This is a genomic window from Streptomyces sp. NPDC001100 (assembly GCF_053598575.1).
Genome location: NZ_JBSFKO010000025.1, coordinates 57,672 through 115,075, shown reverse-complemented (window position 1 = coordinate 115,075; position 57,404 = coordinate 57,672). Strand labels below are relative to the sequence as shown.

Here is a 57,404-nt window from a genome sequence, read left to right as displayed (position 1 = left end):
TCCACGTCGTCTACGACCGCAAGGTCCTCGCCCGGCCCTTCTTCGCCGCGCTGGGCAGCCCCGTGCAGTGGGTGTTCGACCGGACCGGGGCGTCCGGGCTGAAGGACGGCCAGTACCTGGCGCTGTCCCAGTCCGCCGCGCACGACGAGATCGACGCGACCGTCGCCGAACTGCGCGAGCGCTACCTTCCCGAGCTGGAGCGGCTGCTGCCCGGTGCGCGCGGCGCCGAGGTGAGGGACTTCTTCGTGACCAGGGAGCGCACGGCGACGTTCGCTCCCGCCCCCGGCGTCGGACGGCTGCGGCCCGGCGCCCGCACCAAGGCCCCCGGCCTGTACCTGGCCGGAGCGTGGACCGCCACAGGGTGGCCCGCGACCATGGAAAGTGCGGTCCGCAGTGGGGTGAGCGCGGCCGACGCGGCGCTCGCTGCCCTGGGCCGGCCCCGCCCCCATCGGCTCTTCGAGTTCGAGGAGGCGGCGTGATGCTCGACGAGCACGCGGCAGGCCCCCGCACCCCCGGTACCGCGACAAGAGGAGAGACTGTGCCCACTGTGCCCCCGGCCGAGACGGCCGCTGCGAGGACCGCGGTGGACGTGTCCGCGCTCCTGGAGCGCGGACGGACCCTTGCCACACCGGTGCTGCGGGCCGCCGTGGACCGCCTGGCACCGCCCATGGACACCGTCTCCGCCTACCACTTCGGCTGGATCGACGCCGAGGGCAACCCGGCCGCGGGCGACGGCGGCAAGGCCGTGCGCCCCGCGCTCGCCGTTCTCTCCGCCGAGGTCACCGGTGCCGCGCCCGAGGTCGGCATCCCCGGTGCCGTCGCCGTCGAGCTGGTGCACAACTTCTCGCTGCTGCACGACGACCTGATGGACGGCGACGAACAGCGCCGGCACCGCGACACCGTGTGGAAGGTGCACGGCCCCGCGCAGGCCATCCTGGTCGGCGACGCCCTGTTCGCGCTCGCCAACGAGGTCCTGCTGGAGCTCGGCACCGTCGAGGCCGGCCGCGCCACCCGCCGCCTCACCAGCGCGACCCGCGCCCTCATCGACGGCCAGGCGCAGGACATCTCCTACGAGCACCGCGACCGCGTCAGCGTCGAGGAGTGCCTGGAGATGGAGGGCAACAAGACCGGCGCCCTGCTCGCCTGCGCCTCCTCCATCGGGGCCGTGCTCGGCGGCGCGGACGACCGCACCGCCGACGTCCTGGAGAAGTACGGCCACCACCTCGGCCTGGCCTTCCAGGCCGTCGACGACCTCCTCGGCATCTGGGGCGACCCGGAGTCCACCGGGAAGCAGACCTGGAGCGATCTGCGCCAGCGCAAGAAGTCCCTGCCCGTGGTGGCGGCGCTCGCGGCGGGCGGACCCGCCTCCGAGCGGCTCGGCGAGATCCTCGCCGCCGACGCCAAGAGCAGCGACTTCGAGAACTTCTCCGAGGAGGAGTTCGCGGCCCGCGCCGCGCTCATCGAGGAGGCCGGCGGCCGCGAGTGGACCGCCGAAGAGGCACGCCGTCAGCACACCATCGCCATCGAGGTCCTCGACGCCATCGACATGCCCGACCGGGTTCGGGCGCAGTTCACGGCGCTCGCCGACTTCGTCGTCGTACGAAAGAGATGATCACTATCGGTCGAATAGCCCTCGCGTAGTCGCCGGCCGGTGCTGCGAACGAACGAGTACCGGCCGACGGCGGACCCACAGCAGAGACAGGCCACTGCACGAAGGGGAAGCCATGACAGCGACGACCGACGGAAGCACCGGGGCGATGCGGCCCCGTGTTGCCGCGGCCAGCGAAACCGACATCAACACCCCCGTGGCGGCCGGGGTGCACGACGCCGCCGCAGTCGCCGTGCAACGCGCCACCGACTTCCTGCTCTCCCTCCAGGACGCGCAGGGCTGGTGGAAGGGCGACCTCGACACGAACGTCACGATGGACGCCGAGGATCTGTTGCTCCGTCAGTTCCTGGGCATCCGCGACGAGTCGACGACCCGGGCCGCCGCACTCTTCATCCGCGGCGAGCAGCGCGAGGACGGCACCTGGGCCAGCTTCTACGGCGGGCCCGGCGAACTCTCCACCACCATCGAGGCGTACGTCGCCCTCCGGCTGGCCGGTGACGCGCCGGACGCCCCGCACATGGCGAAGGCCTCCGCGTGGGTCCGCGAGCGCGGCGGTATCGCCTCGGCCCGGGTCTTCACCCGGATCTGGCTCGCCCTCTTCGGCTGGTGGAAGTGGGACGACCTGCCCGAACTCCCGCCGGAACTCATCTACTTCCCCACCTGGGTCCCCCTCAACATCTACGACTTCGGATGCTGGGCCCGGCAGACCATCGTGCCGCTGACGGTGGTCTCCGCGAAGCGGCCGGTACGGCCCGCGCCCTTCCCGCTCGACGAACTCCACACCGACGCGAACAACCCCAACCCGGTCAAGCCCCTTGCCAAGGCGGCGAGTTGGGACGGCGCCTTCCAGCGGCTCGACAAGGCGCTGCACCTCTACCGCAAGGTCGCACCGCGCAAGCTCCGCAAGGCCGCGATGAACACGGCCGCGCGCTGGATCATCGAGCGGCAGGAGAACGACGGCTGCTGGGGCGGCATCCAGCCGCCGGCCGTGTACTCGGTGATCGCCCTGCACCTGCTGGGTTACGACCTCGAACATCCCGTGATGCGCGCGGGCCTTGAGTCCCTCGACCGGTTCGCGATCTGGCGCGAGGACGGGGCCCGGATGATCGAGGCCTGCCAGTCCCCGGTGTGGGACACCTGCCTCGCGACCATCGCGCTGGCCGACGCGGGCGTGCCCGCCGACCACCCCCAACTGGTCAAGGCCGCCGACTGGATGCTGGGGGAGGAGATCGTCCGCCCCGGCGACTGGGCGGTCAAGCGGCCCCAACTGCCGCCCGGCGGCTGGGCGTTCGAGTTCCACAACGACAACTACCCCGACATCGACGACACCGCCGAGGTCGTGCTCGCGCTGCGCCGGGTCAGACATCACGACCCGGAACGCGTCGACCGGGCCGTCGGACGCGGAGTCCGCTGGAACCTCGGAATGCAGTCCAAGAACGGCGGTTGGGGCGCCTTCGACGTCGACAACACCAGCCCGTTCCCCAACCGGCTGCCGTTCTGCGACTTCGGCGAGGTCATCGACCCGCCGTCGGCGGACGTCACCGCGCACGTCGTCGAGATGCTCGCCGTCGAGGGCCTCGCCCACGACCCGCGCACCCGGCGCGGCATCGAGTGGCTGCTGGCCGAACAGGAGCCGGACGGCTCGTGGTTCGGGCGCTGGGGCGTCAACTACGTCTACGGCACCGGGTCCGTGGTGCCCGCGCTGGCCGCGGCCGGGCTCCCCGGCTCGCACCCGGCGATCCGGCGCGCGGTGACCTGGCTGGAGACCGTGCAGAACGAGGACGGCGGCTGGGGCGAGGACCTGCGCTCCTACAAGTACGCCAAGGAGTGGAGCGGCCGGGGCGTCTCGACCGCCTCGCAGACGGCCTGGGCACTGATGGCCCTGCTGGCGGCCGGGGAGAAGGACTCCAAGGCCGTCGAGCGTGGCATCGAATGGCTCGCGACCACCCAGCGGGAGGACGGCTCCTGGGACGAGCCCTACTTCACCGGCACGGGCTTCCCGTGGGACTTCTCCATCAACTACCACCTCTACCGGCAGGTGTTCCCGCTCACCGCGCTCGGGCGCTTCGTGCACGGAGAACCGTTCAGCCAGAACGTCTCCCCGGCCGTTTCCCAGAGCAAGGGGGGCTGATGAGCACCCGGCCCGCCGGCCCGCCGCTGCTGATCGCCTGCGCGCTCGGCATCGAGCACCTCGCCCTGCGCACCGGCGACCGCTCTGGCGCCGGCGGGCAGGTCACCGTCCTGCGGACGGGCATGGGGCCCCAGGCGGCCGAGGAGGCCGTCACCGGGCGCCTCGCCGACCCGTCGCTGTCCGAGGCCGCCGTACTGGCCACGGGCTTCTGCGCCGGACTCGCCCCCGGGATGCACCCCGGCGACCTGGTGGTCGCCGAGGAGACCCGGGACCCGCGCGGAACCGTTCCGTGCGTCGCCACGGAACTGCTCGTCAAGGAACTGGTGCGGGCCCTGCCCGGACGCACCGTCCACACCGGCCCCCTGGTCGGCTCCGATCATGTCGTCCGCGGTCAGGAACGGTCGGATCTGCGCGCTACCGGCGCAATCGCGGTCGACATGGAGTCGGCGGCCACGCTGCTGAGCGCCGTGCGTACGGGCGCGCGCCCGGTTGCGGCCGTACGGGTGGTCGTGGACGCTCCTGAACATGAACTCGTCCGGATCGGCACGGTGCGCGGTGGAATATCGGCTTTCCGCGTTCTTCGTTCCGTTCTTCCCGCTTTTTTCGAATGGCACCGTTCTTTGCTGCTCCCTCGGAGGTGAGCCAGATGGCCATGCCGCTGCGCCAGACAATCAAGGTCGCTACATACTTGGCTGAACAGAAGCTCCGCAAGCGGGACAAGTTCCCCCTGATCGTGGAGCTGGAACCTCTCTTCGCGTGCAATCTGAAGTGCGAGGGCTGCGGCAAGATCCAGCACCCGGCGGGCGTGCTCAAGCAGCGCATGCCGGTGGCGCAGGCCGTCGGGGCGGTGCTCGAATCCGGTGCGCCGATGGTGTCCATCGCGGGCGGCGAGCCCCTGATGCACCCTCAGATCGACGAGATCGTGCGGCAGTTGGTGGCGAAGAAGAAATACGTCTTCCTCTGCACCAACGCCATGCTGCTGCGCAAGAAGCTCGACAAGTTCAAGCCCTCCCCGTACTTCGCCTTCGCGGTGCACATCGACGGGCTGCGCGAGCGGCACGACGAGTCCGTCGCGAAGGAGGGCGTGTTCGACGAGGCCGTGGAGGCGATGAAGGAGGCCAAGAAGCGCGGCTTCCGGGTCACCACCAACTCGACCTTCTTCAACACGGACACCCCGCAGACCATCATCGAGGTCCTGAACTTCCTCAACGACGACATCAAGGTCGACGAGATGATGATCTCGCCCGCCTACGCCTACGAGAAGGCGCCCGACCAGGAGCACTTCCTCGGTGTCGCCCAGACCCACGAACTGTTCAAGAAGGCCTTCGCGGGCGGCAACCGCCGCAAGTGGCGGCTCAACCACTCCCCGCTCTTCCTGGACTTCCTGGAGGGCAAGGTCGACTTCCCGTGCACGGCGTGGGCGATCCCGAACTACTCGCTCTTCGGCTGGCAGCGCCCCTGCTACCTGATGAGCGACGGGTACGTGCCCACGTACCGGGAGCTGATCGAGGAGACCGACTGGGACAAGTACGGCCGCGGCAAGGACCCGCGCTGCGCCAACTGCATGGCGCACTGCGGCTACGAGCCCACCGCCGTCCTCGCCACCATGGGCTCCCTCAAGGAGTCGCTGCGGGCCATGCGCGAGACCGTCGCCGGAAACCGCGACTGACGTCATGACCGCCGTATCCCTGGGCGTCCCCGAGATGCCGGTCCGGCCGATCGCCGAGCGACGTGTGTCGCGACGCATCCAGGTCGGACCGGTGGCGGTCGGGGGCGGGGCCCCCGTCTCGGTCCAGTCGATGACCACGACCCGTACGTCGGACATCGGCGCCACCCTCCAGCAGATCGCCGAACTCACCGCGTCCGGCTGCCAGATCGTCCGCGTCGCCTGCCCCACGCAGGACGACGCGGACGCGCTGGCGACCATCGCCCGCAAGTCGCAGATCCCGGTGATCGCGGACATCCACTTCCAGCCCAAGTACGTGTTCGCCGCGATCGAGGCGGGCTGCGCGGCAGTTCGCGTCAATCCCGGCAACATCAAGCAGTTCGACGACAAGGTCAAGGAGATCGCGCGGGCCGCGAAGGACCACGGCACGCCGATCCGCATCGGGGTCAACGCCGGTTCCCTGGACCGGAGGTTGCTCCAGAAGTACGGCAAGGCCACCCCCGAGGCGCTCGTCGAGTCCGCCCTCTGGGAGGCATCCCTCTTCGAGGAGCACGGCTTCGGCGACATCAAGATCTCCGTCAAGCACAACGACCCCGTGGTGATGGTCAACGCCTACCGGCTGCTGGCCGCGCAGAGCGACTACCCGCTGCACCTCGGGGTCACCGAGGCCGGGCCCGCCTTCCAGGGCACGATCAAGTCGGCGGTCGCCTTCGGGGCGCTGCTCGGCGAGGGCATCGGCGACACGATCCGGGTGTCGCTGTCCGCCCCGCCGGTGGAGGAGGTCAAGGTCGGCCTCCAGATCCTGGAATCGCTCAACCTCAAGCCCCGCCGGCTGGAGATCGTGTCCTGCCCGTCCTGCGGACGCGCACAGGTGGACGTCTACAAGCTCGCCGACGAGGTCACGGCGGGCCTGGAAGGCATGGAGGTGCCGTTGCGCGTCGCGGTCATGGGCTGCGTCGTCAACGGACCCGGCGAGGCGCGGGAGGCGGACCTCGGCGTCGCCTCCGGCAACGGCAAGGGCCAGATCTTCGTCAAGGGCGAGGTCGTCAAGACCGTGCCCGAGTCGAAGATCGTGGAGACCCTCATCGAGGAGGCGATGAAGATCGCCGAGCAGATGGAACAGGACGGCGTCGCGGCGGGGGAGCCGGCCGTCACCGTGAGCTGAACAGCACGGACCGAAGGGGGCCCGACGTGACGATCCTGGAGAGCATCCGTCAACCACGCGACCTGAAGGCGCTGTCCGAGGCGGAACTCGGTGAACTGTCCGAAGAGATAAGGGAGTTCCTGGTGCACGCGGTGGCCAGGACCGGCGGCCACCTCGGGCCCAACCTGGGCGTGGTGGAACTGACCATCGCGCTCCACCGGGTCTTCGAGTCACCGGTCGACCGCATCGTCTGGGACACCGGCCACCAGAGCTATGTGCACAAGATTCTGACGGGCCGTCAGGATTTCTCGAAACTCCGCGGCAAGGGCGGCCTGTCCGGCTACCCCTCGCGCGAGGAGTCCGAGCACGACATCGTCGAGAACAGCCACGCCTCCACCGCGCTCGGCTGGGCCGACGGCCTCGCCAAGGCCCGCCAGGTGCAGGGAGAGAAGGGCCACGTCGTCGCGGTCATCGGCGACGGCGCGCTCACCGGCGGCATGGCCTGGGAGGCGCTGAACAACATCGCCGCCGCCAAGGACCGCCCGCTGATCATCGTCGTCAACGACAACGAACGCTCCTACTCGCCCACCATCGGCGGCCTCGCCAACCACCTGGCCACCCTGCGCACGACCGACGGCTACGAGAAGGTCCTCGCCTGGGGCAAGGAGGTCCTGCTGCGCACGCCGGTCGTCGGCAACACCGTCTACGAGTCGCTGCACGGCGCGAAGAAGGGCTTCAAGGACGCGTTCGCCCCGCAGGGCATGTTCGAGGACCTGGGCCTGAAGTACGTCGGCCCGATCGACGGACACGACATCGGCGCCGTCGAGTCCGCGCTGCGCCGCGCGAAACGCTTCCACGGCCCGGTCCTGGTCCACTGCCTCACGGAGAAGGGACGCGGCTACGAACCCGCCCTCGCCCACGAGGAGGACCACTTCCACACCGTCGGCGTGATGGACCCGCTCACCTGCGAGCCCCTCGTGCCCTCCAACGGCCCTTCCTGGACCAGCGTGTTCGGCGACGAGATCCTGCGGATCGGGGAGGAGCGGGACGACGTCGTGGCGATCACGGCGGCCATGCTGCACCCGGTCGGCCTCGGCAAGTTCGCCGCGCGGTTCCCCGACCGGGTGTGGGACGTCGGCATCGCCGAACAGCACGCGGCCGTCTCGGCGGCCGGGCTCGCGACCGGCGGACTGCATCCCGTCGTCGCCGTCTACGCCACCTTCCTCAACCGCGCCTTCGACCAGCTCCTGATGGACGTGGCGCTGCACCGCTGCGGAGTCACCTTCGTCCTGGACCGCGCCGGAGTGACGGGAGTGGACGGGGCGTCGCACAACGGCATGTGGGACATGTCCATCCTCCAGGTCGTGCCCGGCCTGCGGATCGCCGCTCCCCGCGACGCCGACCAACTCCGCGCCCAGCTGCGGGAAGCGGTCGCCGTCGACGACGCGCCGACCCTCGTCCGCTTCCCGAAGGAGTCCGTCGGACCGGAGATCCCCGCGATCGACCGAGTCGGCGGCCTCGACGTCCTGCACCGCGGCCCGGGGACACCCGAGGTGCTGCTCGTCGCCGTAGGAGTGATGGCACCCGTCTGCCTCCAGGCAGCCGAACTCCTCGAAGCCCGCGGCATCAACTGCACGGTGGTGGACCCCCGTTGGGTCAAACCCGTCGACCCGGCGCTCCCCGGCCTCGCCGCCGAACACCGCCTGGTGGCCGTCGTCGAGGACAACAGCCGGGCCTCCGGCGTCGGCGCAGCCGTGGCGCTGGCGCTGGGCGATGCCGAAGTCGACGTCCCCGTAAGGAGGTTCGGCATCCCGGAGCAGTTCCTCGCACACGCCAAACGCGGCGAGGTGCTCGCCGACATCGGCCTCACACCCGTCGAGGTCGCCGGACGGATCAGCGCAAGCCTGGCGGTCAAGGACGCGACCGGCCACGCAGCCAAGGAGAAACCCGAATGACCAAGGAGTTCGACCTCACCGCGCTCTTGGCCGAGCGCGGAGCCGAGCGCTACGAGCTGCACACCAAGTACCTCAACCACCAGCTCCCGCGCATGCTGCACACCATCGGCTTCGACAAGGTCTACGAGCGCGGCGAGGGCGCCTACTTCTGGGACGCGGACGGCAACGACTACCTGGACATGCTCGCCGGGTTCGGGGTGATGGGCCTCGGCCGCCACCACCCCGTCGTCCGCAAGGCGCTGCACGACGTCCTCGACGCCCAGCTCGCCGACCTCACCCGGTTCGACTGCCAGCCGCTGCCCGGCCTGCTCGCCGAGAAGCTGCTCACCCACAGCCCCCACCTGGACCGGGTGTTCTTCGGCAACAGCGGTACGGAGGCGGTCGAGACCGCGCTCAAGTTCGCCCGCTACGCCACCGGGAAGCCGCGCGTGCTGTACTGCGACCACGCCTTCCACGGACTGACCACCGGCTCGCTCTCGGTCAACGGCGAGGACGGCTTCCGGGACGGCTTCGCCCCGCTGCTGCCCGACACCGCCGTACCGCTCGGTGATCTCGACGCCCTGGCACGGGAGTTGAAGAAGGGCGACGTCGCCGCCCTGATCGTCGAGCCGATCCAGGGCAAGGGCGTCCACGAGGCACCGCCCGGCTATCTGCGCGCCGCCCAGGAACTCCTGCGCCGGCACAAGGCGTTGCTCATCGCCGACGAGGTGCAGACCGGTCTCGGCCGCACCGGCGACTTCTACGCCTACCAGCACGAGGACGGCGTAGAGCCGGACTTGGTGTGTGTGGCCAAGGCGCTGTCCGGCGGATACGTCCCGGTCGGTGCCACCCTCGGTAGGGACTGGATCTTCAAGAAGGTCTACTCGTCCATGGACCGCGTGCTGGTCCACTCGGCGAGCTTCGGGTCCAACGCGCAGGCCATGGCGGCCGGCCTCGCCGTGCTGTCCGTCATGGAGAACGAGCAGATCGTCGCCAACGCCCGTGCCACCGGGGACCAGTTGAGGTCGCGGCTCGCCGCGCTGGTCGACAAGTACGAGCTGCTCGCCGATGTGCGCGGCCGGGGCCTGATGATCGGTATCGAGTTCGGGAAGCCCAAATCCCTGAAGCTGCGCAGCCGTTGGACCATGCTGCAGGCCGCGCGCAAGGGGCTGTTCGCGCAGATGGTGGTCGTACCGCTGCTCCAGCGGCACCGCATCCTCACCCAGGTCTCCGGCGACCACCTGGAGGTCATCAAGCTGATTCCGCCGCTGATCATCGGTGAGCGCGAGGTGGACCGGTTCGTCGAGGCCTTCACGGCCGTGATGGACGACGCGCACAGCGGTGGCGGGCTGATGTGGGACTTCAGCAGGACGCTCGTGAAGCAGGCGGTCGCCAACCGCTGAGCTGCGAGAACCGAGACTTTTGCCTCTGTGGCAAGAAATTTGCCGCAGGGGCAAAAGTCCGGCTGAATGGATGCATGAGCTCCTCCGAGACCGAGCCGGAACCGCCGGCCGGACCGGCCGACGACCTGCCGGCCACCGTCGCACCCCAGCTCCGCGCCCTGCGCCGCCGCGCCTCCCTCACCCTGGAGGCCGCCGCCCGCTCGGCCGGACTCTCGCCCGCCCATCTCTCCCGCCTGGAGACCGGGCAGCGCCAGCCCTCGCTGCCGATGCTGCTCGCGCTCGCCCGCATCTACGGTACGACAGTCTCGGAGCTGCTCGGCGAGACGGTCGCCGACCGGGAAGCCGTCGTACGCGCCGCCGACATGGAACCGACCCGGGCGGGCGGCTGGACGTACTGGCAGGCCGGCGCCCCCGGCCGCGGGATGCAGTCGCTGCGCGTCCGCATCCCGCACGGCTCCCAGGGCGACATCGTGCGCGTGCACCCCGGCGAGGAGTGGCTGTACGTCCTCACGGGGCGGCTGCGGCTGCGGCTCGGCGACACCGCGCACCTCCTCGCGCCCGGCGACAGCGCACACTTCGACTCGCTCACCCCGCACCGCCTCGCCGCCGCCGGCGAGGACGGCGTCGAGGTGCTCTTCGTCCACACCCTGCTGCAGAGTCCCACGGCCGCCCTGTGCCTGGGCCCGATCACCGGAGACACACCATGAGCGGCAACAACATCGAGGACAGGTTCCCCCGTGCCCTGTGGGTACGGCTCCTCATCTACATCGCCGTCGGCCACCTCTTCGCGGCCTTCATCTACCTGTTGTTCACCCTGGGCGCCAAGTAGCCCGCCGCGGGCGCGAGTTCAGTCGAGCAGTCGCTCGCGCAGCCGCTCCCGGATCTCCGGGGTGACTCCGAGCCCCTGTTCCAGATAGGCGTCCACGCCGCCCCAGGTCTCCTCGACGGTCTCGAAGGCCGCCGTCAGATACTCGGCGCGGGCGTCGAAGAGAGGGCTGAGGAGCTCCATCACCTCGGGGGAGTAGGCGGTGGCGGAGGAGCCGCTGCGGCGCACCCTGTAGCGGCGGTGCTTGGCGTTCGACTCCAGGTAGTCGGCGACGATCGCTTCGCGTTCCACCCCGAGGGCGAGCAGCGTCACGGCTATCGACAGGCCCGCGCGGTCCTTGCCCGCCGCGCAGTGCATCAGCGCCGGAACACTGTCCTCGGCGAGCGCGCGCAGCACCTGGGAGTGCTCGGCGGTGCGGTCGGTGACGATCGTGCGGTACGAGGCGATCATCCGGTTGGCGCCCTTGTCGCCGCCGAGGATCGCGCGCAGCTGCTCGATCTCGCCGTCACGGACCATCTTCCAGAACTCGGAGCCGTCCGCCGGGTCGGACAGCGGCAGGTTCACATTGCGCACGCCGGGCAGCTCGACGTCGGGGCCCTCCAGCTTCTGGTCCGACGCGTTGCGGAAGTCGAAGATCGTGTGCAGGCCGAGCGAGCCGAGGAACGCGGCGTCCTCCTCGGTCGCGTGCGCGAGATGCCCGCTGCGGAACAGCACACCCTGCCGCACCCGCCGTCCGTCCATCGTCGGGAGCCCGCCCACGTCCCGGAAATTGCGTACTCCGGACAACTCCGGCTCGGTCGACGGAATCTGCTGCGTCACGAGGGCTCCTCCCACTCGGCCCGACGACGCGGCTCACCGGCGGGCACGCTGTCGACGATACGACACACGTACTGCGGCCCGGCAGTTGTCGGGCCGCTGACCAGCGTCTCTCGCGAGGGGAGGGGCCCGTCGTCAGGGCAGGATCGAGTCGACGTAGCCACCGTCGACCCGCAGGCGCACCGCCCGTCGTGGCCGAGGCCTGGTCGGAGACGAGGCAGACGACCATGTTGGCGATCTCCTCGGGCTCGATCAGCCGTTGCAGCAGGGACTGCGGCCGGTGCATCCGCATGAACTCGCGCCGCGCCTCGTCCCACGGCAGCTCGCGGTCGACGAGTTCGTGGACGAAGTCCTCGACACCACCGGTGTGCGGGGGGCCGCGGCCCGCCGAGGCCGGCCCCCTTCATCGACCAGTACCAGGTGACGTGCCGGCGGGCGAAGAACCCCGACGTCGGAGTCCTGGGAGCCTGCCACGAGCCGCTCCACGCCATGCTGAGCGGACGCCACGACGACGTGGAGGAACTCTTCGAACGGGCCGAGAACGGCATCGCGGGCACCGCCTTCCACTGGGACCGGGCGGTCCTGCAGACCAACTGGACGACGTACCGCCTCCAGCACGGCGACATCGACGGCGCCCGCGCCCGCGGCCGGACCGCCGTCGCGGCGGCGCGCGCCGCGGGCGGCGACTACGCGCGGGCGTTCTCCCTCGTGCTGTGCGGCGACGCGGACGAGAGCGGCGGCTTCCGCGACCGGGCCCGCGCGCACTGGACCGAAGCCGTCCACCTCCTGCGCCCCATCGGCGCGCGTGCGCTCCACGCGTACTCCACGCTGCGGATCGTCTGCCTGGACATCGGGGAGGGCGCGATCGCGACGGCCGAGCACCGGCTCGCGGAGGTGGCGCGGCTCGCCGACGAACTGGGCGCGGACGACCTCCGCGCCGCCGCGGCCATCCTGCGCGGAGCGCTCGCCCTCCACGGCGACCGCTTCCAGGAGGCCCGGGCGATCTTCGCCGTGTCTGGGACAGCCCCACGGCACCGCTCGACCGCAGGGCGATGTCCGCCCTCGGCCTGGCGGTCGTCGCGGCGTTCGGCCCGCCCACCCCGTCGGCGGCCGACGACGCACGGCTGTGGCGGGACCGCGCGGCCGAGGCGTACGACCGGGTGCGCGAGCCGCTGGGCCGCCGCGCGGTCGGCGCCCTGCTCGACACCCTGGACACCTGTTTCCGGTCCGGCCCGGCCGACGGGCAGCGGGCGGACCGGGTACAAGCCTGGCTCGCCGACAACTCCTCCGTACCGGCCGGCTTCAGCGGAGTGCCGACCGGACCGGGCCGGCATCGCTGACCCGGACGCGGCACATGGGTTTCCACAGGTTATGAGTTCTCCACAGGCGTTGCCTCGCAGGGCCCGCACCATTGATGATGTTGGCGCTTGAGTGGACTTGTTCGAATCTGTGAGGGACTTGATGCTGGAGACCGCCGAGAACGGCCGTACGTGGGTGTTGTCCGGACCCACGAGCAGTTACGCCGTCCATCTCACCGAGCGCGACGAACTGCTCCATCTCCACTGGGGTCCCCGTATCGCGCTCGCCGACGCAGAGGAACTCGCCGCCCGCCCGCTCCCCGGCGGCCCCTCCTTCGAGGCCCCGCTCGACGGACGCGAGGAGTACCCGGTCGAGGGCGGCCCCCGCTTCGTCCGGCCCGCCCTGTCGGTGCGCACGGCCGAGCGGCGCGGCACCGAGTGGACCTTCGACCGCTACGACACCGACGGCGACGAGCTGCGGCTCCGCTTCCGCGACGCGGGACTGACGATCACCCTGCACTACCGGTCGCGCGGTGACGTCGTGGAGCGCTGGACGGTCCTCGACAACGAGGGGACCGAGCCGCTGGAGCTGCTGCGCGCCGACTCCGCGACCTGGACGCTGCCCGACCGCGAGGAGTGGCAGCTGTCGCACGTGCACGGACGCTGGGCCGCCGAGTCGCGGCTGGTGCGCTCCCCCCTCACCTACGGTGAGAAGGTCATCGGCAGCCGTCGCGGCCACACCGGACACCAGTACCTCCCCTGGGTCGCGCTCGACACCGACGCGACCGAGGAACGCGGCGAGGTCTACGGCTGCGCCCTCGGCTGGTCGGGGTCCTGGCGGATCGCCGTGGCCCAACTCCCGGACGCGCGCGTGCAGATCACCGGCGGCGCCGGGTACGACGAGTCCGGGCTGCTGAGCCTCGCCGCCGGGGAGTCCTTCACGACGCCCCTCTTCGCCGCCCTGTGGAGCGACGCAGGCTTCGGCGGCGCCAGCCGCACCTGGCACGCCTACCAGCGGACGTACGTCATCCCGGACGCCGACCGGGACCGGCCCGTGCTCTACAACTCCTGGGAGGCCACGCAGTTCGACATCTCCGAGGAGCAGCAGGAGGTCCTCGCGCAGCGCGCCGCGGCGGCCGGCGTCGAACTGTTCGTGGTCGACGACGGCTGGTTCGGCGCCCGCACCAGCGACCGCGCAGGACTCGGCGACTGGACCCCCAACCCGGACCGCTTCCCCGCCGGCCTCAAGCCCCTCGCGGACCGCGTCCACTCACTGGGCATGCAGTTCGGCATCTGGGTCGAGCCCGAGATGATCAACCCGGACAGCGACCTGTACCGCGCCCACCCGGACTGGGTGCAGTACCAAGAGGGACGAAAGCGGACGGAGTTCCGCAATCAGCTCGTCCTCAACCTCGCCCGCGAGGACGTCCAGGAGTACCTCTGGGAGCAGCTCGACGGACTCCTCTCCAGCGCCCCGATCGACTATGTGAAGTGGGACTTCAACCGCTGCTTCACCGACGCGGGCTGGCCCGGCGACGCCTATCCGCAGCGCCTCTGGGTCGACCATGTGCGCGCGCTGTACGCCCTGTTGGACCGGCTGCGGGCGGCCCACCCCGGTGTGGCCTTCGAGTCCTGCTCGGGCGGCGGCGGCCGGATCGACCTCGGCATCCTCAGCCGCACCGACCAGGTGTGGACCTCGGACAACACCGACCCGCTCGACCGGCTCGCCATCCAGCACGGCTTCAGCCAGATCCACCCCGCGCGCGTGATGGCCGCCTGGGTCACCGACAGCCCCAACACCCAGCTCAACGACCGGGTCAGCAGCCTGCGCTTCCGGTTCGTGAGCGCCATGGCCGGTGTCCTCGGTGTGGGCGGCGACCTCTCCGAGTGGACCGAGGAGGAACTCGCCGAGGCCCACGAGTGGATCGCCCTCTACAAGGAGATCCGGCCGCTCGTCCAGCGCGGCGACCTGCACCGGCTGCGCCCGCCGACCGGCGGACTGAGCGCCGTCCAGTACGTGCGCGGCGACGAGAGCGTCGTCCTCGCCCTGCTCCAGGCGCAGCACTACGGCGAGCCGGTGCCGGCGCTCCGGCTGCGCGGGCTCGACCCGACGGCGTCGTACGAATGCCTCGAAACGGGTGAAGTCCACCGAGGTGCCGTGCTGTTGCACCACGGACTGCGGACCGGGCTGCGCGGTGACCTCGATGCGACGGTTCTCCGGCTGCGTCGCATCTGAGCCTTCTGCCCGAATTGCAGCCTTCGTTACAACTCGCTCTGGAATAAGGGAAGCTGAGGGGTTGTACGTGAGCAGCGTCATATCCGTGACCGTGCGTCGCTCGTCATGTTCACGTAATTGACATGCTTTTCCAGGGGAATTGAGGTGGAAGTCGGGTGGGAATTCACGGAGGGTGACTGTGAATTCCCACAGGAGATCACAAGAAGCCCAAAACCGTGGAACCTCCTGCTTGTCCCTTTGCGTCTTCCTCGCTTACGTTCGCCACCAATCCGGACGGACGCCCAATCCTGCCGCCGACCGGACTCCGCACACACCCACCCGTATGCGGCAGGAGCGGGGGACCCACAGGTAGGACGCCTGTTCCGGTCTCCGGAACGGGCTTGGGGTAAAGCCGCGACCAGTGCGCGGCCGGGCATCTCCAGCCCGCACCCGACAGCTCACCCCGCAGGCGCCGGAGAGGAATTCGTCATGCCCGCGAAGGGTAAGCACCGCCGTCCGAAGTCCCAGCGTCTCAGCCGCTCGATAGCCGTAGCGGGAACCGGCGGCGCGGCGCTCGCGCTTCCGCTCGTGGGAGCCGCCGGCGCCCATGCCGCCCCTTCGGCTTCCGCTCCGGAAAAGGCCGTTCAGTCGGTTCCGGCGACCGAGAAGACGGTGACGCGGAAGGCGGCGACCGCCAAGACCGAAGGCGTCAGGACGTATTCGGTGAAGGCGGGCGACTGGCTCGCGAAGATCGCCGAGGACCAGGACGTCACCGGCGGCTGGAAGAAGATCTACCAGGACAACCGCGAGGCCATCGGCGCCGACCCCTCGCTGATCCACCCGGGCCTCAAGCTCTCCCTCGGCAAGAAGGGCACGACGAGTACGGCCAAGTCGTCCGGTTCGTCGTCCTCTTCCTCCTCCTCTTCGTCGTCCTCCTCGTCGAAGAGGACGACCGCCACGCAGAGCGCCGACACCACCAGCACCTCCAGCGGCTACACCCTCCCCGTGACCGGCGGCACCATCGGCACCGGCTATCACGTCGCGGGCAGCATGTGGTCCAGCGGCTACCACACGGGCGTCGACTTCGTCGTCCCGACCGGCACCACCGTCAAGGCGGTCGCCGCGGGCACGGTCGTCTCGGCGGCCTACGACGGCGCCTACGGCAACGAGGTCGTCATCCGGCACGCGGACGGCGAGTACTCGCAGTACGCCCACATGTCGCAGCTGTCCGTCTCGGCCGGCCAGACCGTGACCGAGGGCCAGCAGATCGGCCTCTCCGGCGCGACCGGCAACGTGACCGGCCCGCACCTGCACTTCGAGATCCGGACCACTCCGTACTACGGCTCGGACGTGGACCCGGTCGCCTACCTCCGCTCGCACGGCGTCACCGTCGGCTGACGTCGGGGCCCTGCGCGGGCGGTTCCCGGGGTCAACGTACCTGGCCAGGGGCTTATTCCGACTTTGGACAACCCTTTACAAGTGGCTTATCTCACCGCTCGTCAACCCTAAAATACGATCGCGTAGGTCACAGTCCAGGGTGAACTATGGTTGCCGTGGCTAACGATTCGAAGAGTGACAACAGATCAGTGATCGGGTCGTACGTGGCGGTGGGGGACAGCTTCACCGAGGGCGTCGGCGACCCCGGGCCCGACGGGGCGATGGTCGGCTGGGCCGACCGGTTCGCGGTACTGCTCGCGGACCGGCGGCCCGAGGGCGACTTCGCGTACACGAACCTCGCCGTGCGCGGGAAACTGCTCGACCAGATCGTGGCGGACCAGCTCGCCCGGGCCAAGGAGATCGGCCCCGACCTGGTCTCCTTCTGCGCGGGTGGCAACGACATCATCCGTCCCGGCACCGACCCCGACGAGGTGGCCGAGCGCTTCGAACGCGCGGTCGCCGACCTCACCTCCGCCGTCGGCACCGTCCTGGTGACGACCGGCTTCGACACCCGCAACGTGCCCGTGCTCAAGCATCTGCGCGGCAAGATCGCCACCTACAACGGACATGTGCGGGCCATCGCCGACCGTTACGGCTGCCCGGTGCTCGACCTGTGGTCCCTGAAGACGATCCAGGACCGCCGGGCCTGGGACGGCGACCGGCTCCACCTCTCTCCCGAGGGCCACACGCGCGTGGCGCTCCGCGCCGGTCAGGTCCTCGGCATCGAGGTCCCGGCCGACCCGGACCAGCCCTGGCCGCCCCTGCCCCCGCGCGGCACGCTCGACATCCGCCGCGACGACGTGCACTGGGCGCGCGAGTACCTGGTGCCGTGGATCGGACGCCGACTGCGCGGCGAGTCCTCGGGCGACCACGTGGAGGCCAAGGGCGCGCTGTCGCCGGACGACATCAAGATGCGGATCGACTGGGTGGCTTGACGGGGTGACGGGTGCGGCTGCTGTGCCGGGGCGTGTGCCGCCCCAGGGCTCGGCACGGCGGGTGCGTCCGGTGCGTCCGGCTTGCCCGGACCGCCCGGTGAGACCTGTCCGGACTTCGCGGAGCGGCACGGGCGGACGCCGGTGGCGCGGCCGGCCGTCTCCGCGAGCCGACACCCACCCGGGTGGCCGCGAACCGTCGTCCGCCGGCGGAACGGCACCGTTCTGTTCGGGTGCGGACGCCGCCGAGGTCCTCGTCAGCGGCGTGCGCCGACCACGAGGACGGCGGACCGAGCCCTCCGTACGACTCAGGAAGCGGTCAACGCCGCCCGCTCCAGGCCGAGTTCCCGCGCGAGCGCCTCGTCGACCCACTCCAGGGCCCGTGTCCGTGACACCGCGCCCGCGTACGCCGTCATCTGTACGGCGAGGCCGTCGAGGAGGGCCGTCAGGCGCAGGGCCGTGGCGTTCGGGTCCGCGCAGTGGAACTCGCCCGCGATCACTCCCTCGGCGACGACCTCCGCGAGCGCCTGCTTCCACTGCCGGTCGAGATCGCGCGTCACCCCCAGCAGGGCGGGCTCGCGCAGCGCCGCCGCCCAGCCCTCGATCCACAGCCGCCAGCCCTTGGCCTGCCCGGTCGGCGCGTACCAGCGCACCGCGGCCCGCAGCCGGCGCAGCGCGGTCGTACGACGGCCGAGCAGCTTGCGCAGATGCGCGAGATCGTCCTCGGCCGCGAAGGCGAACGCGGCGGCGACCAGCTTCTCCTTGGTCGAGAAGTGGTAGAGCACCAGCGCGTTGCTCACCCCGAGCGCCGAGGCCACGTCGGCGATCCTGACCGCCGCCACACCCCGCGCCTCGATCTGCTCGACGGCGGCCCGCAGCAACTCCGCCCGCCGCTCCGCCACACCCAACCGCACTCTCGCCACCCGATCACCCTATTCCGTAGCCGGCGAAGGTGTCGCTCCGTCCCTCACCGGTACCAGCCGAACCGTTCCGCGATGACCGGCAGCCGGTCCGCGACGATGGCGTGCGCGGCGGCGCGCGGTGTCGTGCCGTCGGCCTCCGCGCGGGCCAGCATCAGCTCGATCAGGGCGCGCATCGAACGCCGGGTGTGGGCGAACGCCTCGTCCGCGTCCGCACCGATGTCGCCGAAGAGGGTCCACCACCACCAGGCGTTCGTCCCGGAGTTCACGACCACGTCCGGCAGTACGACGACCCCGCGCGCGGAGAGCAGTTCCTCCGCCTCCGGCAGCACCGGCATGTTGGCCGCCTCGACGATCCAGCGGGCGGTGACCGCCTCCTGGTTCACGGTGTCGACGGTGTACGACACCGCCGCCGGAACCAGCACCTCCGCCTCGACGGACAGCCAGTCCCCGCCCGGCAGTTCACGGTCGCCGGGTCTCAGCACGGTCCGGTCCACGGTGCCGTACCCGTCCCGCGCCGCGAGCAGCGCGTCCACGTCGAGCCCGGCCGGGTTGGCGATCGTCCCCTTGACGTCGGCGACGGCCACGATCGACAGCCCCGCGCGCGCGAGGAACCGCGCCGTGGCCCCGCCCATGGTGCCCAGCCCCTGCACCGCCACCCGCGTCCCCGCGTGCGGCACGCCCGCCCGGTCCAGCGCCGCGAGCACCGACTCGGCGACCCCGCAGCCGCCGACCAGCTCGTCGAGACCGATCCCGTCCACCTCGACCTCGAACGCGTCCGCGAGCCGCCGCCGCGCCGCGGCCTCGTCGTCGAGCAGCGGATACACGGCCTGGATCGACGACACCAGCCCTGCCTCCGCGGCGGCCCGGTCCACCAGGTCCTGGCTCAGCCCGAGGTCCTCGCCCGTCGTCCAGAGACTCTCGACGTACGGCCGCACGGCCCGCAGGTAGCGGACGAGGAGGCCGTACGACTCCGGGTCCCGGGGATCGCAGTCGATGCCGCCCTTGGCGCCGCCCAGGGGGATGTACCGGCCCGCCGGGTCGTAGTGCAGCGCCTCTTTCATGGTCATGCCGCGCGCCAGCCCCGCCACCTCGTCGAGGGTGCAGCCCGGCCGCATCCGCAGTCCGCCGCTGGACACACCGCGCACCAGCCGGTCGACGACCAGGAAGCCCCGGCGGCCGGTGACGTGGTCGGTCCAGGTGAGCGACATCAAGGGGGCGGTCATGCGGACTCCTCGCGGCATGGGCCGACAGGACGAGTGCCGAAGCGCGTACCGGGTCGGCGGGTACTGAACAGCGAGTCAGTATCGGAAGCAGGGCCGCGCCCTGTCAACGGAAGATCGAATTCCACCCCGCGGCGTCAACCCCGGGCGCGGAACTTTGGTCTTTCCTTGGAATGACGGCCCCGCGAAGCCGATGCACCGGCGTTGTCACAGGGGTCGACCATAATGGAAAGCCTGACCGACTCCACCTGGAGGCATCGTGACCGGAATCCGTACCCTGAGCTCCGGGCTCCGCGCGCTGCAGCCCGCGGCCTTCGGCGCGGACCCGAGCGGCGAGCGCCTGGCGCGCATCCGCAGATCGCCCCACTTCAAGGACGGGGTGTTCCAGAACCCCGGGGGCAACACGAACGTCCGCCCGTCCGGCGGCACGATGCGCGAGATGGGGAAGTCCTACCTCGACAAGGAGCAGCGCGCCCGCCGCGCCCCCGACGGCACGCTGCCGGTGCACGCCACCACCCTCGCCGACCTGGCCAGGCCCGCCGCCACCGGGCTGCGCCTGACCTGGATGGGCCACTCCAGCGTGCTGGCGGAGATCGACGGCCACCGGGTCCTCTTCGACCCGGTCTGGGGCGAGCGCTGCTCCCCGTTCCCGTTCGTCGGCCCCAAGCGGCTGCACCCGGTACCCCTGCCGCTGGCCGCCCTCGGTCCCGTCGACGTCGTGGTCATCTCGCACGACCACTACGACCACCTGGACATGCCCTCGATCAAGGCGCTGGCCGACACGGACACCCTGTTCGCCGTGCCGCTGGGCGTCGGCGCCCACCTGGAGCACTGGGGTGTCTCCCCGGACCGGCTGCGCGAGCTGGACTGGAACGAGGAGACCCAGGTCGGCGGTCTCACCCTGACCGCGACCCCGGCCCGCCACTTCTGCGGCCGAGGCCTGCGCAACACCCAGCACACGCTCTGGGCCTCCTGGGTCGTCGCCGGCGACGAGCACCGGATCTACCACAGCGGCGACACCGGCTACTTCGAGGGCTTCAAGGACATCGGCGCGGCGCACGGCCCGTTCGACGCCACCATGATCCAGATCGGCGCCTACAGCGAGTTCTGGCCCGACATCCACATGACGCCCGAGGAGGGCATGCGCGCCCACCTCGACCTCCAGGGCGGGCAGGCGCACGGGGTGCTGCTGCCCATCCACTGGGGCACGTTCAACCTGGCGCTGCACGCGTGGGCCGAGCCGGGGGAGTGGACCGCGGACGCGGCGGAAGCGGCGGGCCAGGCGGTGGCCACCCCGAGGCCGGGCGAGCCCTTCGAACCGGGCGCCGAGCTGACCACGGACCGCTGGTGGCTGCCTCACGGGGGCACGCTCGCGCGCCCCTGGCGGGTTGCCGAGCCGGTCGTGGCGGAACCGAAGCCGGCGGCGACCCCGGCGGAACTCGACCTGGCGAACGAGCGCTGACACGGGCGACAGTCCCCTCGACGGCGTCGACGGCGTCGACGGCCGAGTCCGCCGCGTCGTCGAAGGGGACGTCTCACCGCAGGGCGCGGAGCCGCTGTACTCCCATGTAGGTCCCCGTCGTGAGCGCGAGCGCCAGCAGGGGGAGTCCCAGGAAGATCACCGGGTTCACCCAGCCCGGCACCAACTCGGTGCCCACGCCGCCCGACGTGACGCACTGCGAACTGACCGGCAGCGTCATCCGCGTCACGACGTGATCGCCCGCCGCACCCTTCGCCGCGCACATCTGGTCCGGGTCCAGGATGTAGAACCCCGACATGGCGCCCCACGTGTACGCGCCGAGCGTCGCCGAGCCGGCCATGACCGCCACCAGCGCGCAGGTCTCGACGCTGGGCAGCCGCCACCACCCGCTGACCGGCAGCCGACGACAGGCCCGCCGGACGAGTCCCGCGGCCGCGGCCACGAACACGAACGGTGTGACGACCGGCGAGAGAACCAGGATCAGAAACAGAAGAGACGCCACTCCTGTCCGGACACCAGCCGGACAGGATCGGTTCCGCACGCTCCGCCGGCGGACTCCGGCGGACACTGCGTGTGATGTGCCGGGGCTGTGGCGAGGGGCGGGACGGATCGCCCTAAAACGCCCCCTCGGCCCGGCCGCCGGGTCCGCGGCAGGCGAACGGCGGAGCCGGGCCGCGTCGAACTCCCCGACTTCCGGCGCCCGTTCGCGACCGCTTCCGATCAGGGGCGATCGATTCTTTGTCCTTCTTCGACGTGCGGTCGCCGGGGTTATCGGTCTGCCGTGCGAAGCCTCATACCAGAGCGGGACGCTCCCCGGGGGACTTTGTCAACTGCCCACCGCACCTGATGCGTTGACGACTACTGTGAGTGTCCGCCGGGCGACGCGGGGCCGATTTTTTCGGCTCTCCCGACCGGCACCGCGATGGCGTATGCCCGAATCGCGCACCCCGCGCGAGCAAACAGGTCCGACGCACCAGTACGAGGACGCCGATGTCTCAACTCCGTGCACCGGCCGCACGCGCAGACCGCCGTGAGGGCGGCCGGCACGGGCGACCGGCCGCCCGCCCCGTGCCCGCACTGCCCGAGACGCACATACGATCCCAGCTCCTGCGTCTCGCCGTGCTGCCGCCCGTGGCGGTCGCGCTGAGCGCCAGCGCGGCCGTCCTGTTCACCGTCCGCTCCACCGGAGCGCGGACCGGCCTCACCCTCTGGGGTGTCCTCGCCGGAGCCACGGCGGTGACCTGCGCGGGCATCCTGATCGCCGCCGTGGCCGCCGGTCGCGCGGCCGGTTCCGTCAGCGACCGCATCGGCGCCCTGCGCCGCGACAGCGCGCGCGGCGAGGCCGATCTGCGCGACCTGGTCGAGGCGCTGCGTCGCGGCGAGGTCCCGCCCCAGCGCAAGCCGCGCAGCCGGCCGCCGGGGGACGCCGACGACTTCGACCTGCTCGCCGCCGACCTGGCACGCGCCCACGACGGCGCCGTCACCGCCGTCGTGTCCGCCTCCCAGCTCTCCAGCCAGGCCGGCAGCGAACAGAAGGTCGAGGTCTTCGTCAACCTCGCCCGGCGCCTTCAGTCCCTGGTGCACCGGGAAATCTCCATCCTCGACGAACTGGAGAACGAGATCGAGGACCCCGACCTGCTCAAGGGCCTCTTCCACGTCGACCACCTCGCCACCCGCATCCGCCGCCACGCCGAGAACCTCGCCGTCCTCGGCGGCGCCGTCTCCCGCAGACAGTGGAGCAACCCGGTCTCCATGACCGAGGTGCTGCGCTCCGCCATCGCCGAGGTCGAGCAGTACTCCCGCGTCAAACTCGTGCCGCCCATCGACGGCACCCTGCGCGGCCACGCCGTCGCCGACGTGATCCACCTGCTGGCCGAACTCGTCGAGAACGCCACGGTGTTCTCCGCCCCGCACACCCAGGTCCTGCTCCGCGCCAACCTCGTGACCTCGGGACTCGCCATCGAGGTCGAGGACCGCGGACTCGGCATGCCCGTCGGTGAACAGAGCCGTATGAACGCCCTGCTCACCGACCCCGACCAGGTCAACGTCGCCAGCCTGCTGGCCGACGGCCGCATCGGCCTGTTCGTGGTCTCCCAACTCGCCCGCCGCCACGGCATCCACGTCCGCCTCCAGAACAACATCTACGGCGGGGTACAGGCCGTACTCGTCGTGCCGCAGGCCTTGTTGGGTACGGCGCCGGGCGCCCCGGGCGCCGTGGGGCGGCCGGAGGACACGATGGGCGGGGGGCGCCCACTCCTGCCTCCGCAGCAGTCTCCGCAGGGTGGGACGGGTGGAGCCCCCGGTGGGCGGCGTGCCGTCGGTCCGCAGGGTGCGCCTGAGGCGACGCCTGCCGCGCCGGGACGGCCCCGACGTGAGTCCGGGGCACCGGGACGGCATCAACGACGGGACACCGCACCGCCCGTCGCGCCCGCGCCGAACGGCAGCGGACCGGTGCCGCTGCCGGTCCGCGGCGCCCAAACGGAACGGGCCAACCCGGCGGAGGCCGTACCCGGCATCCGGCCCGACGACCGGCACACCGTGGCGACGAACGTGACCACACCGCCCGTCCCGCGAGGCGGCGGTGCGGTCCGCGGCACCATGGGCAAGCCGCCCCAACTGCCCCGCCGCCGCGCCCAGGAGCACATCGCACCCCAACTCCGCGGCGGCCCCGCACCCCGCCACGACTCCGAGCAGGCCGCCGGCCACGACCCGGGTCTGATGGCGGCCTTCCAACGCGGTATCGGCCTCGCGGAGGCCCAACAGCACATGGAGGCAACGGAGTCGGTGGAGCGCGCCGACACGGCGTCACCACATGTGGAGGTGCCGCACGGGGAGGGGCTCATGGAGGCGCCGCACATGGAGTCGGCCCACCTGGAGACAGACCGCACGGAGTTCCCGCGCTCGACCGAAGTGCACACGGGCGGGGTCTACATGAGCAACCCCTCCATGGGCTCCGACCACACCCCCGCACCCCACACAGAAATGCCGCCCCTCACCCTCGCCCCCCACATGGACACGGCGCCCATACCCGAAGCGCACGCGCGTGTGCCCGGTCACGACCTCACCGCCCGGCACGACGGGAGCGCATCAGCCGGATGACCACGTTCGCCCCCACCCCCACGACCACGGCGTCCCAGCGCCCCACCCCCACCCGCGCTCCCGCAGACCTTCGTACCCCAAGGAGTCGATCCACCATGGCGAGCGACGCGCCGACCGGCCATGTATCCGATCTCGACTGGCTGATGAGCGGCCTCGTGCAGCGCGTACCGCACACCACCAGCGCGGTACTGCTCTCCTGCGACGGCCTCGTGAAGTCGGTCCACGGCCTCGACCCCGACAGCGCCGACCACATGGCGGCGCTGGCCTCCGGCCTGTACTCCCTCGGCCGGAGCGCGGGCGTCCGCTTCGGTGACGGCGGGGACGTCCGCCAGGTGGTCGTCGAACTCGACTCGACGCTGCTCTTCGTCACCACCGCGGGCTCCGGCACCTGTCTCGCCGTGCTGGCCGGCCGCGAGGCCGACGCGGCCGTGCTGGGCTACGAGATGGCGATGCTGGTCAAGAGCGTCCGCCCCTACCTCGTGACGGCGCCCCGCCAGCACGCCGTCGAATCCCCTGCGATGAGGCCTTGAGCGTGGCGACGGCCGGTGACGGGCCCTGGCTGGACGACGCGGCCGGACGTCTTGTGCGCCCCTTCACGGTCAGCAACGGCCGTACCCGGCCGTCCGTCGCGCTCGACCTCCTGTCGCAGGTGATGGCCACCGGCAACACCCCCCTCGGCTACCTCGGCCCCGAGCACGCGCAGGCGCTCGACCTGTGCCGCGCGCCCGTCTCGGTCGCCGAGGTCGCCGCCCACCTGAAACTGCCGGCGGTGGTCACCAAGGTGCTGCTGTCGGACCTGGTCGACTGCGGGGCGCTGACCACCAAGCCGCCCGAGTTCCACCACAACCCCACTGACCGGTCTCTTCTGGAGGCAGTGCTCGATGGACTACGACGACAGCTCTGACTACGAGAGCGGCCACGATCCCTTCCCCACCGCGTTGAAGATCCTGGTGGCGGGCGGCTTCGGCGTCGGCAAGACGACCTTCGTCGGCGCGGTGAGCGAAATCGCGCCGCTCAGCACGGAGGAGCTGCTCACCACGGTCAGTGCCGCGACCGACGATCTCGAAGGCATCGAGAACAAGGTCGAGACGACCGTGGCGATGGACTTCGGCCGGATCACCCTCGACCCGGAACACGTGCTCTATCTGTTCGGCACGCCCGGACAGGAGCGGTTCTGGTTCATGTGGGACGAGCTGTCCGAGGGCGCGCTCGGCGCGGTCATCCTCGCCGACACCCGCCGCCTGGAGGAGTGCTTCGCCGCCGTCGACTTCTTCGAGCAGCGCGGCCTCGGATTCATCGTCGCGATCAACGAGTTCGACGGCTCCTACCGCTACGACCCCGAGGAGGTGCGGGCCGCCATAGATCTCGACCCCGGGATCCCGGTCGTGCGCTGCGACGCGCGGATCTCCAGTTCCGGGGTGCAGACCCTGCTGACCCTCGTACGCCATCTCATCGAGCACACCCCGGCGCACGCGCCGAGCCACGGTGCCCACATGTGATCCCCGCACACCCTCATCGGAGTTCCTCCATGCCATACGTCCACAGGGACGGAGTACGCCCATGAGCTACGACCCGCCGCGTCCGGCCGGTCGTCTGCTGCTCACGCCCGAGGACAAGGAGGCGCCCCAACGGGTGCGCCGGCTGCGGGGGTTGGGCCTGGGGGAGCACCCGGACCCGGGGCTGGACGCCTTCGCGGACCGGCTCGCCGAGCTGACCGGGGCACCGTACGCCATGGTCAACTTCCTTGGCGAGAACCGGCAGTTCTTCGCCGGTCTGCACACTCCGGGCGGTGCGGGGCTGCCCAGGGCCGCCACGGGAGGGGAGCACGCCAAGCCCGAGGTGGGCCGGCAGTTGGCGCGTGAATACGGGTTCTGCCCCCATGTGGTGGTCCGACGCAAGGCGCTGGTTCTTGAGGATGTCTGCGACTATCCGCGGTTCGCCGGGAATCCGGTCGTCGACGAGTTCGGCATCCGTTCCTATCTGGGCGCACCGCTCATCGACTCCACGGGGACGGTGCTGGGCACCGTGTGTGTCGTCGACACGGAGCCGCGGCCGTGGGGGAAGCCGGGGCTGGAGACGATCAAGTCGACCGCGGCGGACCTGGTGGCCCGGCTGGAGCACCTCGGAGGCCCCTAGCCGACCGGTCGTATAGTTGTCCCATGGGTAGGACCAGTGACGCCGGAGAGAAGATCCTCGCCGCCGGGCGCTCGCTCTTCGAGGCGCGCGGCTATTCGGCGCTCGGGGTGGCCGAGATCTGCCGCGCGGCCGGTGTGCCGAAGGGCAGTTTCTACTACTTCTACGAGTCGAAGGAGGCCCTCGCGCTGGCCGTCGTCGACGAGCACTGGGCGGAGCAGCGGCGGGAGTGGGCCCGTGTCCTCGGTGGGGATGCCGAACCGCTGGAGCGGCTGCGGCGGCTGTTCGAGGAGACGGAGGCCGGTCTGCGCGCCGGACAGCAGGGCTGCGGGACCGTGCTGGGCTGTCTCTTCGGCAATCTCAGCCTGGAGATGAGCAACCAGACCGAGGCCGTCCGCATCCGGCTGCAGGACATCTTCGACGCCCAGGTCGAGATGGTCGACGCGGTCGTCACCGAGGCCCGCGACCGCGGGGACGTCACCGTCACCGACACGCGGGAGGCGGCGCGGTCCGTCGTCGCGCAGTTGGAGGGCCAGGTGATGTTCGCCAAGCTCTACAACAACACCGGGCGGCTGAGCCCCCTCTGGGCCAACTGCCTCGCCCTGCTCGGCGCCCGCGCCGCCCACCCCGCCTGATCAGCGGCCGAGGTCGGTGGGCGCGGTCCGCCGCGCCTGCCCCGGCACGGAGCGCCGTACCGCCACCGCGTGGTGCGGGAACCCGCCCCGCAGGACGGCGGCGGCGACGGCCGCGGCGAGGACCACCAGGGCGGCCAGGAGCAGAGCCGGGCGGTAGCCGTGGCGCAGCAGCGGGGCGACGGCCAGCGGGCCGAGGATCTGGCCGACGGAGTATCCGGCGGTCAGCAGCGCCACCGAGCGCGGGAAGCGCAACTGGCTCCCGGTGGCCAGTGCGAGGGTGCTGACGCCGATGAAGGTCGCGCCGAACAGCAGCGCCGAGATCAGCGCCGCGGCCGCCCCGCCGACCAGCGCGGGCAGCGCGATGCCGACCGCCTGGATCACCAGCGCCACCAGCAGCAGCCCGGGCCGCGACCAGCGGCGGCCCAGCCGGGCCCAGAGCGCGGAGGACGGTACGGCGGCCAGCCCGACGAGCACCCACGCGCCATCGCCGATCCAGCCGGGGGAGCCCTGCGCGACCGCGGCGACCAGAAAGGTCCCGGCGACGATGTAGCCGACACCCTCCAGGGTGTAGCTGACGAACAGGGCGGCGAAACCGCGGTTGATCGGCGCCGTGGGGGCTTCCGACACGCCTTCAGCTGAGGTGTGCGCGGCCACCGCCTCCGGCCGTAGATTCCACGAGGCCGCTGCCAGGACGGCGGCGAGCGTGGCCGATGCCCACCACGCGGTCCGCCAGTCCGCGACCGGGCGCAGGGCGAGGACCAGGAGGCCGGAGAGCGCGATGCCGGCGCCGACACCGCCGAAGCCCCAGCCGGGCAGGTGCGGCGGGTGGTTTCGGAGGTGGCCGAGGAGCGAGGTGACCGCGACGACGAAGACCAGGGCGCTCGCCACGCCCGCCAGCAGCCGCAGCGTGAGCCACACCCCGGTGTGGTGCGTGGCGGGCATGGCGGCCAGCGTGCAGATCAGCAGGACGAGCGCGCCGCGCAGGGTCGCGCGGGAGCGGACCAGGGCGGGGGAGAGGGTGCCCGCGAGCGCGCCGACGAGGTAGCCGACGTAGTTGGCGGTGGCCAGGTGGGCGCCGGCGTCGGTGGACAGTCCCGCCTGGGCGTGCATCAGCGGAAGGACCGGGGTGTAGACGAAGCGGCCGACCCCCATGCCCGCCGCGAGCGCCGCGGCGACCCGGACGACATGAGCCCAGGGGGAGTGGAGCGGGCCGTCCGCCCCGGACGAAGGGAGCGGAGCGCTGGGGCTCATGAGGGTGAATCCCCTTGTAGGCGACGCGAGTTACTCCGCATGTCCAGGGTTGAAGGGACGGGAGCGCCGGAGCTCATGACGGTGAAATCTCCTTAAGCCGGGGCGGCTCACTCCGCATGGCCGGGGTCGTTCGGGTGCGGCTCCAGCGGAGTGACGGCGAAGGTCATCCACGGGGCGAGCGGCAGCGTGCCGAGCACTTTCTCGTGCAGCTGGTCCTCGTCGTCCGCGAGCCAGATGCCGATGCTGCGCCGTTCGCCGACCGGGCGCCACAGCCGTCCCAGATGGCCGGCGGCTGCCAGTTCGCGGGAGCGGACGGCCTCGGCGGCGCGGCGCCGGGCTACCTCCTCCTGCGGGGTGCCCTCGGGGACGGTGGTGGTGATCTCGACCAGGAACTCTCGCATGACCTCGCTCCGTTCGGGCCCGCCCGGCCAGGCGACAGGTGCCGGGTCTCCATGCCCTCATCGTGGCCCGGGACCGGCGCGGGCGCCACGACGGGCTCGCTCCCTGCTGAGAGATACGACCTCCCAGCCACGCGTAGCATGACGGGCGTGGAGCTGCGCCAACTGAGGTACTTCGTCGCCGTCGCCGAGGAGCTGAACTTCGGCCGGGCCGCCGACCGCCTCCTGATCGCGGGACCCTCCCTCTCCCAGCAGATCAAGGCCCTCGAACGCGATCTGGGCGTACGGCTCTTCGACCGCGACCGCCGCTCGGTCTCCCTCACCCCCGCCGGTGCCGCCCTGCTCCCGCACACCCGCGCCCTGCTGGAGCGCGCCGACGACCTCCGGCGCCGGGCCGGTCGGCTGGCGGGCTCGGAGGCGGTCCGGCTCGGCTACGTCAACTGGCTCCCCGCCGACCTGACCGCGCGCACCGCGGGTGTGGCCCAGGTCCATGTGGACGCCTGGATCGCGCCCTCGCACACACAGGCCGCCCGGGTCGCGGACGGCAGCCTGGACCTCGCGGTGTGCTGGGTACGGGACGAGGACGTGAAGCGGCACGGCCTGCGGGCCCGGCTGCTCGGCGCCGACCGGCTGTACGCGGTGGCCGCCGGCACCGACACCGGTGACGTGCGGGCCCGGGACACCTCCGCCCTCCTCGACGACGACACCCAGTCCTGGTCGTCCTGGAACGTCTACGCCGAGCAGCTGGCCCACGACACCGGGGCGCACGCGGTGCCGATCTCCGACGGCGGGATCACCGGCCCGGCCTTCTTCGACCACGTCCGCCGCAGCCGCCGCCCGGTCGTCAACTCGCCCAAGGGGCAGACCACCGCACTGCCGCCCGACCTCGTACGCCGCGAGATCGTCGAACCGTCCGTCCACTGGACCTGGTCGCTGGTGTGGCGCGAGGGCGAGACGCGGGCCGCGGTGCTCGCGGTCGTGGACGCGCTGTGCGAGGGCGTCGGCGATCTCGGGCTGCGCGCCCCGGACGCGTGGCTGCCCGCGGGCGACCCGCACCGCTGACGTTGACTGGGAGGTTCAGCCTCCCAGCAGTGAGGATTCCGGTCCTGGGAAAGGGCGCTCCGGCCTTTGCTTTCGCCTCTCCGGGTCGCTTACGTTCACTAATAGGCGACCGGTCGGCTAGTAAAAACGACCGACCGGGAGCACCGCACTCACCACTTCGGAGAAGGTCGTCATGAGCACTCGGAACCAGAAGGTCGCGATCGTCACCGGCGCCTCGCAGGGCATCGGAGCGGGCGTCGTCGACGCCTACCGCAAGCTCGGTCACGCCGTCGTCGCCACCTCGCGCACCATCGCCCCCGCCGACGACGCGGACATCCTGACCGTCCGGGGCGACATCGCCGACCCGGCCACCGCCGAGCGGGTCGTGGCCGCCGCGATCGAGCGGTTCGGCCGGATCGACACGGTGGTCAACAACGCGGGCGTGTTCGTCGCCAAGCCCTTCACCGACTACACGGCCGACGACTACGCGAACGTGCTCGGCATCAACCTCGCCGGGTTCTTCCGGCTCACCCAGCTGGCCGTTCCGCACCTGCTCACCCAGGGCGGCGGTCACGTCGTCAGCGTCACCACCAGCCTGGTCGACAACGCGGACGCCCGCGTCCCCTCCGTGCTGGCCTCGCTGACCAAGGGCGGAATCCAGTCCGCCACCAAGTCCCTCGCCATCGAGTACGCCACCCGGGGCATCCGCGTCAACGCCGTGTCGCCGGGCACCATCAGGACCCCGATGCACGCGGAGGAGACCCACGACTTCCTCTCCGCCCTGCACCCGGTCGGCCGGATGGGTGAGGTGAGCGACATCGTCGACGCCGTGGTCTTCTTGGAGAACGCTCCCTTCGTCACCGGCGAGATCCTCCATGTCGACGGCGGCATGAGCGCCGGTCACTGAGAAAGGCCGACGGAGATGAACAGCGACAACGACGAGGAACTCGTCCTGCGCGGTGTCCTCGACCCGTGGAAAGCGGCCGTGGACGCCCACGAGCCGGAGCAGGTGGCCCGGCTCTTCACCGAGGACGCGATCTTCCAGGGACTGCACCCCTACAGCGTCGGCCGGCCGGGCGTCGCCGAGTACTACGCCTCCCAGCCCCTCGGAATGAAGGCCGCCTACGACGTCCTGGAGACCCGGCGCTACGCCGACGACCTCGTACTCGGTTATCTGGAAGCGGAGTTCACGTTCACCGACCGGCCACCGGTCGACGTCAAGCTCGCCGTGCTGGTGCGGCGGCTGGGGGAGGACTGGTACATCGCCCACTACCAGGTCTCGCGGCTGCCCGGGTGACAGGTGTGAAGGAAAGCTGCGACACCGCTTAAGAAAACCTCGATGGACCCGGGCGTTCCGGTAGGGCAGATTGCTGGCAGAATCCACCCCCACCCCCGGAACGGGCTCGTCCGGCATGCCCGGACGGGCCCGGCCCCCGGGCCTCACGCACAGGAGCCGTAGCGTTGAAGGCGCTGGTCAAGGAGAAGGCGGAGCCCGGGCTGTGGCTCGTGGACGTGCCGGAGCCCGCCGTCGGACCCGGCGACGTACTGATCAAGGTGCTGCGCACCGGGATCTGCGGCACCGACCTGCACATCCGGGCCTGGGACGGCTGGGCGCGACAGGCGATCCGCACACCGCTCGTCCTCGGGCACGAGTTCGTCGGCGAGGTGGTCGGCACCGGCCGGGACGTCACCGACATCGCCGTCGGTGAACTGGTCAGCGGCGAGGGCCACTTGGTGTGCGGCAAGTGCCGCAACTGCCAGGCAGGACGCCGCCACCTGTGCCGTGCCACGGTCGGGCTCGGCGTCGGCCGGGACGGCGCCTTCGCGGAGTACGTCGCGCTGCCCGCCGCGAACGTGTGGGTGCACCGCGTCCCCGTCGACCTCGATGTGGCCGCGATCTTCGACCCGTTCGGCAACGCCGTGCACACCGCGCTGTCCTTCCCGCTCGTCGGCGAGGACGTCCTCATCACCGGCGCGGGGCCGATCGGCTTGATGGCGGCGGCGGTTGCCCGGCACGCGGGCGCCCGCAACATCATGGTGACCGATGTCAGCGAGGAACGCCTCGCCCTGGCCCGCAAGATCGGCGTGAGTCTGGCCCTGAACGTGACGGACGCTCAGATCGCGGACGGACAGCGGGAGTTGGGCCTCCGCGAGGGCTTCGACGTCGGCCTGGAGATGTCCGGCCGCCCCGAGGCGATGCGCGACATGATCGCCAACATGACCCACGGCGGCCGGATCGCCATGCTGGGACTGCCCTCCGAGGAGTTCCCCGTCGACTGGTCCCGCATCGTCACCTCGATGCTCACCATCAAGGGCATCTACGGCCGTGAGATGTTCGAGACCTGGTACGCGATGTCGGTCCTGCTGGAAGGCGGCCTCGATCTCGCGCCCGTGATCACCGGCCGCTACGGACACCGCGACTTCGAGGCGGCGTTCGCGGACGCGGCGAGCGGACGCGGCGGCAAGGTCATCCTCGACTGGACCGCGTAACGCCCGTCCGACCGCACAACTCCCTTTCGGCGAAGGAACTTTAGGAGCTTCCCCCATGTTCGACTCCGTGCGCGACGACCTCCGCACCACCCTCGACGAGATCCGCGCCGCCGGACTCCACAAGCCCGAGCGCGTGATCGGCTCCCCACAGTCCGCGACGGTGAACGTCACCTCGGGCGGCCGACCCGGCGAGGTCCTCAACTTCTGCGCCAACAACTACCTCGGCCTCGCCGACCACCCCGAGGTCGTCGCCGCCGCCCACGCGGCCCTCGACCGCTGGGGCTACGGCATGGCCTCGGTGCGTTTCATCTGCGGTACGCAGGAGGTCCACAAGGAATTGGAGGCGCGCCTTTCCGCGTTCCTCGGCCAGGAGGACACGATCCTCTACTCCTCCTGCTTCGACGCCAACGGCGGTGTCTTCGAAACCCTGTTGGGCCCGGAGGACGCGGTGATCTCCGACGCGCTGAACCACGCGTCGATCATCGACGGCATCCGCCTCTCCAAGGCCCGCCGTTACCGGTACGCCAACCGTGACATGGCCGACCTGGAACAGCAGTTGAAGGAAGCGGCGGGCGCCCGGCGCAAGCTGATCGTCACCGACGGCGTCTTCTCCATGGACGGCTACGTCGCCCCCCTCCGCGAGATCTGCGACCTCGCCGACCGCTACGACGCGATGGTCATGGTCGACGACTCCCACGCCGTCGGCTTCGTCGGCCCCGGCGGCCGGGGCACCCCCGAACTGCACGGCGTCATGGACCGCGTCGACATCATCACCGGCACCCTGGGCAAGGCGCTCGGCGGCGCCTCCGGCGGTTACGTCGCCGCCCGCGCCGAGATCGTCGCACTGCTCCGCCAGCGCTCACGGCCGTACCTCTTCTCGAACACCCTCGCGCCGGTGATCGCCGCGGCCTCGCTCAAGGTGCTCGACCTGCTGGAGTCGGCGGACGACCTGCGCGTCCAACTCGCCGAGAACACCGCCCTGTTCAGGCGCCGGATGACCGAGGAGGGATTCGACGTCCTCCCCGGCGACCACGCCATCGCCCCCGTGATGATCGGCGACGCGGCGGTGGCCGGCCGGATGGCGGAGCTGCTGCTGGAGCGGGGCGTGTACGTGATCGGCTTCTCCTACCCGGTCGTCCCGCAGGGCAAGGCCCGTATCCGGGTCCAGCTGTCCGCCGCGCACTCGACGGACGACGTGAACCGGGCCGTGGACGCGTTCGTCGCGGCGCGCGCGGAGCTGGACGCCTGAGCGGAACCGGGGGCTGAGTACACCGTGGCGGTCACGGCCCCGGACATATTGCGATAATCGGTCCCATGATCGAAGCGCGGCGGCTCCACATCCTCCGTGCGGTGGCCGACCACCGCACCGTGACGGCGGCAGCCGCCGCGCTGTACCTCACCCCCTCGGCGGTCTCCCAGCAGCTCGCCGCCCTGGAGCAGGAGACCGGCCACCGCCTGGTCGAGCGCGGCGCCAAGGGGGTACGGCTGACCCCGGCCGGCGAGATCCTGCTCGCCCACACCAATGTGGTCCTGGCCCAGCTGGAGCGGGCCGAGGCGGAACTCGCCGCCTACGGCTCGGGCGAGGCCGGCACGGTGACGGTGGCCGCGTTCGCGACGGGTATCGCACAGGTGGTGGCACCTGCAGTGGTCCGACTCTCTTCGCTCGCGCCCGGCATCCGGATCCGCGTCCAGGACGCCGAGGGCGACGCCAGCCTGCCGATGGTGCTGGACCGGCAGGTGGATGTCGCCGTCGCCGTCGAGTATCGCGGCGCCCCGCCCGCCGACGACCCGCGCCTGATCCACGTCCCGCTCTACGCCGAGCCCTTCGACGCGGTCGTCCCGGTCGCCCACCGCCTCGCCGATGCCGACGAGGTCCCCCTCGCCGAACTGGCCAAGGACCCGTGGATCGGCCCCTACCCCGGCAATCCCTGCCACGAGGTCGTCGTCCTGGCCTGCGAGAACGCCGGATTCCAGCCCCGCCTCGAACACTCTTCGGACGACTTCCGCGCGGTGGTCGCCCTCGCCTCGGCCGACGCGGGCGTCGCCCTCGTCCCGCGCTCCGCCCTGCGCGGCATGGACCTGACGGGTGTCGTCGTCCGGCCCGTCGACGGGGTGGCGCCGACCCGCCGGGTCTTCGCGGCCGTACGGCGCGGCACGGAGCAGCATCCGCTGATCCGCCCGGTGCTGGACGCGCTGACGGAAGTGGCCCGGACGTAACCCCGCCGTTTCATATCCGGGATACCGTCCCGGATATGAAGCACGAAGACGAGGCTCCCGACCCCATGGACGCCCGCCTCGGCGCCCGCCTGGCCGAACTGCGGGCCCAACACGGCTGGTCCCTCGGGGAGTTGGCGGAGCGCAGCGGGATCAGCCGGTCGACCCTGTCCCGCGCCGAACGCGCCGAGACCAGCCCCACCGCCTCCCTCCTCAACCGCCTGTGTGGCGTCTACGGCCGCACCATGTCCCAACTCCTCAGCGAGGTGGAGGCCGAGCCCACCCCGCTGCTGCGCTCCGCCGACCAACCCCGTTGGGAGGACCGCGCCTCCGGTTTCGTACGACGCTCCGTGTCGCCCCCGCACACCGGCCTGCGCGGCGAACTCGTCGAGGGCCGGCTCACCGCGGGCGCCGACATCGCCTACGACCGGCCGCCCGTCCCCGGCCTGGAACAGCACATCTGGGTCCTGGAGGGCACCCTCGACGTGACGGCCGGGCACACCGACCACCATCTCGACACCGGCGACTGCCTACGGCTGCGGGTGTGGGGCCCGACGCGGTTCCGCTGCCCTGGTCCGGACGGGGTCCGCTACGTACTGGCGGTGGTGCTGCCGTGAGGACGGAGCAGCTGAGCGCACCCCAACTGCTCGTCGTGGTAGAGGAGTTGGCGGACCTGCTGACCGACACCGTGCACGACGGAGCGTCGATCGGATTCCTCGCGCCGCTCGACCGGGCGGCGGCCGTCGCCTGGTGGCGGGAGCGTGCCGACGGGGTGGGCGCCGGGCGGCTCGCCGTGTGGGCGGCGCGGGACGGCGACCGGGTCGTCGGCACCGTGACCCTGGCCTTCGCCGACAAGCCCAACAGCCGCCACCGCGCCGAACTGGTCAAGCTGATGGTGCACCGGGACGCCAGGGGGAAGGGCCTCGGCCGCCGGCTCCTGACCATTGCCGAGAACGCGGCGGTCGCCGCCGGTATCATCCTTCTCCATCTGGACACCGAGACCGACAGCCCCGCCGAGCACCTGTACCGCACCGCCGGCTGGACCCGGGCCGGCGTCATCCCCGACTACGCGGCGAGCCCGGACGGGGAGCTGCGGCCGACGACGCTCTACTACAAGAAGGTGGGGGCGGGAGCACACACTCCCACCAGGTGATTGTCAGTGCCGGCCGCTATCTTGCCTGTCATGCCGGATGCCGAAGACGTACGCCGTATCGCCCTCTCCCTCCCGGACACGACGGAGAAGATCGCCTGGAGCATGCCCACGTTCCGGGTCGCCGGGAAGATGTTCGTCACGCTGCCCGAGGAGGAGACCTCCATCGCCGTGCGCTGCCCCAAGGAGGAGCGCGACGAACTCGTCCTGGCCGAGCCCGAGAAGTTCTGGGTCGCCGATCACGAGGCGGGCTTCGCCTGGGTGAGGGCCCGGCTCGCCGCGCTGGACAGCGAGGAGGAACTGCGCGACATCCTCGCCGACTCCTGGCGCCAGGCGGCCCCGCCCCGACTCCTGGATTCCTACCCGGAGTTGGGGCTGCCGACCGGCGACTGAGCTGCCGTGACGCGGAGTCGGTCGGCGGATCTCAGCCTCGCGCACCGGCGCGCCCGCTCCCGAGGAAACCGTCGATTCGCCCGCGCAGCGACCGGGCGTCGAGCCCGTGGGCGGACAGGTGTTCCTCGACCGTGCCGTAGCGCCGCAGTTCGGGGCGGGCCACGCCCAGGCCCAGTACCCGGTGGGGCACGTCGGCGAGTGCGTCGTTCGCGGCGGCCGTCGAGGTACCCGCGAGATACGGCTCGACGAGAACGACGTCGGTCCCCGCCGTCCGCGTGGCCCGGCGCAGCGCGGTCGCGTCGAAGGGCCGTACGGTCGTGGCGTACAGGACGGTGACGTCGAGGCCCTCGGTCGCGTCGAGTACGGCGTCGAGCATCGGCCCGACCGCGACGACCACACCGGAGCGGCCCTCGCGGACGGGGAGGAAGTGCTCGCCGTCGACCGGGAGAGCGTCGGCGTTCGACTGGACGGACAGCCGTACGTACACCTTGTCGTCGCCCGCGGCGACCGCGTGCCGCAGCAGGGTCTCGGCCTCGTCCGGGTGGCCCGGCACCTGCACGGTCCAGCCGTCGAGCGTGTCGAGGAGCGCGACATCGCCCGGAGCCATGTGCGTCAGCCCGCCGGCGGGCCAGTCGAACGAGGCCGCCGCGCTCACCAGCACCGCGCCGACGCCCTGGTGCCCGAGATCCAGCTTGACCTGCTCGAAGGGCCGCTCGACGAGGAAGCTGGCGAAGGTGTGCAGGACGGGGCGCATCCCGGTCAGCGCGAGTCCCGCGCCCGCCCCGACGAGCAGCTGCTCGCGGATGCCGACGTTGATCACCCGCTCAGGGTGGCGGAGTTGCGCCTCGGCGAGACTCACCGCGCCGATCTCGGCGAGGACGACCGCGACGCGTGGATCCTCGTCGAGCAGCCGGGAGACGACAGGGGCGAAACGGTCACGCATGGTGTCCATGGAGAAAGAGCCCTTCTTGAACTGTTGAACTGCGGCTGAGGGGGACAGGCGGTCACGCGGACTTCGGTTCCACCTGGGCCACGACCACATGCGGTCGGCCGGGATGCGGCGCGGTGAAGGCGGCGTACAGCGCGTCGTGATCGCGGCCGTCGACCGTCACGGTCGACCAGCCCGCGGCCTCGAAGCGGGCGGCGATACCACCGGGCCGGGCATGACTGGCGGAGGAATTGTCGACGACGACGGTGTGCAGCCGGTCCAGTCCGGCGGGCCCGGCGAAGGCGATGGCCTCGTGGTTGCTGCCCTCGTCCAGCTCGGCGTCCCCGACCAGCACCCAGACCCGGGGCTCGGTCCGCCCCTGGGCGCGCAGTCCCAGCGCCGTCCCGACGCCGATCGGCAGCCCATGTCCGAGCGACCCGCTGCCGATCTCGGCGCCCGGCACCAGCACCCGGTCGGGGTGATGGCCGAGCGGGGAGTCGTACGAGCCGAACCCCGGCAGCCACTCCACCGGGACGAATCCCCTGGCGGCGAGCACGGCGTAGTACGCCATGGGCCCGTGCCCCTTGGAGAGCAGGAACCGGTCCCGTTCCGGGTCGCCCGTGCGTTCCGGGCCGACCCGCAGCACCCGGTCGTAGAGCACCCACAGCACGTCCAGCGTCGAGGTTGCCGCCGGACCGTGCTTCTCGTCACCGGTCATCAGGCCCATGAGCCGGGGCAGGTCGCCGTGCGTGTACGGATGGCTTTGTTCCGCGGTGATGGTCATGCGGACGATCGTCCAACCTCAACCAAACTTCAGGTCAAGCGCGGCGGGGGAGCCGGCCGGAAGTCGGCCCCCGATAAAGGCGTGCGCGATCACCGACGGGAGTGCGGTATTGTTTCCATGCGCGTTCGACCAGGGGAAACCCCAGGTCAGATGGGCAACGGGACGTGGCGCAGCTTGGTAGCGCACTTGACTGGGGGTCAAGGGGTCGCAGGTTCAAATCCTGTCGTCCCGACTTTTCGAAGTCGCAGGTCAGGGGTCATTTCAGAGGAGATCTGAAGTGGCCCCTTGATCATTCTTGGGGACCGTTTGGGGACCACTGCACTTGGCGGGCGCTGTGGCGCACTTTGACCCGGTCAAGGTGCGCCACGGGGTGGTCGGTACAACGCAGAGCGGGCGGTTCGTGGAGTCGCCCGTGTGTTTCTGATGACGCATCACGTGGAGTGCGTCGCGACCTTCGAGCCCTCTCGAAAGGTTCCTGACCTGGTGTTTTTCGTCCACATTGTGTGTGGCGTGGGCCTTGCGGGCGCCATCTGGACGAGTCCTGCCGGGTACGCCGCCGGGTCTGCACCAGTGAGGTGCCGGCCCTGTTCCAAGTCAGCCGACGGGCCGTCAGCAACGCTCTGCTCGACGTGCGGCCGTTCTTGAACGGCGACTGATTCTGTCTTGAGCCAGCCCTGAGGAAATACCTAACTGTCGGCGCCCTCGTGGTCCGCGTCCCCAACCGGCGAATCCACCGCGCAAGTTCCGCAAGGTTCCACTTGACGCGAGACGCCTTCTCGGTCATCGAGAAAGGCTTTCATGAAGGTGATCGCGGCGACGATTCGCCCCGTCATCGGGCGGACCACCGCCGAGGCGCGTATCTGCAGGGCTGGGGCCTGGAGGCGGAGAACGGATGCTGGTCGTACGGGCTCCGGTCAACCTGTTTGTTCGGTTTCGTTCAGTCGTCGGGCGACCGGTAGCGAATCGACGCCAGCGGTTCGCGTTCGAACAGGAACGGCTTGGCGGCCTCGCGGCCGATCGAGGGTCGGAGCCGTGTTGGGGCGCCGCGGTGCGGGCGACGCGAGTGACTGGGAGTCTCAGAGCGCGCCCTCGCGGAAGGCGCGTGACCAGTGGTGGGCGCCAAGTCGCCTCCCGCTGCTTGCACAAAATCCTGTGCACATGAAATTGTGCATACTGTGTCAGAAGAACCCGGGTTGAGGGAGATCGCTGATCTGGCGGCTCTCAAGACGCTCAGTCACCCACGCCGGTACCAGATCTTCCAGCAGCTCTCCCTGCTCGGCTCGGCCACGTCGGCGATGCTCGCGCGAGAGCTCGACCTCAACACCGGGGCTACCAGCTACCACCTCCGAGAGCTGGCCCGGTACGGCTTCATCGAAGAGGTCCCCAAGGACGCTCAGGTGCATGGGCGTGAGCGGTGGTGGCGGGTCGTACCCGTCGATCTCCGCTTTCCCGAGCGCAGCAGGCAGAGCCCGGAGATGCGCCCCGTCATAGACGAGATGAACCGCCGGGCCTACGCGGCGGACCTCGAGTTGTTCGAGCAGCTTCGGCGGCAGAGTGACGATCTTGATGAGTGGGCCGATGCCTTCCTCTACTCGCGGGGTTCGATGCGGCTGACCTTTGAAGAACTGCGCTCCTTTTTCGAGGACTACATCGCTCTGCTCAACCGGTACAAGCGGCCCGACGACGAGGTCCCCGCCGGCGCGCGGACCATGCTGACCCGGTTCTTCGCCCTCCCGGCACCGGATCCGGAGCAAGTCGCGGCAGAAACCAACGAGACCGTCGTATCTGAGGCCGAATTCGAGCCCGCGTCAGAAAGGGAAGAAAGCCCGTGAGGATGAAATCCAGGGGCAGGTCGAGTACACCGGAGAATTCGTTCGGCCAGGCCGTGACGCTCCAAGGTGTGACCAAGACCTATGGGCGCGGAGCTCACGCAGTCACTGCTCTCAACGAGGTGTCCGTCACGATTCCACGCGGCACCTTCACAGCCGTCATGGGCCCGTCCGGATCCGGAAAGAGTACGTTCCTGCACTGCGCCGCAGGCTTGGACCGGCCCACCTCCGGCTCCGTCAAGGTCGCTGACCGTGAGCTGACCGGAATGGACGAGACCGAGCTGACGCATCTGCGGCGGCAGCGCGTGGGCTTCGTGTTCCAGGCATTCAATCTGGTCCCGGCACTCACAGTCCGTCAGAACATCACCCTGCCGCTACGACTGGCAGGACAGCGCACCGACAGGGGATGGCTGGACGAGATCATCCACCGTGTCGGGCTGGCCGGTCGTGTCGACCACCGGCCTTCACAGCTCTCCGGCGGTCAGCAGCAGCGGGTGGCCATCGCACGGGCGCTCATCACCCGTCCCGACGTCATCTTCGGCGATGAGCCGACGGGTGCGCTCGACACCGTCACCGCCAAGGGGATCCTCACGTTGTTGCGCAGTTGCGTCGACGAGGCCGGGCAGACGGTCGTCCTTGTCACGCACGATCCGGTTGCGGCCGCCTACGCCCACCGCGTCCTGTTTCTCGCCGACGGACGGGTGGTCGACCACTCGGACGGTCCGACGGCCGACCAGATCGCCGAACGTATGACGCACTTAGGAGCATGGTCCTGATGATCCGGTACGCCTTCAGCACCCTTCGGTACCGCAAGGGGGGCTTCATCGGAGCGTTCCTCGCGCTGCTGTGCGCCGCCGCCCTTGTCACCGCTTGTGGAACTTTGTTGGTGACGGGGTTGACCGGGAAGATCGAGACAGAACGTTACGCTGCGGCGTCCATCGTGGTGGCCGGGGACCAGAACGTCCACCAGGTGAAGGTGAAGAAGAAGCACGGTAAGACGAAGGTCAAGCACAAGGCCAAACCGCTCGACGAGCGAGTCTGGCTGCCGGCCGGCGTCACCACGAAGATCGCGGCCGTGCCCGGCGTCAAGGCCGCGGTGCCCGAACTGGACTTTCCCGCCTACCTTGTTACGGATCAGGGGAAGATCGTCTCAGGGCCGGACGGAAAGGCATCGCTCGGCCACTCCTGGACGTCGGCAGCGATGACTCCGTTCGCGTTGGTGGCGGGCAAGGCCCCTCAGACGAGTGACGAGGTGGTGCTCGACAGGGAGATCGCCTCTCGGACCGGCTTGAAGACCGGTGATCGGGTGACCGTGCAATCCACGACCACGCCGGCCACCTATCGAGTCTCAGGTATCGCTGCCGCGAAGGCCGGCGATCTGGGAGAACAGTCATCGCTGTTCTTCTCTCAGCAGGAGGCCGAGCGGCTGAGCGGACGCGCCGACCAGGTGGCTGTAGTCGGGGTGATCGCCGACGAAGGTGTCGACCAGGCACAACTCAAGACCGCCATCTCGCACGCTCTCGACGGCACCACGGCCCAGGTGCACGGTGCCGCCGATCGCGGAGCCGTGGAGTTCCTCGGCGCCAGCAAGGCCCGTGTGCAGCTGATCAGCATGGGCGGTGCCATTGCCGCGGTCTCCCTGCTGGTGGCCGTCCTCGTGGTGGTGGGGACCTTCGCTCTCTCCATCCAACAGCGTTATCGGGAGCTGGCCCTGTTGCGCGCAGTCGCTGCGACACCCCGGCAGATCCGCGGTCTCATCGGCCGTGAGGCCGCCATCATCGGCTTGGTCGCGGGGGCCGCCGGCGCAGTCGCGGGGTTGCCGATCGCCGTGTGGCTGCACGGAAAGTTCGTTGACTTCGGCACCATCCCCGAGACATTGAAGCTGACGCTCAGTCCTTATCCGATGCTCGCCGCAGTGGTGATCACTGTGCTCGGCGCGTGGGTCGCTGCCCGGGTATCGGGTCGGCGGGTCGCGCAGATTCGCCCCGCGGAGGCGCTGTCCGAGGCCGCGATGGAGACCGGGCCTTTCGTGATGCGCCGGTTGGTCGCCGGAGCGATCTTCCTGGTCGTGGGCATTGTGCTGTTGTTCGTCTTGAGCATCCTGCACACGGAGCCGGCATCCGCGCCTGTCACCTATCTGAGCGTGATCATGCTTTCCGCTGCCGTGGCACTGCTGGGACCGGTCATCGCACGGGCCGGCATCGCCGCGCTCAGCGGGCCGCTGAGGCTGTCCCGGATCAGTGGGTATCTCGCGGTGGCCAATAGCCGTACCAACCTGCGACGGTTCTCCGGCGCCCTCACTCCTCTCACCCTGTTGGTCGGCATGACCTGCACCATCATCTTCGTTCAGTCGACCTTGGGGCACGCGTCCCAGAGCCAGGCCAGAGAGGGGAACCTCGCGAACTACACCCTTGCGTCCTCGGGGCCTGGAGTGCCCGACTCCGCGGCGGACAAGGTGCGAGAACTGTCCGGCGTCAGCACGGTGACCGAGGTCGTGCGCAGCACGGTGCGAGTGGGCTTGGACAAGTTCCAGATTCAGGGTGTCACCCCGAAGGGCCTGAGCAAGACCGTGGACCCGGGCGTTGTGTCAGGCTCCCTGAACGGGCTGGGTCAGAACGGCATGGCTGTCAGCAAGGTGGCCGAGCGCATCGTCGGAGGCGTGGGCAGCAAGGTCGAAGTGACCATGGGAGACGGCACCCGAGTCCGACTCACCGTGGTCGCGGTGTACGACCGTGGCCTGGGCTTCGGCGATCTCACCATGGCCCACGACCTGGTGGCTGCTCACGTGGACAACCCGCTGAGTTCCGCAGTCCTCGTCAAGACGGACCGGACGAAGCAGGACCTGGCCAAAGTGGTGCGTGGCTATCCGGGAGTCCAGGTGCTCAACGGCGATCAGGTGGACTCGCTCCGTGCGGACCAGCAGCAGTCCAATGCCGCGGTCAACTTCGTGGCGATGGGCATGATCATCGCCTTCACCGCCATCGCCGTGGTCAACACGCTCGCCATGTCCACGACGGGCCGCACACAAGAGTTCGCGTTGCTACGGCTGGTGGGAACCACTCGGCGGCAGGTGCTGCGGATGCTGCGTCTGGAGTCGCTTGCGATTGTGCTGCTCGCGGTCGTCGTCGGCACACTCATCGCGATTGCGACGCTCACGGCGTTCGCCATCGGTATGACGGGCAGCGCCGCTCCCTATCTGTCCACGTTCATCTATGCAGCTGTCGTGGCGGTCGCCGCGGGTCTTGCTCTCGCCGCGACGATGATCTCTGCTCGGGTATCCCTGGCCGGCAAACCCGCGGACGTGATCGGCTCCCGGGAGTAGCCCCGGGAGTGAACTCGCCGCGGAGCGCTCGCTCCGGCCCGCGCACTTTCGCGCCGCCCAGGCCCGGGCGGCGCGAAAGTGCACGGATCTTGGCCACAAGCGCCGCAGGGCGTGGCACACATCTCGCCGTGACGGCCTGGCCGCAGCGAGCGGTGAGACACGCTGGGATCGCACGTGTCACCGAATCGGTATTCGATTTAGTGGCTGTTGACCTGCAATTTTAAGAGGAATCCAGCGATTGTCGACGCCGCGCGGGCCGACGTGGGACCGGTGTCGAGGGGCTGTACCTCCGGCAGGTTCTTGGTCTGCCGGCGGTACAGCACGCTTGGTGTCGTGGCCAGGGGAAATAGAGGACTTGTTCCGCCTGGCCAGGGTGCTGGCCCGTGTGTGGTCCGGGGGCTGAGGCAGGTCGCTGTGCCGACCGGTCGCCTGCTACCAGGAACGCGGCTCGGACTCGAACCAACGCAACCTCAACCCCCGTCCGCAGGACCTGCGGCGGTGGGTTTTACCTCATCGCGCCTCCCGTGCGTAGGGCGCGAGGGTGATCCGGTCGATCAGCGGTGCGTAGCGGGAGCGCAGGGGTACGCCGGGGAAGGTGTCCGAGGCGTAGGTGGTGCCGTCGAAGTTCGGCAGTTCCTCGGAGCGGAAGGTGATCGTGCTCTGTCCCTTCCTCAGGTGGACGGGGACGGTCAGCTCCCAGAAGTTGTTCTGGTGGAAGCTGTGCGGGAAGCTGACGCGCCGTATCTCGCCTCCGTTGACGCTGATGTCGGCGTGGCGGGCGAGCGGATCGGGGTTGTAGTGCGTGGCCTCGGCCTGCTCGGGGTTGGAGTAGCGGATGCGCAGTGCGTACAGCCCGGTCCGGTCGGCGGTGACGGTGAAGGTCGCGGTGTTGCCGTTGCCTGGCTCGCCTCCGATGCCGGTGATCGCTGTGCCGTCGGTGGCCAGGGAGAGCGGGGTGAGCGTGGCCGAACCCGCGAGCTTCGCGTCCTGTGCCTCGTACGTGCGTGCCGGGAGCGCACCCTCGGTGGGGGTGACGGTGAGGCGGTCGACGAGAGTGGTGTACGAACCCCCGGTCACCGTCACCTTGTTGACGCCGCCCGAGAGGGAGACCGCGACGCTGTGCCTGCTGTTGGCCAGCCGCAGGACGTCGTGCCCGTTGACGGAGAGGCGGGCGTTCGCGGCGCCGAGGGTGTTGACACCGAGGGTGGCTTCGCGGTCGGTGGGGGAGTAGACCCAGAACGTGGCGGTCTGGCCCTTCTTGAGCTGGACGGCGCCCGAACCGGTGGCCGGGGTGCCGGCCTGTTTCGGCAGGTTGTAGACGGGACGCGCGCCATCGGAAAGCCAGGCCAGCTCGCCCTCGTACACCTGCGTGTCGGTCGAAGCGGCCGGCAAGGACAAGGTGAGCCGGTCGACGATGGCGTCGCCCTTGGTGGCGCGCTTTCCGTCGAGGCTCTTCGCCGCGAGTGTCAGGGTGTGCTTGCCCTTGGTGAGCTTCACCTTGGTATCGGTGTGGTCCCACACCACCCACTTGTAGCCCAGCGGCAGATACAGCTCCTGCTCACTGTCGGCCCTGCCGTCCACTCGCAGGAAGACGTTGGTCGGGCCCTGCTCCTTCACCTTGTCGAAGGTGTTGAGGGAGTTGGCGAAGATGCTCAGATCGTAGGTACCGTCCTGCGGCACGTCCACGGTGGTGTCGAGGGTGACGTCCGATCCGGTGCGCAGGCCGCCCACGTCGTAGCCGCCGGAGGTGTAGAACTTCGACACGTCGCCGGGCGAGCCCTCGGGGCCGTTCTTGGAGTAGCCGGTCCCGGTGTGGGCGGCGTCCTCCGCCTCGTACGAACCCTGCCAGCGCACGGGCGGCGACTGTGCCCCCTTCGCCTTTCCGGCAGGGCTGAGGACGATCTCGTACGCCGAGGACTCCTTCAGCTTCGGCAGTGCGCCGTCGCCGAAGTCGACGACGACCGTGCCGTCGTCAGCGACCTTCAGGTTCTGCTCGGTGAGCAACTTCGGGCCCTGCGAGTCGCCCACCTGCCCGGTCCACTCGATCTCCCGCACCCATGCGTGCACGCGGTCCCCGAAAAGCCTCTTCGGGACGTTGCCGAAGGTGATGTGGCCCTTGCCGGTGGAGCCGCCGAAGATCAGCCGGGCCTGTTTCTTCGTCCGGTCGAGCGTACCGACGCCCTGCATGGTGTAGTTCTCGCCGGGGAACGGCGGGGTCACCTTCACGGTGTGCCCGCTCATCGAGGCGTACGAGTTCAGCAGCCACCACTGGCCGTTGCCGCGGTTGGACTGCACCGCGGAGTCGGAGAGGTTGCCGTCGATGTTCCAGTAGGCGATGTCGGCGTCCACCTTGGACTCCTCGATCGCGGACACCCACTGGATCATCTGGCCGGGGACCGATGTGTGGTAGTTGAAGGCGTACTCGTTGATGTTGACCGGGAGCTGTGTGCCCTCACGAGAGGTGCCCTTGAACAGCTCCTTCTCCCATGCCCGGTAGGTGGCGACGCTCTCGCGCACCGCCTCCGGGTGGCTCAGCTCGTGCCAGGTGATGACGTCCGGGAGGGTGCCGGCGGCCAGCGCGTGCGTGAGGAAGCCCTTCACCTGGTCGTACAGGACGCTGGTGTTGGGGCCGGCGATGCGGGCGTCGGGCATCTTGCCCTTGATGAGCTTGTACGCGTCGTCCCAGGCGGCGAAGTAGGCGTCCGGGTCGGTGAGCCAACTGACCTTGTCGTAGCTCCACTCGCCGGTGCCGAACATGTTGCCCTCGGGCTCGTTGAACGGCACGAAGACGATGTTGTCCTGGTACTCGTGCGGCAACTGCAGGACCTGGTCGACCTGCTTGGCGATCTTCTCCATGTAGAGCTTCAGCTTCTCCGCGGGGGTGTCGCCCGGCCACTGGTAGGGGAAGCCGCGGTGGATGTCCGTCATGTAGATGTACACGTCACCGTCGGTGGAGTCGGCCAGCGGTCCGACCACGTCCAGCGCGTCGGCACCGGGGTGTTGCGGGCCGTCTTGAGCCTTGGTGGAGACCGTGCGCAGGCCCATGCCCTCGATGAGGTTGTTGGTGGGTACGTCCGGTCCGTACACCCCGTAGAGAGTGCCGGAGGCGCCGCCGTGGAACGCGCCGGTGTCCGAGCCGAGGTCGACGGTGAGCTGTCCCTCCCGAACCACGGTGACGGTCGCCTTCACCACGCGACCGGACGCGGTTCCGGCCACGGTGAAGGTGCCGGGCCGGGCGTATTCGTCGGGCGGTACGGCGTCCCAGGTGATGGGCGTGTCGCGGTCGTAGCCGTCGGAGAAGGAGGCGCGGACGGCGGCCGGGAGGGACGGGGCGGTTCCCGTCGTCGTACGGACCTCGAAGGACGTCTGCGAGATCTCCTGGAGGGTGGCAAGGCTACCGACCGTGCCGGCCACCTGGTCGGCGCTGAGCGCCGTGTGCCACACGGTGAAGTCGTCGATCGCGCCCTTGAGCAGTGGGTCGGGGTAGAAGGACTTGCCTATGTAACCGGCGGACGTCGCCGAGCCGTCCAGCAACTCCTTCGCCTTGACGCCGGTCTCGGCGGAGGAGACCGCCACGCCGTCGAGGTAGGTGGTGACCCGGCCGGCCGTGCTGTCGAGGGTGACGGTGACGGTCCGCCACTGGTCCGCAGGAAGCTTCGCGTAGCCGCGGACCTGTGCCTCCGCGCCGCCTCCGCCGGTGGTCACTGAGGTCTGCAGCACCCCGCCGTTGTTGGACGGGGTGGTGAAGAGGTACTTCGTGTTGTCGGTCCCCAGATCGAAGATCCGCTGCCAGGGCGATGTGTCACTGCTCCACTTCACGCGGGCCGAGACCGTCAAGTCGGTTGCGTCGCCGAGCACTTCGCGAGGAAGGCGGACATACGCGCCGTTCGAGGTGGGCGCCCCGCCGGGCAGGGCGAGTGCCTTGCCTCCTTCGGAACCCGCGACGGACTGGGCGGTGTCACCGTTCACCAGGCTCGCCGTCAGACCGTTTCCGGAGCTGTCGGTGATCTTCCCCGAGGAGAGGTCGTCCTGGTCGAAGGTGTAGCGGGCGGCGGGCTGGGGCGCCTCGGCCGCCTGCGCGGGGGCCGGCGGTGCGGCCAGCAGGCCCACGCCGACGGCCAGGGCTGCGGCGGCCGAGGCTCGGCGGTGGGATCTGTGAGCGGATGGCATGGATTACGTCCTCATCCTTGAGGGGCCACGGTGCCGGTTGACCCACGCCTCTTTGTCAGCCCCGGTCGGGCCAACGGCCGCCAGGGTGAGTACCGCCGGCCAGGAGGGCAGCCGTGGCGTGCGGGTGGTGGGGTGGAGGGAGTCGAACCGGTTCGGCGAAGCTAGCACCGAGGAAAGCGGCCAGCAATCCCCCCGACATACGGAACCTGTGTCGTGTACGGCGGGTTGCAGGGACGTTGCGGAAATCGCTGTCCGAGGTGTTGACAGGTGGCGGGCTTGTTCCTACCTTCACTTCACGCGAACCGGTTCGATGACCGGCTGTCGCCCTACGCAACGTCGAACCGGTTCGATCCATCCAGGGAGTGCCCGTGAACATCGGTGAGATCGCCCGGCGGGCCGGTGTCTCGCGGAGCACCGTGTCCGTCGCGCTGAGCGGTAAGCGCCCGGTGTCGGAGGAGACCCGCCGGAAGATCCAGCGCGTCATCGACGAACTGGGCTACCGGCCCAACGCCAGTGCGCGCGCCCTGGCCAACGGCCGCACCAACACGATCGGCCTGGTCTTCCCGCCGGCCGGCAACCACTACACCGGAATGCAACTCGACTTCATCGGCAGCGTGGTGGAGGCCGCCGCGGCCCACGACTACGACGTGCTGCTGTCACCCAGCGGCGTCGACAGCGACCGCTCGTTCCAGCGGATGCTGGGGGAGCGGCGGGTCGACGGCGCCATCCTGATGGAGATCAGGCTGGAGGACGACCGGGTCGATCACCTGGCAGCCCTCGGCTTCCCCTCCGTCGCCATCGGCCGCACCGCACATCCCGAGGGCACCTGGTGGGTCGGCCTGGACCACACCGCGCTCGCGGCGGCGTGCGTGCACCACCTCGCGGACCTCGGCCACCGCAGGGTCGCCTTCGTCAACCGTCCCGAGCAGTTGCTGCGGGCCGGATACGAGTCGGCCCATCACGGCCTCGACGGCTTCACGAAGGCCGCGGCCGAGAGGGGACTGACCGTGCGGACGTACTGCTGCGGGGACGACGCCGCGTCCGGCCAGGCGTGCCTGGAACAGATCCTGCACGACGACCCGGCCACCACGGCCCTGGTCACCCTCAACGAGGCCGCGCTCGGCGGCCTCTACCGCGGACTGGCCCAGGCCGGCCGTCATGTACCGCGCGACTTCTCCGTCACGGGAGTCGTGGCCGGCCGGTGGGCGGAGACGGTGACTCCGCAGCTCACGGCGGCGGATGTCCCGGCGGAGGAGATGGGCCGACACGCCGTCGACCTCCTCGTCGAGCGGATCGACCGCCCCGACGCGACACCCCGACACCACCTCCTTGCACCGCCGATCTCGCTCCGCGCCAGCACGGGGCCCGGCACCGGCACACCGTCCACCGAGGCGCGCTGACCTCGACCCCCGACACCACTTTCTGATCGCGGTTCACGGGCGTACCCCCCTCACCGTGGCTGTTCGGCATGCCCGCTTCCCCCCTCGTCACCCTCCCTCGGCACTCCGGTGCCAAAAAACGAAGGAACGCGCGATGCACAGCTCCCTCAGACGACTTCGCCTCACCGCCGCAACCGTGACGGTCCTCGCCGTCGCCGGCACCGCGACCGCCTGTTCCTCCGGTTCGGGCACCACCGGCACCAAGGCCGCGGACAGCGGTACCTACACGATCTGGGACCCGTACCCGCAGTTCGACAAGACCTCCGCGTGGGCGAAGCTGCTCGACGCGTGCGGCGCCGAGGCCGGGGTGAAGATCAAGCGGACCGCGTTCGACACCAGTGACCTGGCGAACAAGGCGCTGCTGGCCGCCCAGCAGGACAACTCCGCCGACGTCCTCATCGTCGACAACCCGGTGGTGTCGACCCTGGCCGAGGCAGGCGTCCTCACCACGACCGCGGACAACAAGCTGGACACCTCGAAGGTGAACCCCAACCTCCTCGCCGCCGGACAGGCGGGCGGCAAGACGTACGGCATGCCTATCGGCGCCAACACCCTCGCCCTGTACTACAACAAGGCGGTGCTGAAGCAGGCCGGTGTCGACATTGCCTCGGTCAAGGACTGGAAGTCGCTGACAGCCGCGCTCGCGAAGGTCAAGAAGGCCGGCAAGAAGGGCATCACGTTCTCCGCGATCGGCACCGAGGAGGGCACCTTCCAGTTCCTGCCCTGGTATTGGGGATCGGGCGCCCAACTCACCACGCTCGACTCCGACAAGGCGGTCTCCGCGCTGACGCTGTGGCAGGGCTGGCTGAAGGACGGCTACGCCCCCAACTCGGTCCTCAACAACACCCAGACGACCAGCTGGCAGGAGTTCGCGACCGGCGACTACGCGTTCAGCGAGAACGGCACCTGGCAGCTGGCCAACGCGAAGAAGGCCGGCTTCGAGTACGGAGTCGTCCCCGTTCCGGCCACTGACGGCGGCAACGCGGCGGCCCCGACGGGCGGCGAGTTCGTCACTGTCCCGGTCCAGGGCAAGACCGACCGCTATGCCAACTCCCAGAAGATCGTGACCTGCCTGACCAGCACCGACAACCTCCTCAACACCGACACCACGCTGTCGTACGTGGCACCCACCACCGAGGTCCAGGACAAACAGGTCGCGGCGAACGCCGAGTTGAAGCCCTGGGTCGACGCGGTCAAGGCGGCCAAGGGGCGCACCAGTGACGACCTGGGCACCAAGTACCCGAGGATCTCGGAGCAGTTGTGGAAGGCGGTCCAGTCCGCGCTGAGCGGTTCGAAGTCGCCGAAGGACGCACTGTCCGCCGCCCAGTCGGCCGTCAAGTAACCGGAGACCAGGGCCAGTTGATGAGTCACATGACCCAAGTGCCACAACGGCGGCCCGTGCACCACCACAGCGATGCGGCCCCCACCGCACCGCCCCGGGCACGGCGTCGCCCCACCTCCCAACAGTGGGCCGCCTGGGGCTTCCTCACCCCGGTGACCCTCTACCTCGTCCTCTTCTACGCCTATCCGCTCTACCGCAACATCGACCTGAGCCTGCGCAACTACACGGTCCGGTCCTTCGTCCAGGGCGACGCACCCTTCACCGGCTTCGCCAACTACCGCACGGTGCTGGACGATCCGACCTTCGCCCCGGCCCTGCTGCACACCGTGGTCTTCACCACCGTGTGCCTGGTCTTCCAGTACGCCATCGGTCTGGCCCTCGCGGTCTTCTTCAACCAGCGCTTCGGGCTCTCCGCGACCCTGCGGGCACTCTTCCTGGTGCCGTGGCTGTTGCCGCTGATCGTGTCGGCGTCCACCTGGTCGTGGATGCTCAACAGCGACTCCGGTGTCGTCAACGCCGTCCTGCACGCCGTCGGCATCGGACCGGTCAACTGGCTGACCGCACCGGGCTGGTCGCTGGCCTCGGTGATCATCGCGAACATCTGGATCGGCGTCCCGTTCAACCTGGTGGTCCTCCACAGCGGCCTCCAGTCCATCCCCGCGAGCCTCTACGAGGCCGCGGCTCTCGACGGGGCGAACGCCTGGCAGCGGTTCTGGCGGATCACCTTCCCGCTGCTGCGCCCGGTGTCCGCGATCACCCTCCTCCTCGGCCTCGTCTACACCCTCAAGGTCTTCGACATCATCTGGATCATGACCAAGGGCGGCCCGGCCGACTCCTCCACCACCTTCGCCACCTGGTCCTACCAGCTCGGCTTCGGCAACCTGCTGCCGGCCTTCGGCCCCGGAGCGGCCGTAGGAAACCTGCTGGTGGTCGCCGCGTTGGTGTTCGGCCTGGTCTACGTCCGGGTCCAGCGGAAGCAGGCACTGTCATGAACGGCACTGTCATGAACCGACGCACCAACCGCACCTGGTGGCAGACGGCCATCGGCGTCCTGTTCACCGCGGTGATGCTCTTCCCGGTCTACTGGATGCTCAACGTGTCCTTCACCCGCGACCAGGACATGCGCAAGAGCCCACCGGACCTGATCCCCCTGCACGGCACCCTGGCGGGCTACCGGGCCGTCCTGGACCAGCAGTTGCCCTATCTCGGCACCAGCCTCGTCATCGGCCTCGGCACAGTCGTGGTCACCGTGGCACTGGCGGCACCCGCGGGCTACGCGCTCGCCAAGCTCCGCCCCCGCGGTGGCGGCGTGCTCAGCTTCCTCTTCCTGGTCGCCCAGATGATCCCCGGCATCATCATGGCGATGGGCTTCTACGCCATCTACCTCAGCCTCGGCCTGCTCCAGTCGGTCCCCGGCCTGATCGTCGCCGACTCCACACTGGCCGTCCCGTTCGCCGTACTGATCTTCACCGCGTTCATGTCCGGCATCCCCGGCGAACTGCTCCAGGCCGCGAAGACGGACGGCGCCGGACCCGTGCGCACCTTCTGGTCGATCGTGCTGCCCATGAGCCGCAACGCCGTCGTCACCGTGTCGCTGTTCGCCTTCCTGTGGTCCTGGTCCGACTTCGTCTTCGCCAGCACCCTCGCCAACGGCGGCGCGCACGAGCCGATCACCCTCGGCATCTACCACTACATCGGCAACAACAACCAGCAGTGGAACGCCATCATGGCCACCGCTGTCGTGGCCTCCCTGCCCGCCGCGGTGATCCTCGTCCTCGCCCAGCGATACGTCGCCGCCGGCGTGACCGCCGGTGCCGTCAAGGACTGACACCTCCACCGAGTCACCTTTCCCAGCCGTCTGTCAGCCGGCCGATCACCCCTGCTCCAGAAACGAGTAACGCTGCATGACCGCCGCCCCGTCAGGCCCGGCCTTCTCCGTCCACGACATCCCGTTCAGCACCCGCGGCTCATGGTTCGGTATCTCACCCGTGGTGGCGGAGAAGACGATCGCCGACGACCTCCACCTCGTCTCCCACCAGAACGGCATGCACGCCGTGCTGCGCCTTGTTCCGCTCGATACGACCACCGGGGACCGCGCCGCCACCGGGCCGCATGCGACCCCGAGTCTGCTCAGCTGGGTCGGTGCCGGCGGCCGCATCGACCTCGCCTACGAGTCGCCGGACACCGTACGCCTGCGCGGTGACGGGTTGGGCCTGCACATCGGTGCGGCGGCGGCCACCCTGACCCCGTTCAGCGGCACCTACTTCTACCCCGAACCCGGCACCGGGGCCCATGTGTTCACCTCGTACGAGACCGGGCGGCGCTACCGCGTCACCGTGTTGTCCGGGACCGTGACCGAGGCGTCCGGCACGCAGAGCCTGGGCAGCACCCCGCGTGGCGTCACGATCGGCGCCGGGACAGGCGCGGTCTGGGAAGTCGCGGTCGAGGAGTACGAGACCGCGCGCCGCCCGTACGCGTCCTCGGCATCCTTCGGCCAGGTCGTGGACGCCAGGCATGGCGCCTTCTCCTCCTTCGTCGACACCGTCGCGCCCTGGCGCTCGTCCAGGACGCCCGCCGCGGAACTCGCCGCCTACGTGCTGTGGTCCGCGACCGTCCGGCCACGCGGCTTCGTCACCCGGCCCGCGGTGCTGATGTCGAAGCACTGGATGGACAAGGTGTGGAGCTGGGACCACTGCTTCAACGCCCTTGCCCTGGCCACCGGTTCACCCGGACTCGCCCTGGACCAGTTCTCCCTGCCCTTCGACCACCAGGACGAGACCGGCGCGCTGCCCGACTCGGTGACCCACTCCGAGATCCTCTACAACTTCGTCAAGCCCCCCATCCACGGCTGGGCGCTGCGCCACCTGCGTCGACGGCTGCAAGAGCCGCTCGGCGAGGCCGAGTTGGCCGAGGTCTACGACCGACTCGCCCGTTGGACGGAGTTCTGGCTCACCATGCGGCGCGCACCCGGGGCCGCCCTCCCGCACTACCAGCACGGCAATGACAGCGGCTGGGACAACGCCACCACTTTCGATCCCGAGCGCGTGATCGTCAGCGCCGACCTGGCCGCCTTCCTCATCCTCCAACTACGCGAACTCGCGCTACTGGCAGACGAGTTGGGGCTGCCGGACGACATGCACAAGTGGACCCGGACGGCCGACGCGACGCAGGCGGCGCTGCTCGACGAACTCTGGACCGGCGACCGGTTCGTCGCCCGCTCGGCACACGGCGGGGCCACCTGGACCAGCTCCAGCCTGCTCGATCTGATGCCTGTCGTGCTCGGCGAGCACCTGCCCGAGCACATCGGTGACGCGCTGGCCGACCGCATCGAGGCCCATCTCACCGCGCACGGCCTCGCCACCGAACTGCCCACCTCACCGCACTACTTGGACGACGGCTACTGGCGCGGGCCGATCTGGGCCCCGTCCACCGTCCTGATCGAGGACGGTCTGCGCCGCGCAGGACACGGCCGTCTCGCGGACGAGATCAGCGACCGTTTCCGGGCGCTGTGCGAGACCTCGGGTTTCGCGGAGAACTTCGACGCCCTCACCGGCGCGGGCCTGCGCGATCGCGCCTACACCTGGACCGCCAGCAGTTACCTGCTCCTCGCCGAGGCCCACGAGCTCAGGCGCGCCGAGGCCACGGAGGCCGTCGGCTGACAGAGCCCCTGGGCGAGCCGCGCCCAGGAAGTACCCCTTTCGGGAGACCCGCACATGCGCATACCTCGATTCCGTTCCCCAGCCGGACGCCCCGGCAGACCAGCCGCCCCGAGAGGCCGTAGGACCGCCGTTGCCGCGGCGATCCTCGCCTCGTTCGCCGCTCTCACGCTCCCCGCGACCTCGGCCCACGCTGCTGACACCTCCGTGACCGTCGACTTCGCGACGGCCGGGGGTGCCCCCACGTACCACGCCTCGGGAATGATCTACGGGATGACCCCGGACGGGTCGCTGCCGCAGGACCACTTCTTCACGGACATCAAGTGGCACTTCATGCGCGCCGGGGGCGCCCAGCTCAACAGCGGCGGCTACGCCACCAGCCTTGCCGACTACCAGACCCGCTGGGCATCGACTCTCGCCCAGTACAAGCGGACCGCCGCTCTCGGCGGCACCTTCGTCCTCCTCCCGCACGACCTGTGGGGCGCCGACGGCACCACCAGCCAGGGCTGGCCCGGCGACAACGGCGACTGGACGCAGTTCGACGCCTTCGTCACCCAGCTCATCGGTGACGTCAAGGCCAACAACATGACGGTCCAGTGGGACCTGTGGAACGAGCCGGACGGCAGCGGCTTCTGGGGCGCCTCGCAGACCCAGTACCTGCAGATGTGGTCCCGCTTCTACGCCAAGGTGCGCGCCGCCTTCCCCGCCCAGCTCATCGTCGGCCCCAGCACCGCGGGCCAGCCCAACTCCTCCAACAACTGGTGGACGACGTACCTGACCTACGTCAAGGCGAACAACGTCGCCCCCGACATCTACAGCTGGCACGACGAACCCGGTGACCCGGTCACCGACGTCGGCCGCGCCAACTCCACCCTCTCCGCAGCCGGGTTGACCAACACCCGCGCGTACCAGATCAACGAGTACGCCACCCTGTCCATGCAGTCCCCGGGCGGCGGTGCATGGTTCATCGGCCGCCTGGAACGCGCCGGCGCCGACGGACTGCGCGGCAACTGGGCCTCCGGCACCGCCTTGCACGACGACGAGGCCAACCTGCTCACCAAGAACAGCGCGGGCCAGTACCTGCCGCTCGGCGAGTGGTTCATGTACCGCTACTACGGCTCCCAGACCGGCAACATCGTCAACCTGATCCCCGGCACCGGCACCGACGGCCTGGCCACCAAGGACAACTCCGCGAAGAACGCCAAGGTGCTGCTCGGCAGCAGCGGCAACACCGGGACCGTCACGGTCAACCTGACCGGGCTCAACACCACGTCCGTCGTGACGAACGGCCAGGTCCGCGCCGTCGTCCAGCGCATCCCGTACAACAGCGGGGCCGCGGTCACCGGCCCTGAGACGATCTCCGACACGACCCTCACGGTCAGCGGCAACGCCGCCTCGGTGAGCCTGCCGTGGACGAACGCCAAGGACGGCTACACCGTGACCCTGCTGCCCCCGTCCAACACCACCGTCTCCACGGTCGCCGTCAGCCAGAACAGCGGCCAGTGCCTGGACGACACGGGTGTCAGCACCGCCAACGGCACCCAGTACCAGCAGTACTACTGCGAGGGCGGCTACCAGCAGATGCTCGACCTCAAGCCGGTGAGCGGCACGACCAACACCTACACGGTCGTCAACGAGCTGAGCGGCAAGTGCCTGGACGTCTCGGGCGCGTCCACCGCCGACGGCGCCGCCGTCATCCAGTACACCTGCAACGGCGCCACCAACCAGCAGTTCACCCTCAACCCCGTCACCGCACTCGGCAACAGCCACGACTACCAACTCGTCGCCGTCCACAGCGGCAAGTGCGTCGACGTCACCGGCGTCTCGACCACCGCCGGCGCGCTGATCCACCAGTGGACCTGCGACGCGGCGAGCGCACTGAGCAGCAAGAAGAACCAGATCTGGCGCCTGCTCGGCAAGGGCTGAATTCCGGCGAGGACCCCTCGCCAGGCCGGCCGAGGGGTCCTGGGCCGCCCAGAGCGTGTCTCCTTGATGCGACGGACTGCTGATCGTATGTGCCTGTCCGGCCGGCGATCACCGACGCGATGCGGGGCCGGATCGAGCCGCTGATGCCGGCCGATCCGGTTCGTGGACGTCGATGGGCCGATCATCGCAGGACTCCGGAGGCCATCGAGTGGAAGTACCGCACCTGCTCGCCGTGGAGGGACCTGCCCAGCGAGCTCGGCTCGTTCAAGGCCGCGCATGGACGTCTGATCAGGCGGGCCGGGGACGGTACCTCGGAACGGATCTTCGCGGTCCTCCTCGCCGGCTCGGACGTGGCTGACGAGGTGGGCTGGACCGTGGCGGTGGAATCCGCCGTATGCCGAGCCCGTCAGCGTGCCGCCGGGCCAGGAACGGGCGCGCCTGGCCGGTCCGAGTCCGACGATCACGCGCTCGGACGTTCCCGCGGCGGCTTGAGTACGAAGGTCCGTCTGGCCAGGATCCGTGTTCCGCGAACCGGGCCTGGGCGACCCAGAACCCGACCGGAAGCCGTCCTCGCGGACCACACGTACTCTTCTCGCGCCATCCGCAGGCATCTACGTGGACGCGGGATCCGAGCGGTCGTCCCGCAGCCCTCGGACCAGATCCGACACCGCCTCCGCCGGGGTCGCGCCGAGGGCCGTCCGCCCGGCTTCGACGCCGAGGCGCACAAGGAGCGCAATGCCGCGAGCGATGCATCAACCCGTTCAGGCAGTGGCGCGGCCTGGCCATGCGGACCGACAAGCTCGCTCTCGCCTGTGGAGCCGCACTCCATCTCGCGACGATCCTCATCCGGGGCCCGGCGGTGACGCTGCGGTCAGAGACTGAAGATCCGTCGCGCGTTGCCGGACAGGAACAGCTCGGTGGCTTCCTCGTCCAGGCCCGGTTCGCCGAGGTGTTCCAGCGCCTGGCCGGGGGCGATCTTGGGGTAGTTGGTGCCGAACAGCACCTTCCTGCGGCCCCGGCCGCGCAGGTGGTCGACCAGCTCGGGCGGGTAGCGGCGGGCGGTGTAGGCGCTGGTGTCGATGTACATGGGGGCGTGCTTGTCGGCCACCGCGATCATCTCCGTGGTCCACAGGTGGCCGATGTGCCCGCACACGATGGCCAGTTCGGGGAAGTCGAGCGCAACCTGGTCGATGTAGGGGATGGGGCGGCCGGTCTCGGACGGGCGCAGCGGACCGGTGTGGCCGACCTGAGTGCAGAAGGGGATGCCGAGGTCGACCCAGCCGGCGTGACCTTGACCGGCAACGGTTCCTCCAGCGGGCCCCGCCCCGTCCACCGGCGCAGCGACTCGAACATCTCATGGTTGGAGTGACGGAGTGTGGGGTGCTGCATCCACGCGTCGATGACCGGCATCAGGTGCACCTACCCCTCTCGCGATGCCGCTGGCCACACCGAAAAGGCGTCGCCGCATTCGCCTCCGAGGCGAAGCGGCTCCGCCACGTCAGCGCTCATCTGCGGCATCTGTTCCCGTACGTGCCCCAGCAGCCCGGCTGCAACGAGCACCTGCGCGAGTCCGTCGAGCTGCTCCACCGGATCTCCAGGCCGCTTGCCGCGGACACATCCGTGTGGAGCGACGACCTGGGGATCGTGGACTCCACGCCCGTGGAATGCGGCCGCTCCCGCGAGAGAGTCAAACCTTCCTTTCAACGAAGTGCTCCAGGTCTTCGGCGCCGGGCTTGAGTACACCGTCGCGTACGGCGAGGGCCGTGGCCTCGGCGCGCGAGGCGCTGCCGGTCTTGCGCAGCACGTGCTCGATGTGACTGTGTACCGTCCGCGGAGACAGGAACAACGCCTGCGCGATGCTCTGGTTGGTCTGACCCCTGGCGGCCCGGGTGAGTACTTCCAGTTCGCGGGGGCTCAGGGAGTACGGCAGTTGTGTGGGTGCCTCGGACACCAGGACCGCCCTTCGTGCGAGGGGTGATCCCGTCGTGCACCGGCGGAGCACCACACGGTTCCAGTGTCGGCCGATCGGCCACAGGACCCGCAGCCGGAAGCCGTCCGAGCCGTAGAACGCCTCCGCCAGCTGTCGGAATGCGTCGTCGTCCAGGACTCGGGCGGGGCCGTGACCGGGGAGGTCGATGACACCGTCGGCCGTGACGAGGTTCGCCCCCGC

50 protein-coding genes, 1 tRNA gene, 3 pseudogenes and 1 riboswitch (2 of these 55 cut by a window edge) are annotated in these 57,404 nt (G+C 70.1%); of the genes and pseudogenes, 42 read left to right on the top strand and 12 right to left on the bottom strand.

The window, feature by feature from the left end:
- The 10 genes from hpnE to ACWDEW_RS31400 all read left to right on the top strand — a co-directional run.
- Positions 1-479 carry the final stretch of a hydroxysqualene dehydroxylase HpnE gene (gene hpnE, locus ACWDEW_RS31445; protein WP_450517175.1) on the top strand. Its footprint begins 955 nt before the window's first position, so only the last 479 of its 1,434 coding nucleotides appear in the window; the start codon falls outside the window, past its left edge; the stop codon is at positions 477-479.
- The gene (locus ACWDEW_RS31440; protein ID WP_450517174.1) at positions 479-1,612 is read left to right on the top strand and encodes a polyprenyl synthetase family protein; all 1,134 of its coding nucleotides are present in this window, start codon (positions 479-481) and stop codon (positions 1,610-1,612) included. The genes hpnE and ACWDEW_RS31440 overlap by 1 nt, the downstream gene beginning before the upstream one ends.
- A gap of 112 nt (positions 1,613-1,724) precedes the next feature.
- Positions 1,725-3,740, top strand: a complete 2,016-nt coding sequence (shc, locus tag ACWDEW_RS31435) for a squalene--hopene cyclase (protein ID WP_450517172.1) — start codon at positions 1,725-1,727, stop codon at positions 3,738-3,740.
- Entirely contained in the window at positions 3,740-4,381 is a 642-nt protein-coding gene (locus tag ACWDEW_RS31430; protein WP_450517170.1) for a phosphorylase family protein, read from the top strand. The genes shc and ACWDEW_RS31430 overlap by 1 nt, the downstream gene beginning before the upstream one ends.
- A gap of 5 nt (positions 4,382-4,386) precedes the next feature.
- Complete coding sequence (gene hpnH / locus ACWDEW_RS31425) at positions 4,387-5,409, top strand: adenosyl-hopene transferase HpnH (protein WP_019069695.1); 1,023 nt, start codon at positions 4,387-4,389, stop codon at positions 5,407-5,409.
- Positions 5,410-5,413: 4 nt separating this feature from the next.
- On the top strand, positions 5,414-6,571 hold the full coding sequence (ispG, locus tag ACWDEW_RS31420) for a flavodoxin-dependent (E)-4-hydroxy-3-methylbut-2-enyl-diphosphate synthase (protein ID WP_450517167.1): 1,158 nt from the start codon (positions 5,414-5,416) through the stop codon (positions 6,569-6,571).
- A 26-nt stretch (positions 6,572-6,597) separates the two neighbouring features.
- Positions 6,598-8,505, top strand: a complete 1,908-nt coding sequence (gene dxs, locus ACWDEW_RS31415) for a 1-deoxy-D-xylulose-5-phosphate synthase (RefSeq protein ID WP_450517165.1) — start codon at positions 6,598-6,600, stop codon at positions 8,503-8,505.
- On the top strand, positions 8,502-9,887 hold the full coding sequence (locus tag ACWDEW_RS31410) for an aspartate aminotransferase family protein (protein ID WP_450517163.1): 1,386 nt from the start codon (positions 8,502-8,504) through the stop codon (positions 9,885-9,887). The genes dxs and ACWDEW_RS31410 overlap by 4 nt, the downstream gene beginning before the upstream one ends.
- A 74-nt stretch (positions 9,888-9,961) precedes the next feature.
- Complete coding sequence (locus ACWDEW_RS31405; protein WP_450517161.1) at positions 9,962-10,594, top strand: helix-turn-helix domain-containing protein; 633 nt, start codon at positions 9,962-9,964, stop codon at positions 10,592-10,594.
- On the top strand, positions 10,591-10,716 hold the full coding sequence (locus tag ACWDEW_RS31400; RefSeq protein WP_450517159.1) for a DUF6126 family protein: 126 nt from the start codon (positions 10,591-10,593) through the stop codon (positions 10,714-10,716). The genes ACWDEW_RS31405 and ACWDEW_RS31400 overlap by 4 nt, the downstream gene beginning before the upstream one ends.
- 18 nt (positions 10,717-10,734) lie before the next feature.
- Here ACWDEW_RS31400 and ACWDEW_RS31395 read toward each other — a convergent pair whose 3' ends face one another.
- Both ACWDEW_RS31395 and ACWDEW_RS31390 read right to left on the bottom strand, forming a co-directional pair.
- Positions 10,735-11,532, bottom strand: a complete 798-nt coding sequence (locus tag ACWDEW_RS31395; RefSeq protein ID WP_450517158.1) for a tyrosine-protein phosphatase — start codon at positions 11,530-11,532, stop codon at positions 10,735-10,737.
- Positions 11,533-11,664: 132 nt separating this feature from the next.
- Positions 11,665-11,908, bottom strand: a pseudogene (locus tag ACWDEW_RS31390) (SDR family oxidoreductase); the annotation flags it as partial.
- 41 nt (positions 11,909-11,949) lie between these two features.
- Between ACWDEW_RS31390 and ACWDEW_RS31385 the strand changes: the two are divergent.
- The 4 genes from ACWDEW_RS31385 (at position 11,950) to ACWDEW_RS31370 (ending at position 17,414) form a co-directional block, all read left to right on the top strand.
- A complete protein-coding gene (locus tag ACWDEW_RS31385; protein WP_450517156.1) occupies positions 11,950-12,960 on the top strand; it encodes a hypothetical protein in 1,011 nt (336 codons plus the stop codon).
- A 30-nt stretch (positions 12,961-12,990) separates the two neighbouring features.
- On the top strand, positions 12,991-15,063 hold the full coding sequence (locus tag ACWDEW_RS31380) for an alpha-galactosidase (RefSeq protein ID WP_450517154.1): 2,073 nt from the start codon (positions 12,991-12,993) through the stop codon (positions 15,061-15,063).
- A 301-nt stretch (positions 15,064-15,364) separates the two neighbouring features.
- A riboswitch (cyclic di-AMP (ydaO/yuaA leader) is annotated at positions 15,365-15,527 on the top strand.
- A gap of 4 nt (positions 15,528-15,531) precedes the next feature.
- Complete coding sequence (locus ACWDEW_RS31375; RefSeq protein ID WP_450517153.1) at positions 15,532-16,440, top strand: M23 family metallopeptidase; 909 nt, start codon at positions 15,532-15,534, stop codon at positions 16,438-16,440.
- Positions 16,441-16,628: 188 nt separating this feature from the next.
- The gene (locus ACWDEW_RS31370; RefSeq protein WP_450517219.1) at positions 16,629-17,414 is read left to right on the top strand and encodes an SGNH/GDSL hydrolase family protein; all 786 of its coding nucleotides are present in this window, start codon (positions 16,629-16,631) and stop codon (positions 17,412-17,414) included.
- Between the two features lie 305 nt (positions 17,415-17,719).
- On the opposite strand, the gene ACWDEW_RS31365 is transcribed toward ACWDEW_RS31370, so the two are convergent.
- Entirely contained in the window at positions 17,720-18,334 is a 615-nt protein-coding gene (locus ACWDEW_RS31365) for a TetR/AcrR family transcriptional regulator (protein ID WP_450517151.1), read from the bottom strand.
- Positions 18,335-18,378: 44 nt separating this feature from the next.
- Complete coding sequence (locus tag ACWDEW_RS31360) at positions 18,379-19,557, bottom strand: Glu/Leu/Phe/Val dehydrogenase dimerization domain-containing protein (protein ID WP_450517149.1); 1,179 nt, start codon at positions 19,555-19,557, stop codon at positions 18,379-18,381.
- 256 nt (positions 19,558-19,813) lie between these two features.
- On the opposite strand from ACWDEW_RS31360, the gene ACWDEW_RS31355 reads away from it, so the two are divergent.
- Positions 19,814-21,016 (top strand): MBL fold metallo-hydrolase, encoded by a 1,203-nt coding sequence (locus tag ACWDEW_RS31355; RefSeq protein WP_450517148.1) that lies wholly within the window; start codon positions 19,814-19,816, stop codon positions 21,014-21,016.
- 73 nt (positions 21,017-21,089) lie between these two features.
- Here ACWDEW_RS31355 and ACWDEW_RS31350 read toward each other — a convergent pair whose 3' ends face one another.
- On the bottom strand, positions 21,090-21,536 hold the full coding sequence (locus ACWDEW_RS31350) for a hypothetical protein (protein WP_450517146.1): 447 nt from the start codon (positions 21,534-21,536) through the stop codon (positions 21,090-21,092).
- Between the two features lie 488 nt (positions 21,537-22,024).
- On the opposite strand from ACWDEW_RS31350, the gene ACWDEW_RS31345 reads away from it, so the two are divergent.
- The 6 genes from ACWDEW_RS31345 to ACWDEW_RS31320 all read left to right on the top strand — a co-directional run bounded on the left by ACWDEW_RS31345 (position 22,025) and on the right by ACWDEW_RS31320 (position 26,901).
- Positions 22,025-24,133, top strand: a complete 2,109-nt coding sequence (locus tag ACWDEW_RS31345) for an ATP-binding protein (RefSeq protein WP_450517144.1) — start codon at positions 22,025-22,027, stop codon at positions 24,131-24,133.
- 95 nt (positions 24,134-24,228) lie between these two features.
- Complete coding sequence (locus ACWDEW_RS31340) at positions 24,229-24,663, top strand: roadblock/LC7 domain-containing protein (RefSeq protein WP_019069670.1); 435 nt, start codon at positions 24,229-24,231, stop codon at positions 24,661-24,663.
- Positions 24,664-24,665: 2 nt separating this feature from the next.
- The gene (locus ACWDEW_RS31335) at positions 24,666-25,037 is read left to right on the top strand and encodes a DUF742 domain-containing protein (protein WP_019069669.1); all 372 of its coding nucleotides are present in this window, start codon (positions 24,666-24,668) and stop codon (positions 25,035-25,037) included.
- Positions 25,015-25,632 carry a GTP-binding protein gene (locus ACWDEW_RS31330; RefSeq protein ID WP_450517141.1) on the top strand — a complete coding sequence of 206 codons (618 nt, stop codon included), beginning with the start codon at positions 25,015-25,017 and terminating at the stop codon, positions 25,630-25,632. Before ACWDEW_RS31335 ends, ACWDEW_RS31330 begins: the two co-directional genes overlap by 23 nt.
- A gap of 61 nt (positions 25,633-25,693) precedes the next feature.
- On the top strand, positions 25,694-26,269 hold the full coding sequence (locus ACWDEW_RS31325; protein WP_450517139.1) for a GAF domain-containing protein: 576 nt from the start codon (positions 25,694-25,696) through the stop codon (positions 26,267-26,269).
- Between the two features lie 23 nt (positions 26,270-26,292).
- Positions 26,293-26,901, top strand: coding sequence for a TetR/AcrR family transcriptional regulator (locus ACWDEW_RS31320; RefSeq protein WP_450517137.1), 609 nt, complete (start codon positions 26,293-26,295; stop codon positions 26,899-26,901).
- Here the strand turns inward: ACWDEW_RS31320 and ACWDEW_RS31315 are convergent, their stop codons facing one another.
- Positions 26,902-28,152 carry a YbfB/YjiJ family MFS transporter gene (locus tag ACWDEW_RS31315; RefSeq protein ID WP_450517135.1) on the bottom strand — a complete coding sequence of 417 codons (1,251 nt, stop codon included), beginning with the start codon at positions 28,150-28,152 and terminating at the stop codon, positions 26,902-26,904.
- A gap of 107 nt (positions 28,153-28,259) precedes the next feature.
- Positions 28,260-28,553 (bottom strand): muconolactone Delta-isomerase family protein, encoded by a 294-nt coding sequence (locus ACWDEW_RS31310; protein WP_450517133.1) that lies wholly within the window; start codon positions 28,551-28,553, stop codon positions 28,260-28,262.
- A 138-nt stretch (positions 28,554-28,691) separates the two neighbouring features.
- On the opposite strand from ACWDEW_RS31310, the gene ACWDEW_RS31305 reads away from it, so the two are divergent.
- The 9 genes from ACWDEW_RS31305 to ACWDEW_RS31265 all read left to right on the top strand — a co-directional run bounded on the left by ACWDEW_RS31305 (position 28,692) and on the right by ACWDEW_RS31265 (position 35,838).
- A complete protein-coding gene (locus ACWDEW_RS31305) occupies positions 28,692-29,612 on the top strand; it encodes a LysR family transcriptional regulator (protein WP_450517132.1) in 921 nt (306 codons plus the stop codon).
- Between the two features lie 172 nt (positions 29,613-29,784).
- On the top strand, positions 29,785-30,498 hold the full coding sequence (locus ACWDEW_RS31300) for an SDR family NAD(P)-dependent oxidoreductase (protein ID WP_450517130.1): 714 nt from the start codon (positions 29,785-29,787) through the stop codon (positions 30,496-30,498).
- 15 nt (positions 30,499-30,513) lie between these two features.
- Positions 30,514-30,888 (top strand): YybH family protein, encoded by a 375-nt coding sequence (locus ACWDEW_RS31295; RefSeq protein ID WP_450517128.1) that lies wholly within the window; start codon positions 30,514-30,516, stop codon positions 30,886-30,888.
- Positions 30,889-31,052: 164 nt separating this feature from the next.
- Positions 31,053-32,081: an L-threonine 3-dehydrogenase gene (gene tdh / locus ACWDEW_RS31290; RefSeq protein WP_450517126.1), complete on the top strand. Its 1,029-nt coding sequence runs from the start codon at positions 31,053-31,055 to the stop codon at positions 32,079-32,081.
- Between the two features lie 55 nt (positions 32,082-32,136).
- Positions 32,137-33,330: a glycine C-acetyltransferase gene (locus ACWDEW_RS31285; RefSeq protein WP_450517124.1), complete on the top strand. Its 1,194-nt coding sequence runs from the start codon at positions 32,137-32,139 to the stop codon at positions 33,328-33,330.
- 65 nt (positions 33,331-33,395) lie between these two features.
- Positions 33,396-34,298 carry a LysR family transcriptional regulator gene (locus tag ACWDEW_RS31280; protein ID WP_450517122.1) on the top strand — a complete coding sequence of 301 codons (903 nt, stop codon included), beginning with the start codon at positions 33,396-33,398 and terminating at the stop codon, positions 34,296-34,298.
- 35 nt (positions 34,299-34,333) lie between these two features.
- On the top strand, positions 34,334-34,912 hold the full coding sequence (locus ACWDEW_RS31275) for a helix-turn-helix domain-containing protein (protein ID WP_450517120.1): 579 nt from the start codon (positions 34,334-34,336) through the stop codon (positions 34,910-34,912).
- Positions 34,909-35,448 (top strand): N-acetyltransferase family protein, encoded by a 540-nt coding sequence (locus tag ACWDEW_RS31270; RefSeq protein ID WP_450517118.1) that lies wholly within the window; start codon positions 34,909-34,911, stop codon positions 35,446-35,448. Before ACWDEW_RS31275 ends, ACWDEW_RS31270 begins: the two co-directional genes overlap by 4 nt.
- Positions 35,449-35,478: 30 nt before the next feature.
- Positions 35,479-35,838 (top strand): MmcQ/YjbR family DNA-binding protein, encoded by a 360-nt coding sequence (locus ACWDEW_RS31265; protein ID WP_450517116.1) that lies wholly within the window; start codon positions 35,479-35,481, stop codon positions 35,836-35,838.
- A 31-nt stretch (positions 35,839-35,869) separates the two neighbouring features.
- Here the strand turns inward: ACWDEW_RS31265 and ACWDEW_RS31260 are convergent, their stop codons facing one another.
- Both ACWDEW_RS31260 and ACWDEW_RS31255 read right to left on the bottom strand, forming a co-directional pair.
- Positions 35,870-36,790 (bottom strand): transketolase family protein, encoded by a 921-nt coding sequence (locus ACWDEW_RS31260; protein WP_450517114.1) that lies wholly within the window; start codon positions 36,788-36,790, stop codon positions 35,870-35,872.
- A 52-nt stretch (positions 36,791-36,842) separates the two neighbouring features.
- On the bottom strand, positions 36,843-37,550 hold the full coding sequence (locus ACWDEW_RS31255; protein WP_450517112.1) for a transketolase: 708 nt from the start codon (positions 37,548-37,550) through the stop codon (positions 36,843-36,845).
- Between the two features lie 158 nt (positions 37,551-37,708).
- On the opposite strand from ACWDEW_RS31255, the gene ACWDEW_RS31250 reads away from it, so the two are divergent.
- From ACWDEW_RS31250 to ACWDEW_RS31235, 4 genes are all read left to right on the top strand, one after another.
- A tRNA-Pro gene (locus tag ACWDEW_RS31250) sits at positions 37,709-37,782 on the top strand.
- Positions 37,783-38,743: 961 nt separating this feature from the next.
- Positions 38,744-39,382, top strand: a complete 639-nt coding sequence (locus ACWDEW_RS31245) for a helix-turn-helix domain-containing protein (RefSeq protein WP_362983536.1) — start codon at positions 38,744-38,746, stop codon at positions 39,380-39,382.
- Positions 39,383-39,384: 2 nt separating this feature from the next.
- Complete coding sequence (locus ACWDEW_RS31240; RefSeq protein WP_450517110.1) at positions 39,385-40,155, top strand: ABC transporter ATP-binding protein; 771 nt, start codon at positions 39,385-39,387, stop codon at positions 40,153-40,155.
- Positions 40,146-42,701 carry an FtsX-like permease family protein gene (locus ACWDEW_RS31235; protein ID WP_450517108.1) on the top strand — a complete coding sequence of 852 codons (2,556 nt, stop codon included), beginning with the start codon at positions 40,146-40,148 and terminating at the stop codon, positions 42,699-42,701. Before ACWDEW_RS31240 ends, ACWDEW_RS31235 begins: the two co-directional genes overlap by 10 nt.
- A gap of 510 nt (positions 42,702-43,211) precedes the next feature.
- On the opposite strand, the gene ACWDEW_RS31230 is transcribed toward ACWDEW_RS31235, so the two are convergent.
- Complete coding sequence (locus ACWDEW_RS31230) at positions 43,212-46,871, bottom strand: LamG-like jellyroll fold domain-containing protein (RefSeq protein ID WP_450517106.1); 3,660 nt, start codon at positions 46,869-46,871, stop codon at positions 43,212-43,214.
- A 368-nt stretch (positions 46,872-47,239) separates the two neighbouring features.
- On the opposite strand from ACWDEW_RS31230, the gene ACWDEW_RS31225 reads away from it, so the two are divergent.
- From ACWDEW_RS31225 to ACWDEW_RS31195, 7 genes and pseudogenes are all read left to right on the top strand, one after another.
- Entirely contained in the window at positions 47,240-48,271 is a 1,032-nt protein-coding gene (locus ACWDEW_RS31225; protein WP_450517104.1) for a LacI family DNA-binding transcriptional regulator, read from the top strand.
- Positions 48,272-48,404: 133 nt separating this feature from the next.
- Positions 48,405-49,652 carry a sugar ABC transporter substrate-binding protein gene (locus ACWDEW_RS31220; RefSeq protein ID WP_450517102.1) on the top strand — a complete coding sequence of 416 codons (1,248 nt, stop codon included), beginning with the start codon at positions 48,405-48,407 and terminating at the stop codon, positions 49,650-49,652.
- A 20-nt stretch (positions 49,653-49,672) separates the two neighbouring features.
- Positions 49,673-50,644, top strand: coding sequence for a carbohydrate ABC transporter permease (locus tag ACWDEW_RS31215; protein ID WP_450517100.1), 972 nt, complete (start codon positions 49,673-49,675; stop codon positions 50,642-50,644).
- Positions 50,645-50,655: 11 nt separating this feature from the next.
- Positions 50,656-51,480: a carbohydrate ABC transporter permease gene (locus ACWDEW_RS31210; RefSeq protein WP_450517217.1), complete on the top strand. Its 825-nt coding sequence runs from the start codon at positions 50,656-50,658 to the stop codon at positions 51,478-51,480.
- Positions 51,481-51,556: 76 nt separating this feature from the next.
- Positions 51,557-53,311, top strand: a complete 1,755-nt coding sequence (locus ACWDEW_RS31205; protein WP_450517098.1) for an amylo-alpha-1,6-glucosidase — start codon at positions 51,557-51,559, stop codon at positions 53,309-53,311.
- A 54-nt stretch (positions 53,312-53,365) separates the two neighbouring features.
- On the top strand, positions 53,366-55,234 hold the full coding sequence (locus ACWDEW_RS31200) for an RICIN domain-containing protein (protein ID WP_450517096.1): 1,869 nt from the start codon (positions 53,366-53,368) through the stop codon (positions 55,232-55,234).
- A gap of 89 nt (positions 55,235-55,323) precedes the next feature.
- A pseudogene (locus ACWDEW_RS31195) lies at positions 55,324-56,081 on the top strand (transposase); the annotation flags it as partial.
- Between the two features lie 24 nt (positions 56,082-56,105).
- Here the strand turns inward: ACWDEW_RS31195 and ACWDEW_RS31190 are convergent.
- Positions 56,106-56,567 (bottom strand): amidohydrolase family protein, encoded by a 462-nt coding sequence (locus ACWDEW_RS31190; RefSeq protein ID WP_450517094.1) that lies wholly within the window; start codon positions 56,565-56,567, stop codon positions 56,106-56,108.
- A gap of 23 nt (positions 56,568-56,590) precedes the next feature.
- Here ACWDEW_RS31190 and ACWDEW_RS31185 point away from each other — a divergent pair.
- Positions 56,591-56,932: pseudogene (locus ACWDEW_RS31185) on the top strand (hypothetical protein); the annotation flags it as partial.
- Here the strand turns inward: ACWDEW_RS31185 and ACWDEW_RS31180 are convergent.
- Positions 56,922-57,404, bottom strand: the end of a protein-coding gene (locus ACWDEW_RS31180) for a helix-turn-helix domain-containing protein (RefSeq protein WP_450517092.1). The gene runs 549 nt beyond the window's last position; only the last 483 of its 1,032 coding nucleotides appear in the window; its start codon lies beyond the right edge, outside the window; it ends in the stop codon at positions 56,922-56,924. The pseudogene ACWDEW_RS31185 and the gene ACWDEW_RS31180 overlap by 11 nt on opposite strands.

Bases quoted from the DNA above. Each gene is read 5' to 3' on its own strand.
- ACWDEW_RS31235 (WP_450517108.1), top strand. From the start codon at position 40,146: ATGGTCCTGATGATCCGGTACGCCTTCAGCACCCTTCGGTACCGCAAG.
- ACWDEW_RS31310 (WP_450517133.1), bottom strand. From the start codon at position 28,553: ATGCGAGAGTTCCTGGTCGAGATCACCACCACCGTCCCCGAGGGCACC.
- ACWDEW_RS31325 (WP_450517139.1), top strand. From the start codon at position 25,694: ATGAGCTACGACCCGCCGCGTCCGGCCGGTCGTCTGCTGCTCACGCCC.
- ACWDEW_RS31360 (WP_450517149.1), bottom strand. From the start codon at position 19,557: ATGACCGCCCCCTTGATGTCGCTCACCTGGACCGACCACGTCACCGGC.
- ACWDEW_RS31440 (WP_450517174.1), top strand. From the start codon at position 479: ATGCTCGACGAGCACGCGGCAGGCCCCCGCACCCCCGGTACCGCGACA.
- ACWDEW_RS31430 (WP_450517170.1), top strand. From the start codon at position 3,740: ATGAGCACCCGGCCCGCCGGCCCGCCGCTGCTGATCGCCTGCGCGCTC.
- ACWDEW_RS31315 (WP_450517135.1), bottom strand. From the start codon at position 28,152: ATGAGCCCCAGCGCTCCGCTCCCTTCGTCCGGGGCGGACGGCCCGCTC.
- ACWDEW_RS31275 (WP_450517120.1), top strand. From the start codon at position 34,334: ATGAAGCACGAAGACGAGGCTCCCGACCCCATGGACGCCCGCCTCGGC.
- ACWDEW_RS31340 (WP_019069670.1), top strand. From the start codon at position 24,229: ATGGCGAGCGACGCGCCGACCGGCCATGTATCCGATCTCGACTGGCTG.
- ACWDEW_RS31280 (WP_450517122.1), top strand. From the start codon at position 33,396: ATGATCGAAGCGCGGCGGCTCCACATCCTCCGTGCGGTGGCCGACCAC.
- ACWDEW_RS31295 (WP_450517128.1), top strand. From the start codon at position 30,514: ATGAACAGCGACAACGACGAGGAACTCGTCCTGCGCGGTGTCCTCGAC.
- ACWDEW_RS31240 (WP_450517110.1), top strand. From the start codon at position 39,385: ATGAAATCCAGGGGCAGGTCGAGTACACCGGAGAATTCGTTCGGCCAG.
- ACWDEW_RS31205 (WP_450517098.1), top strand. From the start codon at position 51,557: ATGACCGCCGCCCCGTCAGGCCCGGCCTTCTCCGTCCACGACATCCCG.
- shc (WP_450517172.1), top strand. From the start codon at position 1,725: ATGACAGCGACGACCGACGGAAGCACCGGGGCGATGCGGCCCCGTGTT.
- ACWDEW_RS31300 (WP_450517130.1), top strand. From the start codon at position 29,785: ATGAGCACTCGGAACCAGAAGGTCGCGATCGTCACCGGCGCCTCGCAG.
- ACWDEW_RS31305 (WP_450517132.1), top strand. From the start codon at position 28,692: ATGACGGGCGTGGAGCTGCGCCAACTGAGGTACTTCGTCGCCGTCGCC.
- ACWDEW_RS31220 (WP_450517102.1), top strand. From the start codon at position 48,405: ATGCACAGCTCCCTCAGACGACTTCGCCTCACCGCCGCAACCGTGACG.
- ACWDEW_RS31380 (WP_450517154.1), top strand. From the start codon at position 12,991: ATGCTGGAGACCGCCGAGAACGGCCGTACGTGGGTGTTGTCCGGACCC.
- ACWDEW_RS31345 (WP_450517144.1), top strand. From the start codon at position 22,025: ATGTCTCAACTCCGTGCACCGGCCGCACGCGCAGACCGCCGTGAGGGC.
- ACWDEW_RS31210 (WP_450517217.1), top strand. From the start codon at position 50,656: ATGAACCGACGCACCAACCGCACCTGGTGGCAGACGGCCATCGGCGTC.
- ACWDEW_RS31375 (WP_450517153.1), top strand. From the start codon at position 15,532: ATGCCCGCGAAGGGTAAGCACCGCCGTCCGAAGTCCCAGCGTCTCAGC.
- ACWDEW_RS31400 (WP_450517159.1), top strand. From the start codon at position 10,591: ATGAGCGGCAACAACATCGAGGACAGGTTCCCCCGTGCCCTGTGGGTA.
- ACWDEW_RS31255 (WP_450517112.1), bottom strand. From the start codon at position 37,550: ATGACCATCACCGCGGAACAAAGCCATCCGTACACGCACGGCGACCTG.
- ACWDEW_RS31260 (WP_450517114.1), bottom strand. From the start codon at position 36,790: ATGGACACCATGCGTGACCGTTTCGCCCCTGTCGTCTCCCGGCTGCTC.
- ACWDEW_RS31285 (WP_450517124.1), top strand. From the start codon at position 32,137: ATGTTCGACTCCGTGCGCGACGACCTCCGCACCACCCTCGACGAGATC.
- ACWDEW_RS31330 (WP_450517141.1), top strand. From the start codon at position 25,015: ATGGACTACGACGACAGCTCTGACTACGAGAGCGGCCACGATCCCTTC.
- hpnH (WP_019069695.1), top strand. From the start codon at position 4,387: ATGGCCATGCCGCTGCGCCAGACAATCAAGGTCGCTACATACTTGGCT.
- ispG (WP_450517167.1), top strand. From the start codon at position 5,414: ATGACCGCCGTATCCCTGGGCGTCCCCGAGATGCCGGTCCGGCCGATC.
- ACWDEW_RS31320 (WP_450517137.1), top strand. From the start codon at position 26,293: ATGGGTAGGACCAGTGACGCCGGAGAGAAGATCCTCGCCGCCGGGCGC.
- ACWDEW_RS31410 (WP_450517163.1), top strand. From the start codon at position 8,502: ATGACCAAGGAGTTCGACCTCACCGCGCTCTTGGCCGAGCGCGGAGCC.
- ACWDEW_RS31230 (WP_450517106.1), bottom strand. From the start codon at position 46,871: ATGCCATCCGCTCACAGATCCCACCGCCGAGCCTCGGCCGCCGCAGCC.
- ACWDEW_RS31405 (WP_450517161.1), top strand. From the start codon at position 9,962: ATGAGCTCCTCCGAGACCGAGCCGGAACCGCCGGCCGGACCGGCCGAC.
- ACWDEW_RS31200 (WP_450517096.1), top strand. From the start codon at position 53,366: ATGCGCATACCTCGATTCCGTTCCCCAGCCGGACGCCCCGGCAGACCA.
- ACWDEW_RS31215 (WP_450517100.1), top strand. From the start codon at position 49,673: ATGAGTCACATGACCCAAGTGCCACAACGGCGGCCCGTGCACCACCAC.
- ACWDEW_RS31265 (WP_450517116.1), top strand. From the start codon at position 35,479: ATGCCGGATGCCGAAGACGTACGCCGTATCGCCCTCTCCCTCCCGGAC.